53 protein-coding genes, 3 tRNA genes and 1 riboswitch (1 of these 57 only partly in view) are annotated in these 57084 nt (G+C 53.9%); of the genes, 20 read left to right on the top strand and 36 right to left on the bottom strand.

The window, feature by feature from the left end; all coding sequences use genetic code 11:
- From BXP70_RS29660 to BXP70_RS25060, 3 genes are all read left to right on the top strand, one after another.
- Positions 1-203, top strand: partial view of a hypothetical protein gene (locus BXP70_RS29660; RefSeq protein ID WP_143436673.1) — the 3' portion only. The gene continues 244 nt to the left of window position 1, outside the view; only the last 203 of its 447 coding nucleotides appear in the window; its start codon lies off the left edge, out of view; its stop codon occupies positions 201-203.
- A 62-nt stretch (positions 204-265) separates the two neighbouring features.
- Positions 266-1852: a hypothetical protein gene (locus BXP70_RS25065; protein ID WP_143436672.1), complete on the top strand. Its 1587-nt coding sequence runs from the start codon at positions 266-268 to the stop codon at positions 1850-1852.
- A gap of 97 nt (positions 1853-1949) precedes the next feature.
- Positions 1950-3119, top strand: a complete 1170-nt coding sequence (locus tag BXP70_RS25060; protein WP_086596869.1) for a hypothetical protein — start codon at positions 1950-1952, stop codon at positions 3117-3119.
- Between the two features lie 45 nt (positions 3120-3164).
- On the opposite strand, the gene coaE is transcribed toward BXP70_RS25060, so the two are convergent.
- From coaE to BXP70_RS25020, 8 genes are all read right to left on the bottom strand, one after another.
- The gene (gene coaE, locus BXP70_RS25055; protein ID WP_086596868.1) at positions 3165-3758 is read right to left on the bottom strand and encodes a dephospho-CoA kinase; all 594 of its coding nucleotides are present in this window, start codon (positions 3756-3758) and stop codon (positions 3165-3167) included.
- Positions 3755-4723, bottom strand: coding sequence for a YbbR-like domain-containing protein (locus tag BXP70_RS25050; RefSeq protein ID WP_143436671.1), 969 nt, complete (start codon positions 4721-4723; stop codon positions 3755-3757). Before BXP70_RS25050 ends, coaE begins: the two co-directional genes overlap by 4 nt.
- Positions 4724-4735: 12 nt before the next feature.
- On the bottom strand, positions 4736-5050 hold the full coding sequence (gene yajC / locus BXP70_RS25045; RefSeq protein ID WP_086596866.1) for a preprotein translocase subunit YajC: 315 nt from the start codon (positions 5048-5050) through the stop codon (positions 4736-4738).
- 99 nt (positions 5051-5149) lie between these two features.
- Positions 5150-5653 (bottom strand): DUF1573 domain-containing protein, encoded by a 504-nt coding sequence (locus tag BXP70_RS25040; protein ID WP_086596865.1) that lies wholly within the window; start codon positions 5651-5653, stop codon positions 5150-5152.
- 197 nt (positions 5654-5850) lie between these two features.
- A complete protein-coding gene (locus BXP70_RS25035; RefSeq protein WP_086596864.1) occupies positions 5851-6852 on the bottom strand; it encodes an isocitrate/isopropylmalate dehydrogenase family protein in 1002 nt (333 codons plus the stop codon).
- Between the two features lie 117 nt (positions 6853-6969).
- Positions 6970-7281: a YtxH domain-containing protein gene (locus BXP70_RS25030; protein WP_086596863.1), complete on the bottom strand. Its 312-nt coding sequence runs from the start codon at positions 7279-7281 to the stop codon at positions 6970-6972.
- A 165-nt stretch (positions 7282-7446) separates the two neighbouring features.
- Positions 7447-8646: a transcription antitermination factor NusB gene (gene nusB / locus BXP70_RS25025; protein ID WP_086596862.1), complete on the bottom strand. Its 1200-nt coding sequence runs from the start codon at positions 8644-8646 to the stop codon at positions 7447-7449.
- 86 nt (positions 8647-8732) lie between these two features.
- Positions 8733-9824 (bottom strand): Glu/Leu/Phe/Val dehydrogenase dimerization domain-containing protein, encoded by a 1092-nt coding sequence (locus BXP70_RS25020; RefSeq protein WP_086596861.1) that lies wholly within the window; start codon positions 9822-9824, stop codon positions 8733-8735.
- A 297-nt stretch (positions 9825-10121) separates the two neighbouring features.
- Here BXP70_RS25020 and BXP70_RS25015 point away from each other — a divergent pair, with 297 nt between their 5' ends.
- Complete coding sequence (locus BXP70_RS25015) at positions 10122-11909, top strand: ABC transporter ATP-binding protein (RefSeq protein WP_086596860.1); 1788 nt, start codon at positions 10122-10124, stop codon at positions 11907-11909.
- 86 nt (positions 11910-11995) lie between these two features.
- On the opposite strand, the gene BXP70_RS30040 is transcribed toward BXP70_RS25015, so the two are convergent.
- Positions 11996-12232, bottom strand: a complete 237-nt coding sequence (locus BXP70_RS30040) for a T9SS type A sorting domain-containing protein (protein WP_179197833.1) — start codon at positions 12230-12232, stop codon at positions 11996-11998.
- 624 nt (positions 12233-12856) lie between these two features.
- On the opposite strand from BXP70_RS30040, the gene BXP70_RS25005 reads away from it, so the two are divergent.
- From BXP70_RS25005 to BXP70_RS24995, 3 genes are all read left to right on the top strand, one after another.
- A tRNA-Pro gene (locus BXP70_RS25005) sits at positions 12857-12930 on the top strand.
- A 107-nt stretch (positions 12931-13037) separates the two neighbouring features.
- Positions 13038-13111, top strand: a tRNA-Pro gene (locus BXP70_RS25000).
- 178 nt (positions 13112-13289) lie between these two features.
- The gene (locus BXP70_RS24995) at positions 13290-13991 is read left to right on the top strand and encodes a hypothetical protein (RefSeq protein ID WP_086596858.1); all 702 of its coding nucleotides are present in this window, start codon (positions 13290-13292) and stop codon (positions 13989-13991) included.
- Positions 13992-14059: 68 nt separating this feature from the next.
- Here BXP70_RS24995 and BXP70_RS24990 read toward each other — a convergent pair whose 3' ends face one another.
- The 5 genes from BXP70_RS24990 to BXP70_RS24970 form a co-directional block, all read right to left on the bottom strand.
- The gene (locus BXP70_RS24990) at positions 14060-14584 is read right to left on the bottom strand and encodes a hypothetical protein (protein WP_086596857.1); all 525 of its coding nucleotides are present in this window, start codon (positions 14582-14584) and stop codon (positions 14060-14062) included.
- Positions 14585-14611: 27 nt separating this feature from the next.
- On the bottom strand, positions 14612-16396 hold the full coding sequence (locus tag BXP70_RS24985) for an ABC transporter ATP-binding protein (protein WP_086596856.1): 1785 nt from the start codon (positions 16394-16396) through the stop codon (positions 14612-14614).
- A 112-nt stretch (positions 16397-16508) separates the two neighbouring features.
- Complete coding sequence (gene truA, locus BXP70_RS24980) at positions 16509-17297, bottom strand: tRNA pseudouridine(38-40) synthase TruA (RefSeq protein WP_086596855.1); 789 nt, start codon at positions 17295-17297, stop codon at positions 16509-16511.
- Positions 17298-17378: 81 nt separating this feature from the next.
- Entirely contained in the window at positions 17379-17927 is a 549-nt protein-coding gene (locus tag BXP70_RS24975; RefSeq protein WP_086596854.1) for a GNAT family N-acetyltransferase, read from the bottom strand.
- A 20-nt stretch (positions 17928-17947) separates the two neighbouring features.
- On the bottom strand, positions 17948-19150 hold the full coding sequence (locus tag BXP70_RS24970) for a thiolase family protein (protein WP_086596853.1): 1203 nt from the start codon (positions 19148-19150) through the stop codon (positions 17948-17950).
- Between the two features lie 91 nt (positions 19151-19241).
- Here BXP70_RS24970 and BXP70_RS24965 point away from each other — a divergent pair, with 91 nt between their 5' ends.
- Positions 19242-19718, top strand: coding sequence for a DUF4293 domain-containing protein (locus BXP70_RS24965; protein ID WP_086596852.1), 477 nt, complete (start codon positions 19242-19244; stop codon positions 19716-19718).
- 84 nt (positions 19719-19802) lie between these two features.
- Here the strand turns inward: BXP70_RS24965 and BXP70_RS24960 are convergent, their stop codons facing one another.
- The 5 genes from BXP70_RS24960 to BXP70_RS24940 form a co-directional block, all read right to left on the bottom strand.
- A complete protein-coding gene (locus BXP70_RS24960) occupies positions 19803-20693 on the bottom strand; it encodes a DUF4476 domain-containing protein (RefSeq protein ID WP_086596851.1) in 891 nt (296 codons plus the stop codon).
- A gap of 245 nt (positions 20694-20938) precedes the next feature.
- On the bottom strand, positions 20939-22861 hold the full coding sequence (locus BXP70_RS24955) for an OmpA family protein (RefSeq protein ID WP_086596850.1): 1923 nt from the start codon (positions 22859-22861) through the stop codon (positions 20939-20941).
- Between the two features lie 107 nt (positions 22862-22968).
- Positions 22969-23460: a hypothetical protein gene (locus tag BXP70_RS24950; RefSeq protein WP_086596849.1), complete on the bottom strand. Its 492-nt coding sequence runs from the start codon at positions 23458-23460 to the stop codon at positions 22969-22971.
- 142 nt (positions 23461-23602) lie between these two features.
- Positions 23603-24463, bottom strand: coding sequence for a (Fe-S)-binding protein (locus BXP70_RS24945; protein ID WP_086596848.1), 861 nt, complete (start codon positions 24461-24463; stop codon positions 23603-23605).
- Positions 24464-24580: 117 nt separating this feature from the next.
- Positions 24581-25978 carry a 4Fe-4S dicluster domain-containing protein gene (locus BXP70_RS24940; protein WP_086596847.1) on the bottom strand — a complete coding sequence of 466 codons (1398 nt, stop codon included), beginning with the start codon at positions 25976-25978 and terminating at the stop codon, positions 24581-24583.
- A 153-nt stretch (positions 25979-26131) separates the two neighbouring features.
- Here BXP70_RS24940 and BXP70_RS24935 point away from each other — a divergent pair.
- Positions 26132-26207 (top strand) — tRNA-Phe (locus BXP70_RS24935).
- 287 nt (positions 26208-26494) lie between these two features.
- Here the strand turns inward: BXP70_RS24935 and BXP70_RS24930 are convergent.
- A complete protein-coding gene (locus tag BXP70_RS24930; RefSeq protein ID WP_179197832.1) occupies positions 26495-27628 on the bottom strand; it encodes a J domain-containing protein in 1134 nt (377 codons plus the stop codon).
- Between the two features lie 151 nt (positions 27629-27779).
- On the opposite strand from BXP70_RS24930, the gene BXP70_RS24925 reads away from it, so the two are divergent.
- The 3 genes from BXP70_RS24925 to BXP70_RS24915 are packed head-to-tail and all read left to right on the top strand — an operon-like array spanning position 27780 to position 29651.
- Entirely contained in the window at positions 27780-28154 is a 375-nt protein-coding gene (locus BXP70_RS24925; protein WP_086596845.1) for a phage holin family protein, read from the top strand.
- A gap of 8 nt (positions 28155-28162) precedes the next feature.
- On the top strand, positions 28163-28906 hold the full coding sequence (locus tag BXP70_RS24920) for a hypothetical protein (protein ID WP_086596844.1): 744 nt from the start codon (positions 28163-28165) through the stop codon (positions 28904-28906).
- Positions 28884-29651, top strand: coding sequence for a geranylgeranylglyceryl/heptaprenylglyceryl phosphate synthase (locus BXP70_RS24915; RefSeq protein WP_086596843.1), 768 nt, complete (start codon positions 28884-28886; stop codon positions 29649-29651). Before BXP70_RS24920 ends, BXP70_RS24915 begins: the two co-directional genes overlap by 23 nt.
- Before the next feature lie 197 nt (positions 29652-29848).
- Here the strand turns inward: BXP70_RS24915 and BXP70_RS24910 are convergent, their stop codons facing one another.
- The 7 genes from BXP70_RS24910 to panC form a co-directional block, all read right to left on the bottom strand.
- A complete protein-coding gene (locus BXP70_RS24910) occupies positions 29849-30772 on the bottom strand; it encodes a helix-turn-helix domain-containing protein (protein WP_086596842.1) in 924 nt (307 codons plus the stop codon).
- A gap of 157 nt (positions 30773-30929) precedes the next feature.
- On the bottom strand, positions 30930-32069 hold the full coding sequence (locus tag BXP70_RS24905; RefSeq protein WP_086596876.1) for an acyl-CoA dehydrogenase: 1140 nt from the start codon (positions 32067-32069) through the stop codon (positions 30930-30932).
- Between the two features lie 232 nt (positions 32070-32301).
- The gene (locus BXP70_RS24900; RefSeq protein WP_179197831.1) at positions 32302-32994 is read right to left on the bottom strand and encodes a zinc metallopeptidase; all 693 of its coding nucleotides are present in this window, start codon (positions 32992-32994) and stop codon (positions 32302-32304) included.
- Between the two features lie 12 nt (positions 32995-33006).
- A complete protein-coding gene (gene rfaE2 / locus BXP70_RS24895) occupies positions 33007-33486 on the bottom strand; it encodes a D-glycero-beta-D-manno-heptose 1-phosphate adenylyltransferase (RefSeq protein ID WP_086596841.1) in 480 nt (159 codons plus the stop codon).
- Positions 33476-34528, bottom strand: coding sequence for a lysylphosphatidylglycerol synthase transmembrane domain-containing protein (locus tag BXP70_RS24890; protein WP_086596840.1), 1053 nt, complete (start codon positions 34526-34528; stop codon positions 33476-33478). The genes rfaE2 and BXP70_RS24890 overlap by 11 nt, the downstream gene beginning before the upstream one ends.
- Positions 34529-34679: 151 nt before the next feature.
- A complete protein-coding gene (gene panD / locus BXP70_RS24885) occupies positions 34680-35027 on the bottom strand; it encodes an aspartate 1-decarboxylase (RefSeq protein ID WP_086596874.1) in 348 nt (115 codons plus the stop codon).
- Between the two features lie 102 nt (positions 35028-35129).
- Positions 35130-35975 carry a pantoate--beta-alanine ligase gene (panC, locus tag BXP70_RS24880; protein ID WP_086596839.1) on the bottom strand — a complete coding sequence of 282 codons (846 nt, stop codon included), beginning with the start codon at positions 35973-35975 and terminating at the stop codon, positions 35130-35132.
- A gap of 118 nt (positions 35976-36093) precedes the next feature.
- On the opposite strand from panC, the gene BXP70_RS24875 reads away from it, so the two are divergent.
- Positions 36094-36906, top strand: a complete 813-nt coding sequence (locus BXP70_RS24875) for a glycogen/starch synthase (protein WP_086596838.1) — start codon at positions 36094-36096, stop codon at positions 36904-36906.
- Between the two features lie 370 nt (positions 36907-37276).
- Positions 37277-39112 carry a glutamine--fructose-6-phosphate transaminase (isomerizing) gene (gene glmS / locus BXP70_RS24870; protein ID WP_086596837.1) on the top strand — a complete coding sequence of 612 codons (1836 nt, stop codon included), beginning with the start codon at positions 37277-37279 and terminating at the stop codon, positions 39110-39112.
- A 90-nt stretch (positions 39113-39202) separates the two neighbouring features.
- Here glmS and BXP70_RS24865 read toward each other — a convergent pair whose 3' ends face one another.
- Entirely contained in the window at positions 39203-41251 is a 2049-nt protein-coding gene (locus BXP70_RS24865) for a M13 family metallopeptidase (protein WP_179197830.1), read from the bottom strand.
- 447 nt (positions 41252-41698) lie between these two features.
- Between BXP70_RS24865 and BXP70_RS24860 the strand changes: the two genes are divergently transcribed.
- From BXP70_RS24860 to gltX, 3 genes are all read left to right on the top strand, one after another.
- Positions 41699-42085 (top strand): RidA family protein, encoded by a 387-nt coding sequence (locus BXP70_RS24860; protein WP_086596835.1) that lies wholly within the window; start codon positions 41699-41701, stop codon positions 42083-42085.
- A 95-nt stretch (positions 42086-42180) separates the two neighbouring features.
- Positions 42181-42366 carry a hypothetical protein gene (locus BXP70_RS24855; protein WP_086596834.1) on the top strand — a complete coding sequence of 62 codons (186 nt, stop codon included), beginning with the start codon at positions 42181-42183 and terminating at the stop codon, positions 42364-42366.
- Between the two features lie 122 nt (positions 42367-42488).
- Positions 42489-44036 (top strand): glutamate--tRNA ligase, encoded by a 1548-nt coding sequence (gene gltX, locus BXP70_RS24850; protein WP_086596833.1) that lies wholly within the window; start codon positions 42489-42491, stop codon positions 44034-44036.
- Between the two features lie 87 nt (positions 44037-44123).
- On the opposite strand, the gene BXP70_RS24845 is transcribed toward gltX, so the two are convergent.
- Complete coding sequence (locus tag BXP70_RS24845) at positions 44124-44999, bottom strand: sugar phosphate isomerase/epimerase family protein (RefSeq protein WP_086596832.1); 876 nt, start codon at positions 44997-44999, stop codon at positions 44124-44126.
- A 205-nt stretch (positions 45000-45204) separates the two neighbouring features.
- Here BXP70_RS24845 and BXP70_RS24840 point away from each other — a divergent pair, with 205 nt between their 5' ends.
- From BXP70_RS24840 to BXP70_RS24825, 3 genes are all read left to right on the top strand, one after another.
- Entirely contained in the window at positions 45205-45774 is a 570-nt protein-coding gene (locus BXP70_RS24840; protein WP_086596831.1) for a gluconate 2-dehydrogenase subunit 3 family protein, read from the top strand.
- On the top strand, positions 45761-47476 hold the full coding sequence (locus tag BXP70_RS24835; RefSeq protein WP_086596830.1) for a GMC oxidoreductase: 1716 nt from the start codon (positions 45761-45763) through the stop codon (positions 47474-47476). Before BXP70_RS24840 ends, BXP70_RS24835 begins: the two co-directional genes overlap by 14 nt.
- A 598-nt stretch (positions 47477-48074) precedes the next feature.
- Positions 48075-49490 (top strand): alpha-L-fucosidase, encoded by a 1416-nt coding sequence (locus tag BXP70_RS24825; RefSeq protein WP_086596828.1) that lies wholly within the window; start codon positions 48075-48077, stop codon positions 49488-49490.
- Positions 49491-49499: 9 nt separating this feature from the next.
- Here the strand turns inward: BXP70_RS24825 and cobC are convergent, their stop codons facing one another.
- The 7 genes from cobC to BXP70_RS24790 all read right to left on the bottom strand — a co-directional run bounded on the left by cobC (position 49500) and on the right by BXP70_RS24790 (position 56919).
- Positions 49500-50078: an alpha-ribazole phosphatase family protein gene (gene cobC / locus BXP70_RS24820; RefSeq protein WP_086596827.1), complete on the bottom strand. Its 579-nt coding sequence runs from the start codon at positions 50076-50078 to the stop codon at positions 49500-49502.
- Positions 50063-50857, bottom strand: a complete 795-nt coding sequence (locus BXP70_RS24815; protein ID WP_086596826.1) for an adenosylcobinamide-GDP ribazoletransferase — start codon at positions 50855-50857, stop codon at positions 50063-50065. The genes cobC and BXP70_RS24815 overlap by 16 nt, the downstream gene beginning before the upstream one ends.
- Before the next feature lie 3 nt (positions 50858-50860).
- Entirely contained in the window at positions 50861-51907 is a 1047-nt protein-coding gene (gene cobT / locus BXP70_RS24810; RefSeq protein ID WP_086596825.1) for a nicotinate-nucleotide--dimethylbenzimidazole phosphoribosyltransferase, read from the bottom strand.
- The gene (locus BXP70_RS24805) at positions 51904-52536 is read right to left on the bottom strand and encodes a cob(I)yrinic acid a,c-diamide adenosyltransferase (protein WP_086596824.1); all 633 of its coding nucleotides are present in this window, start codon (positions 52534-52536) and stop codon (positions 51904-51906) included. The genes cobT and BXP70_RS24805 overlap by 4 nt, the downstream gene beginning before the upstream one ends.
- 22 nt (positions 52537-52558) lie before the next feature.
- A complete protein-coding gene (locus BXP70_RS24800; protein ID WP_086596823.1) occupies positions 52559-53062 on the bottom strand; it encodes a bifunctional adenosylcobinamide kinase/adenosylcobinamide-phosphate guanylyltransferase in 504 nt (167 codons plus the stop codon).
- A 228-nt stretch (positions 53063-53290) separates the two neighbouring features.
- Positions 53291-55513, bottom strand: a complete 2223-nt coding sequence (locus BXP70_RS24795; RefSeq protein ID WP_086596822.1) for a TonB-dependent receptor — start codon at positions 55511-55513, stop codon at positions 53291-53293.
- Positions 55514-55704: 191 nt separating this feature from the next.
- The gene (locus BXP70_RS24790) at positions 55705-56919 is read right to left on the bottom strand and encodes an ABC transporter substrate-binding protein (RefSeq protein WP_086596821.1); all 1215 of its coding nucleotides are present in this window, start codon (positions 56917-56919) and stop codon (positions 55705-55707) included.
- Positions 56920-56949: 30 nt separating this feature from the next.
- A riboswitch (cobalamin riboswitch) is annotated at positions 56950-57084 on the bottom strand. This riboswitch is flagged as partial in the annotation.

The following is a 57084-nucleotide window of genomic DNA, read 5'->3' as shown; positions in this document are numbered from 1 at the left end:
TCTCTCCAGCTCAGCGCACGCGCCTACGCTATGTGCCCCGAACCGCACCCGGCTGTCACTATTTTCTGACGGCGTATCGTTGGCATCCCCAATCGTATCGCGACAGCCTAGGTCGGGAAGTGTATACCGTGCGGGCCGGAAAGCTAAAAGTGCTGTCAGTATTCGACTGTCGAAATACGCACTATTACCAGCAAACGAAATAATAACAGCTCTGACTAGCTTTCTTAACTTAGGAATAAGCCCCCGCTTTCTTCTGCCTTTTCCAGTGCGTTCTAATTCTACTTCTTCTGCTCCGTGGATCGTTCGTTTGTTCTTCGGTTTGCTCCTTGCGCTGGGCCTGCTAGTGTACCGGGACTATGGGGTTTCGACGGATGAGGTCGTGCATCACCTCAATGGGATGGTGAACGTGAAGTACATCGGTCAACGCTTGGCGCCCGAGCTAGCCCGCCACCAAGCTTCCTACGCTAGCATCCCTGACTTAAACGGCTACGTTGATAACGACCACGGCGTGCTTTTCGAAGCACCAGTAGCGGTACTGAGCTTGCTACTCACTCACCACGACTCGCGCAGCTATTACTTCATGCGCCATCTGCTGATCTTCCTGACGTTTGTGGGCGGAACTTGGGCATTATTTCAACTCGGCCGGCTTTGCTTTCAAGATTGGCGGTGGGCGTTGCTCGGGCCTCTTCTGCTGATAGCATCACCGCGCTTCTTTGCCGAGGCGTTCTACAATGGGATGGACATCGTGTTCATGGCTGCTTTTACCCTGGCTATGTACACGCTTGTGCGCATGGCGCAGCAACCTAGCTTCGGACGCGTTATACTCCACGGCCTAGCTTCGGCCGCTGCTATTGACGTACGCATCGTTGGGTTGCTAACGATTGGCTTTACTCTTGGTATTGTGGGGCTGGTTCTTGTGCAGCGTACTAGTAGCCAGCTCACGGCACCACGCCTGGCGCCAACGGCCTATACACGGGCTATCCTGCTTTACCTAGCTTTCACGCTGTTGTTCATGGTGCTAGGCTGGCCATACTTGTGGGAAGACCCACTGGGCAACTTCAGCATGGCGCTTGCTCGCATGAGTCGTTTCCCGTGGATGGGCAGAAACTTCTACTTCGGGCAGTACTTGCGGGGCAGCGAGGTACCGTGGCATTATGTTCCCGTCTGGATTTTTATCACCACTCCCCTACCCTACACCATCGCGGCTATTGTAGGGGTGTTTTCCTGTGGCCTAGCTTTCCTTCGTGGCAAGAGCCGCTTTATTGATCTGCTACTTATCGGCTGGGTGCTTGTGCCCCTAGCTCTCATTATTGCGCTTCATTCCTCCGTGTATAACGGCTGGCGCCATCTTTATTTTATCTACCCAGCGCTGCTTTTGTTGGCGGTACACGGCATCCGCACGCTTCGCTACCTAGCTGTGCACCGTCGGGCTTGGCGCCCGGTGGTGCTAACGATAGCCTTGACCGCAGGCCTGGAAGTAGGGCGTACCATCGTGCGCATGATTCAAATGCACCCGCACCAGCAAGTCTACTTCAGCGTTCTGCCCACTCGGGTAGCAGAAGCCTGGTTTGACCGTGACTATTGGGGCCTTTCATACCGAGCGGGTCTGGAGTGGATTTTAGCCCACGACTCGACGCCCCTGCTGGTGGTTACGTCGCCCCGCCCCGACTTGATCTACAACAATTCGTTGATCCTGCCTGCTGCCCAGCGCCAGCGCTTACGAATCGTTTACCCCGATCAAAAGCACCAGTACTTGCTCATTCACTACGCCCCGCAGGACAGTAGCCTAGGTCGGAAAATACATACGCTTTACGCCGGTGATTTGCCTATTCTGACCATTTTTCGCCGCTGATTTAACGTTGCGTTTTGCTCGCTGCAATATTTTACTGAAGTGCTTTGTTTAGAAGAGCCGTATTTTGCGACTATTCTCTTTTCCTAGCCACCGCCTGATGCCGTTGCTTGAAGTTACCGATTCCCGACGTGCGCGTCAGTTCCTCGATTTGCCCGCTCGTCTATACCGAGATCATCCGCAGTGGATTTCTCCCCTCGATGAGGAAATTGAAGCTGTATTTGACCCCAAACGAAACCCGAACTTTGCCCACGGCGAAGCTATCCGCTGGATTCTGACAAACGCTCAAGGGGAGGTTGTCGGCCGGGTTGCGGCCTTCATCAACCACGCCACGCCCCAGCCAGATGCCGACTTACCTGTGGGCGGGATGGGCTTTTTTGAATGCATTGATGATCAAGCCGCCGCCAATCAGCTATTTGATGCTTGTCGTGCCTGGCTTGCGGAGCGGGGCATGGCGGCCGTTGACGGTCCCATTAACTTCGGAGAGCGTGACCGGTTCTGGGGATTACTGATAGCGGGTTTCACTGAACCCAACTATGGCATGTTCTATCATGCGCCTTATTATCAGCTGCTCTTCGAACGGTACGGCTTTCAGGTGTACTTCAAACAATACACCTGCCACCGGAGCGTAGCAACGCCTTTACACCCTAGCTTTCAGCGGGCCGCCGAGCGGTTCGCCCAAGACCCTAGCTACCGGTTTGCGCACGCCGTTGGCCGCAGCGCCGAGCAGATGACGTACGATTTTCACCGCGTTTATAACCTAGCTTGGGCGAATCACTCGGGTGTAAGCGCTATGCCGTTGGAGAAGGCGAGGAAGCTGGTAAACCAAATGAAGCCCGTCCTCGACCCGCGGCTACTCTGGTTTGCTTATCATAACGACGAGCCTGTGGCTTTTTTCGTGAGCTTGCCCGAACTCAATCAAATTTTTAAGCATGTAGGCTCCAAGCTCAACTTGCTCGGTAAGCTGCGTTTCCTGTGGGAGCAACGGCAATTCCGGCGCCGCCAACCGAAAAAAATGTTCGGGGTAATCTTTGGCGTAGTGCCTGATTACCAAGGACAAGGCGTCGAATCTGCTATGCTGGTTCATGCCCAGCAGGAGTTTATCCGGGCCGGGTACACCGACATTGAGATGAATTGGATTGGGGACTTCAACCCCCGCATGCTCGTCCTGACTCGCTCCATTGGAGCACACATCTACAAAACGCACGCGACTTACCGCAAGCTCTTCGACGAAAACCGGCCTTTTGAGCGTTGCCCCATCATTCGGTAAGCTGCTCGCCTGCTAGGTTTATAACAAACCTAGCAGCTTGCTATCCTAGCTTGTAAGGGTTGTATGCAAGGCTAGCACCTGCGGAATAAGCAGTTGCGTGTCATCGTTGTAGATGATATAATCAGCCCGGCTTAGCTTCTCTTCTTCACTCAGCTGCTTACCCACAATTGTAAGAATATCGTCGGCGGTGCGGTGCGGGTCGCGACGGAGCACGCGGGCCTGTCGGAGAGGCAGCGGGGCAAAAACAGTGATGATACGGTCGAGCTGCCGGTAAGCGCCCGATTCGTAAAGTAAGGCAGCTTCTTTCAGAACGTATGCGTGTCCTGCTTGCTGCCGTTCCGCGGCCCACTGCTCAAAGTCGCGCCCCACGTAAGGGTGCACTAGCTGATTGAGCCGCGTTAGCTGCGCCGGATCGTTGAAGGCTGTGCGCGCTAGGTACGTACGATTCAGCTGGCCGGCCGCGTCAAACGTTTCGGCGCCGAAGGCTGCTACTAGTTCGCTACGCAGAGCTACATCGTGCGCCATTAACCACTTCGCCCGGAAATCGGAATCGTAGACGGGCACACCGAGCACTTGAAACAGCCGGCAAACAACGCTTTTGCCCGAGCCGATACCGCCAGTAATTCCAACACGCATCATGGCTGCCGCACTTTAGAAACCCGCACCGTGTGCGTCAGGGTGCTCACCCCGCGCGTGAAAGCCGGTACTTGCGAAACAATAGGTTGCAAACGGGTGTGAGGGCCTTCGAACGGTTGATATTGCAAGAGCACATGCAACTGACCTAGGTCTAGCTGCGCGGTATCCTCTGGGAAGCACTGAACCTGCACGCGCACGGTCTGAGGGGTTAGCACAAACTGACTGTCTGGTGGAAAGCCATGTAGCTCAGGCGCTATGGTCACTACTTGCGTGATAAGAGGCCGGGGTTGTAATCGCACGCGCACCGCTCCTACATTGGTGCGCACGAGCGCTGGGCCGCCAATGGGTACGCTGATGTCACCGTTGCTGCTACCAGCCGGGGCCTGGGGCAGGTGTACCGGATAAGGATTACTCAGTCGGTCGACGGTGCCAGCGGGGCCCTCAAACACCACGCTAGCAGGTGTAAACTGAGCCGCGTAGGGTAAAGCCGAGCCATTGGCAGCGGGGCTAAGCGCAAGTGGAATTTTGCGTCGTACACGCCGGTCAAACTCGACCCATAGCGTGTCGGTCAGCATGTAATTGAATTGTAAGCCTTCCATCGAAGCTTGCAGCACCGGCCGCAGCGTGGTACCCGTGACAAAACGGGTGGCCGGCAGGCGGCGCAAGCGCACCTCGGCGGGCTTCACGTCAATCATGAGGTTTTTGCGTAGCAGCTTCCACCCACGCCCCGTGACGTTTACTGCTACTTCGGTGGGTAATGGACTCAGCGGTACATACTGCCGGGTGTTGTACTGCCACACCACCGGGTACGTGATACGGGTGGTGTACGTCTTATTCAAGGCATTGAGCAGCCAAAAGGTGGAGGCTGCCAGAAAGCACGCCGTTACTGCTCGCCAATAGCCGCCCTCCTGTCCTGAGAAAGGACGAGTAAACCAGCGCAACAGACGAACAGTACGAATAAGCGGCACACCAGTGACATATTAAGGGTTGACGGCAGCAGGTGTTTTAGAACCAAACTCACGCGCAATGGCCGTTCGGTCGAATTTCAGGCGTACTCCTTTGTCTACTTCAACGATAACAGCATCATCGCTCAGGTCGACTACTTTGCCGTGAAGCCCGCCAATAGTTACGACGGAAGCACCTTTGGCCAACGACTCCCGAAACTTTTTGGCTTCGCTCGCACGGCGCTGTTGTGGCCGGATCATGAAGAAGTACACGACTAAAGCAATAGCAACCGGAAATATCAGCTGCGTGATGCCTTCACCCGAGACCTGTAGAAGAAGAGCAAGGAACATAAAATGCAAATGAGTAAATGAAAGTAACGGAATAGCTAAATAACTGAGTGACACCGTTCAATAACTCCCTCAGCTACTTAGCCGTTGTCCGCTGATAAGCTATTCTGCGATGTTAGCGCGAATCGCTATTTGAGTGATAGAAGGTTGGGTGTTAGCCCGGATGCTTACTTGCTTGTTTTGCAAGCCCGATTTGCCATGGCTGTCAAACTGTACGTCGATGGTGCCCTTTGCACCAGGGGCAATTGGGTCTTTCGTCCAGTTAGGTGTTGTGCAGCCGCAGGAAGCCGTAGCGTTTTCGATCAGCAGCGGCGACTTGCCAGAGTTTGTGAAGCTGAAGGTATGCTTCACCACTTCCCCTGGCTTGATATCGCCGAAGTTGTACTCGGTTTCCGCGAACGTCATCACCGGTGCATTCGGGTTGGGTGCTTCGGTTTCGCTGGCAACATTCGGGTTATCAACAACGGGGTTGGCGGCGGCATCACCAGCGGCGGTGGCAGCTGCGTTCATTCCCTCCGTACCCACTTCGGTAGGCTTGTCACGGTTGCAAGCACCTAGCAGTAGCGCACTGGAGAGCAGAAAAGCAGAACAAAAATTGCGTTTCATATAGCAAGAGCGTCAGGAATTTACTGACTGACAAAGTAAAGTTACAGTTAAAAAGCTAGCTCCCCTTCTTTTAGAGGAGCCGGAGATACATAAGCCGGCACTAGAAGGCTAGCAGCAAAAGCTAGCTCTCTTGCACAGGCAGAATCATCTTCGGTCTCCGCAAAAAAGAAGGAGAGCTAGCTTTTATTGGTTCAGCGCTACGCCAGATTATCGATGATAGCCTGCGCAAACTCGCTGGTCGACGCCTTGCCACCTAGGTCGCCGGTGCACTTATCTTTTTGCTTCAGCGTAGCATTCAGCGCTTGCTCGATGCGGTCGGCATACCCAGCTTCGCCAATGTGGTGCAGCATCATCAAACCGGAGCGGAGCATCGCCGTGGGGTTAGCTTTGCCCTGGCCCGCAATATCCGGCGCCGAGCCGTGCACAGCTTCAAAAATAGCTGTGGTGTCGCCGATGTTTGCGCCCGATACTACCCCTAGGCCGCCTACTAAGCCCGCGCAAAGGTCAGAGAGGATGTCACCGAAGAGGTTGGTGGTCACAATAACATCAAACTGCTCGGGCTTATTCACGAGCTGCATGCACATGTTATCAATGATTTTGTCTTCGAAGATAATGTCCGGGAACTCCCGTGACACTTCTCGGCAGGCGTTGATCATCATCGAGCCAGCCAGCTTCAGAATGTTGGCTTTGTGCGCCAAGGTCACCTTCTTACGGCCATGTTTGGCCGCGTAAGCAAACGCTGCGTAGCAGATCTTATGGCAGCCTTCAAGGGTGATGCGCGAAATAGAATCGGCAATACCTAGGCGCTCATCATACACTTCAAGCCCGGAGTACAAACCCTCGGTATTCTCCCGAAACAGCACCAAGTCGATGCCCGAATAGCGGCTAGCGATGCCTTCCGTCGTTATGGCTGGTCGTACGTTCTGGTACAGGTCGAACCGCTGGCGCAGGGTGATATTGATGCTACGGAACCCCTTGCCTACGGGAGTTGTCAGGGGACCTTTCAAGCCTACTTTGTTGCGCTCCAACGAGTCGAGCAAGGCCTGGGGCAGCAATTCTCCTGATTGGTCAAACGTCGTTTGACCAGCGTTCAATTCTTCCCACTGCACTGGTACTTGCGCAGCCGCAAAAATATCCTTGACCGCCTGTGTGATTTCCGGACCGATGCCGTCACCGGGAATGAGCGTGATGGTATGCATTGGCTATGCCGAGTAATTGAGTAATTGAGTAATTTCTTTTAATAACAAGTAGCTGAGCTACTGAGCTTTCGTTCAGAAAACGATTTCTCACTCAGTTGCTCAGCTACTTGGCGCAGCCTACAACGTCCGACGAGAGTTAATCTGGTTGATGAGTTGATCGACATCACCGAGCAATTGCTCCGCTTTGTCCTTGGCTTCGCGAATAACCTTTTGGCCTTCCGACTTCGCCGACATCGGGCCGACGTCTACGCGGCTAGTGACGAGACTTTCGGTGAGGTCAGCCAGCACTTCGCGGTAACGCTCTAGCTGATAGCTTAGCCAGCTGCGGGTTTCACGGCCTTTTTCGGGGGCGTACAGAATGCCGATGGCAGCTCCCGTAAGAGCGCCGCCAGCAAAGCATAGAATGCCGGTAGTGGTTTTGCTACCCATTTTTTTAGAAGTGAATATTGAAAGGAAGAGAGTACAAAGAAGAAGAATTTTAGCGGGTACCGTAGCAAGTACGTACGCAGATTCTGGAAAGGAGATGAAGCAACACCGTTAACTCAACCAATCAGCTAGATAGTAGTTTCTACTACCTAGCTTTTTCGCAGGCGTTTACTGGTTGTCTAGCAAGCCTCGACCCGACTTACGGATGGCACCGCTGGCTGTCAGATCCTGCGCTAGCTTATCCAGAATACCGTTCACAAATTGCTTGCTTTTCGGCGTGCTGTACAGCTTGCTGATTTCGATGTATTCGTTGATGGTCACCTTCACTGGAATGCCACGGAACAGGTGCATTTCGCACAGCGCCATCTTCAGAATAATCTTATCGATGAGGGCTACCCGTTCCACATCCCAGTTCTGCACCGACTCGGCAATAAGCTTTTCGTACTTGGCGTCGTCAGCTAGGGTCTGCTTGTAGAGGGCTTCGGCAAACTCTTTATCTTCTTGCCAGTTCGCCGACAGCGACATCAGCTCCATATTCTCATCTGCCGCTTGGTCAAGCATCTTTAAGGTCTTGATCACCAAGTTCTTCACTACCGGCCGGTTTTCTTCCCAGTTCAGGTCGTCGTTTTCTAGCTGCGCCGGTAAGATTTCCCCTTTGAAGATGAAGTTCTTGTACAAGTTCTTCAGTAGCTCCTGGTCTTCCGCGTAGCGAGCAGCTTCGTCGGAGCTAGGTGGCGTAGCAAGGTAGCTTTGGAATTCGGCGTCGAGCTTGATTTCAGTACGCCACGCTTTGCGCAAGGCATCCATCTCCTCTTCGCCATGCCACCGCAACGAGCGGCGGATGGTCAAGTCCTGGAGTTGCTTGTTGGCAATGAGCTTTTGCAGCGCTAGGTTTTCTTCAAAGCGCGTAGTATCCAGCGGCGCTTCTTTGGAGGGCGTGAAACGACGCGATTCGCGGTTTTTCTCTTCCTCAATTACTTGAAGCAGCGCTTCTGGTAGGTTGAGCAAGTGAATGTACTGGTTGTGAATACTTTCGGCAGCCGTTACCATTTGCCCGCCGAAGAAGGTAGCATCCTTCGCTACTTGCTTCTGGTAGTACTTAATGGCGTCAGCCACGGCGTCGTTCACGTCCGTATCGTCCAGCTTTTCCGGCTCCTCGCCGGTTTTGTGCCACTCCTTGAAAACAACTTCGGCCATCTTCCGCTGACCTTGCAACAGCTTGCGGTCTTGCGGTTCGGGAGAATTTAAATCGGGCGCGAAAGCATCCGCAATGCGGTCATTAGCCAGCGAAAAATCGGACCCGACGGCCTGGTGATAGGCGTACAAGGACTGCATGACCTTAATGCGAAGCGTGCGACGGTTGAGCATGAGAGTTGGAAACTGAGTGACTGAGTGGCGGAGTAGCGAAGTGAGTCGTTGAACATCACTTCGCTACTCCGCCACTCAGTCACTCTTTAGTACGTTGATTTTACCTTACCAAGGGAGGCAATGCGCTCCTTGGCCTGCCGAATGGCAGCTGCTTGGGGGTGACTTCCCTCCTGCTCGGCTTTGTCGAGCACTTGCCGGGTGAAGTCGTAAATTTTTTCGGTTTGGGTTAAGGCACTTTGGCGATTAGAGCCAATTACTTCAGAGTATACATTGATCAGGCCGCCGGCGTTGATCAAAAAATCGGGGGCGTACACAATGCCGCGCTCCACCAGAGCCGGGCCGTGTACATTTTCGTTTTCGAGTTGATTATTAGCGCTGCCCGCAATGACTTGACATTTCAGGCGGCCGATGGTGTTGTCGTTGATGGTGGCACCTAGGGCGCACGGCGAATAGATGTCTACGTCTTGGTCGTAGATCTCCTCTAAGCCAACCATTGTCGCGCCAAAGCGGTTCGCTGCATCCAGCGCCCGGTCCTCGTAATAGTCAGTCAGTACTACATGGGCGCCTTCCTTAGCAAGGTGCTCTAGTAAGTATAAGCCTACGTGGCCTACGCCTTGCACCGCAACGCGCTTACCAGCTAGGCTGTCATTGCCATACACTTTCTTCACGGCCGCTTTCATGCCCATGTACACTCCATAGGCCGTCACGGGCGAAGGGTCGCCGGAGCCGCCGCTGCTTTCGGGCAGGCCAGCCACGTGGCGCGTTTCCATCCGAATGTACTCCATGTCCTTGGTGGTCATGTTTACATCTTCGGCCGTGATGTACTTACCATTCAGGTTATTTACGAAGCGACCAAACTTGCGCAGCAAGGCCTCCGTTTTCTGGGTGCGCGCATCGCCGATAATGACGGCTTTGCCGCCCCCTAGGTTTAGGCCCGAAATAGCCGCTTTGTACGTCATACCACGCGAGAGGCGTAGCACATCGTGCAAGGCTTCTGTTTCGGAGGCGTAGTGCCACATGCGCGTGCCGCCAAGGGCAGGGCCTAGCACGGTGTTGTGAATGCCAATGATGGCGCGGAGTCCCGTCTCGTGGTCGTGGCAAAATACCACTTGCTCGTGTTGGTGCTCAGCGATTTGTCCGAAGACCGACGTGTCGGTCGCTTCTTGAATTTCAACCATGGGTGGAAAGTTGAAAGGGTGGGAAAATGGGTGGGAGGATGGGTGAGGGCAATACGGTACGCGGTTGTTGTATCTTTGTCGATAACACCCCTATTGTACGTAGCTCAAAGCAACTTTGGTGGAACCGTAACAAACGGCAGTCGTTCATCAATACGTGGCTCAGCAGGAGTGTACAACCCGTTAAACCGAGTGCAAAAGTAACCTGATTTTTCCTGATTCCTTTCCTATACGACCAACCTAGGGCTAGTTCTTGCTGTTACCTCTAGCCTGTTGTTGTCTCGCTTTAAGCCTCTCTCCGTGCGCGCTATTGCCTCTACTAATAAGTATATTCTTCGCTACAAATGGCATTTCCTCGGTGGCGTGCTATTCGTGGCGCTGTCGACGCTACTTGCCATTTTCCCAGCTCAGATCGTGCGTTATGCCTTCGATCTGGTTGGCGAAGGCATCGACCTATATCACCTCTTCGCGGGTACCCAAGCCCAGAGCGGCGTGTATCAGCTGTTCGGCCGCAACGTGCTGCTCTATGGCACGCTTATCGTCATCATGGCGCTCTTGCGGGGGGTGTTTCTGTTCTTCATGCGTCAAACGCTCATCGTGATGTCACGCCTGATTGAGAACGACCAGAAGAACGAAATCTTCCAGCACTATCAGTCTTTACCGCTCAGCTTCTACCGCCGCCACAACACCGGTGACCTCATGTCGCGCATCAGCGAAGACGTGGGTCGCGTGCGCATGTACATCGGGCCGGCCATCATGTACTTTCTGCAACTCGTGGTCTTGTTCGTGCTCATCGTGCCGCTTATGCTCATGGTAAACGTGAAGCTGACGATCTACACGCTGCTGCCCTTGCCGATTCTTTCGGTGAGCATCTTCTACGTGAACAACCTGATCGAGCGCAAGTCCGACGAGATTCAACGCTCCTTGGCCGACATGACCACGTTCGTGCAGGAAGCCTTTTCGGGTATTCGGGTCTTGAAATCTTTTGTGCGGGAGGAAGACTCGCATCAGAGCTTTGTGCGCGCTAGCGACAACTACAAGGAAAAGTCGCTGAGCCTGAACTTCGTTAACTCGTTGTTCTTCCCCTTGATCATGTTCTTGGTGGGCATTAGCACCATCGTTACGGTCTGGGTTGGTGGCCAAGAAGTAATCCGTGGTACCATCACAACGGGCAGCATTGCTGAGTTCCTGATTTACGTAAACCTACTTACTTGGCCCGTCACGGCCCTAGGGTGGACGAGTAGCTTGGTGCAACGCGCCGAGGCCTCACAAGCTCGTATTAATGAATTTCTCCACCAGAAAACTGATATTGTCTCGCGGCAAGATATCCGGCAGGAAATCAAAGGTGACATCATTTTCGACCATGTCACGTTCACTTACCCCGACACGGGTATTCAGGCCTTGAAGGATGTGTCGTTCCGCATTCGCCCCGGTCAGACCCTAGCCGTTATTGGCAACACTGGTTCAGGCAAGAGCACCATTGCAGCGCTCCTCTGCCGTCTCTACGATGTGACGGCCGGCAACATCAAAATAGACGGCATCGATGTGCGCGACTTCAGCCTCGACTCGTTGCGCGCCCAAATTGGCTACGTACCGCAGGACGTATTCCTGTTCTCCGACAGCATCCGCAACAACATCAACTTCGGCCTCGATAACCCTACGGAGGAGAAGATGCAGCAAGCGGCGAAAGATGCTAATGTGTACGAAAACATTATCCGCTTCCCCGAAGGCTTCGATACCAAGCTCGGCGAACGGGGTATTACGCTTTCGGGCGGGCAGAAGCAGCGTGTGAGCATTGCTCGCGCTCTAGTGAAAGAGCCTAAAATTCTGATCCTAGACGACTCTCTCTCCGCCGTTGACACGAACACCGAAAATGCTATTCTGAACAGTCTTCAGCGCATCATGGCTAACCGTACCAGTCTCATTATCTCGCACCGGGTGTCATCGGTGAAGTTGGCTGATGAGATATTGGTAGTCGATGACGGCGTAATCGTGCAGCATGGCCCCCACGAGGTACTGATGCGCCAAGAAGATGGCCTGTACCGTGCCCTCTACGAGCGGCAGCTACAAAGCGAAGACGCCGCCTAGGTTTAGGTTCTACGCACGACACAAGCAAAAGGCGCCTCGAACCTAGGTTCGAGGCGCCTTTTGCTTGTGTTTAATCAGGCAGGCTTCTATTCCAGCATCAGGCGCTTGGCTCCTTTGCGCGTACCGGAGGAGCACTGCACAATGTACTGTCCTGTTGGCAAACGGCTTACATCTAGTACGGCCGCTCTATTACCCGTAATCAGGTCGCGTGTAAGGACCGGACGGCCATCGGCGTCGTTGATTTCCACGCGGGTTGGGCCTGCAGAATCGGTGCGCACCGAAAGCCGCTTGGTAATGGGGTTTGTGTCTAAGGTAATTTTCAAAGCATCCGATGATGGTTTAGCAGTTTCCATCTTTTCGGTAATAAGTGCGGACGTTTCTGCAGGCTTAGTTGCATCAGCAACAACTAGTTCCGTAGCCGTTGTAGTAGGTTTTGTCTGTGCCTGGCTAGTTTGTCCCCATAAATAAGTGGTTGCTAGACAGACCAACAGCATAATCGTTTTCATACACATTGTTAACAAGGGTAAAACTGGCGTGCGAATAGGTAATGCAAAAATATAGAACAAATATTATATTTTATACACATAAACATTTTAAATAGCTTATGCATATGGCTAGACTACAGTCTAACTTCTATATCCTAGTCATCACCTATGTCAATTATGAGTTATCATGCACATAGAATGCCGTATTTTTTGATACACTATGCTCGCTATTCTGATTTCGATGAATCCTTTTAGCAACTCGTTCAACCATAGCATTTGCCCCCATTAGCTTATCCAAGCGTGGTTATTTGTCTACTTGCCAATACTTACCTATTACCAGCCAACACATAATACTCTCTTAATCAACAGTTTGAATAACCCAGGTATTAAAGCCAAAATATTTATCTAGCCTCTGATTGCACAGCACGTGTATTTTATTTTACCTTTGTGCCTCAACTCTATCGGGGTGTAGCGTAGCCTGGTATCGCGCCAGCATGGGGTGCTGGAGGTCGTAGGTTCGAATCCTGCCACTCCGACGGAAGAGCTTCCGGCTCTGAAAGCCTCTGGACTTAGGTCCGGAGGCTTTTTTCGGCCGAAAGAATTTTGCTTGAATAGCCGTTGTGTCTAGGCCACACAATGTATTCGGGGTGTAGCGCAGCCCGGTAGCGCGCGTCGTTCGGGACGACGAGGCCGTAGGTTCGAATCCTGCCACCCCGACTTTATTGGTAGCCATTATGAGAAACGCCCGTTGGATCTAAGTCCAGCGGGCGTTTCTGCTTTTACCATTGCGAGTTCAAAAAGAGTTAAACAATAATTATTATATAATGATGTTTAAGAAATGTAGCGACCTCGCCAAGTAAATCCTTTTCATTCCTATTTAATCTCTAATGTTTTCATGGAGAAATTTCTTCTAAGCGCCTTGGTGACAGGCGCCATCTTTACAAATGCACAAGCTCAAATCGCGACTGGTACTACAATGATGGGAGGCAATCTCAATTATTGGGGGCCGACTAGTAAGAATGATAATAATCAAGCTGGCTACAGTAGCACGACTAAAAACAAGCAATTTGAGATCAGTCCTATTGTTGGACGCTTTATAGCAGAGAATCTAGCGATTGGTATAGATGCAAGATTCAGTTTCAGTAAGACTAACTCCCATTATCCTATTTTCTCTTCTAACTACACCTTCGCTGGAGAGTATTATGAGCAGATACAAAAAGGACGTAGCATTAATGTCGGACCAATAATACGCTACTACAAATTTGTGAGCGAAAAAGCTGCTTTTTATGGTCAGTTTAGCGGGGGCTATACCAATAATTATATTTCCAGCTACACATCGGCGTTTTCAAACGAAGGCATCTATACCCCTAGCACTAGTGGCAGCACACGTTCAGAAGGCTTCTACGGCCAAGTATCACCTGGCTTTGTATTCTTTCCGATAAACAAACTTGGACTAGAGCTATACTTACCGGGTTTGTCATATAATCGCCTTATAGATAAAACTGATGACAGTAAGCGCGTCGATGCATCCTTAGGTGCTAATTTTGGTTTACGCTACTTGCAAATGGGTGCTTTCTTCTACTTAGGCAGAAGCTAGTTAATTATTTGGCAAATAGAGAAGCCACGTGGATAAAGGCGTGGCTTCTCTATTCTATCTAGCGCCTATTACTCAACCACCGCGAGCACCTCCGACGGTCCTTCTTCCGCGAATTGCTCCAAGTACACTTGCCGCAGCTTCAGCTTTTGCTGCTTGACAACCTCCTCAATGGCTGGGTAGAGTTTGTTGGGAGCTAATAAGTAGCTGGTCGTTGTGCGAGCTTGAACTACGCGTTGTCCGGCGGGAAACACCCGGTAACGGTAGCCGTCGGGCTTTTTTTGGCTGGTAGTGTCAGCAACGATAAGCCCAACAAAGGCTTTCACGGTATCGCGCGTCAAGCTAGGATCATTGTAGTAGATGTTGGCTAGCTCGCCTCGCACGGCCCCGCTAGCACGGAGCTGTTGGGCTTGGCGAAACAACGGCCCGAAGGCTTCGTCGCGCACCGAGCCATTGTAGTATTGCCCTATCAGAAAAACAGGTTTAGCCGTCGTGATTATTGCCACATCAGGCTTACGAAAACCACCTAGGTAGCCATACACTACCACGCCCGCAGCCGTCAGGAATAGAATAGCAAGAAAAATCCAACGTGTCATCTTAACCTATCAATGTGGATCAATACGCTACTCCATCGGCGTGCTGAGCACGTCTTTGTACTGCATCTGGTAAAGCTGAGCGTAGAAACCACCTAGGCGCAGCAGCTCATCGTGGGTAGCACTTTCCTTGATTTCGCCCCGGTCGAGCACGATGATGCGGTCGGCCTTCTGGATGGTGCTGAGGCGGTGAGCAATGACCAGCGACGTGCGGCCCTCCATCAGCTTCTCAATAGCTTCTTGAATCAGTTCTTCCGTCTCGGAGTCGACTGACGATGTAGCTTCGTCGAGGATAATGATGCGCGGTTGGTACACCATGGCCCGTACAAAAGAGATAAGCTGACGCTGTCCTACTGAGAGCGTAGCGCCACGCTCCATCACTTGGTACTGCAAACCACCAGGCAGACGCTCGATAAAGCGCTTCGCCCCGACTAGCTCAGCAGCTTCCCAGATCTGCGCCTCCGTGATATCCTTGCTACCTAGGGTGATGTTGTCGGCGATGGTACCGGCGAAGAGGAACACATCTTGTAACACGATACCAATGTGGCGGCGCAGCTCCTTCAGGTCGTAGTCGCGCAAGTCGTGGCCATCGACCGTGATGGTGCCTTTGTTGATCTCGTAGAAGCGGCTGAGCAAGTTAATGATGCTGGTTTTGCCCGCCCCGGTGGCACCTACAAAAGCGACAGTCTGGCCGGTATTAGCTTCGAAGCTGATGTCTTTGAGCACATACTCCTCGTCGTTGTACGCAAACCAGACGTGGTCAAATTTTACATCGCCGCGAATGTCGGCGGGCGCATAGGTGCCATTATCGGCAATAAGCTCCTTGCTATCGAGCAGACGCAAGAGACGTTCGGTACTAACCAGACCTAGCTGGAGCGTATTGAAACGGTCGGCTATCTGCCGGATGGGGCGAAAGAACAGGCCGTTGTACATGATGAAGGCGATCAGGGCACCTTTGGAAATGGTGCCTTCGATTTGTCCTTGCGCCGCGTACCACACCAGCAAGCCAATACCAATGGCACCTAGCACCTCCGCCACGGGGTAATACACAGAGTAATACAGCACCGAACGAATGTTGGCGCGGGTGTGCTCCTGGTTGATCACCTTGAATTTGCTGTATTCGCGTTCTTCGTTATTGAAGATCTGCACTACGTTCATGCCCGTGAGGTGCTCCTGCACAAAGGCATTGAGGCTAGCTACAGCCGTGCGAACTTCCTGAAATGAAGTTTTTACTTTCTCCTTGAACACATACGTACTGAAGATCAACGGCGGAATCACCGACAGGCTTACCAGCGTCAGGCGCCAATCGATGTAGAACATAAAAGCCATGATGAACACCAGTTGGAGGATGTCGCCAATCATGGCGGCTAAGCCTTCGCTGAATACATCCGAAAGCGTTTCAACGTCGGAGATATTGCGCGTTACCAGCACACCAATGGGCGTACGGTCGAAGAATTTTAGCCGCAGGTTTAGGATGTGCTGGTAGAGATTCACCCGAATATCGCGCACAATATATTGCCCTAGCCACCCGCCGTAGTAGGTCTGGAGGTAGCTCACGATGGTATTTGCCACCAGCAAGACCATCAGCAGGACGAACATCTTGTTCAGGCCGATCATGTCGCCTTGCTCAATGCTCACGTCAACCATGCGCTGAATCAGGAACGGGCGAATAGTGCCGAGCACAGCCGTGGCTACCGTCAGGAAAATTAGAAAGTAAAAGGTGCCCCGGTAAGGCTTCACATACCCGACCAAACGGCTCAGCACCTGCCAGTCGAAAATATTACCGGTTTTAGTAGCGGTGGTTGCTTGCTCCACGAGGCGAGATACAAAGAATACAGTACAATAAAGAAGTAACTAGCCTAGCTAGCACAAGGTTGCAACACGAGTAGGTAGAATGGGCGAGTTGGTGAGCCCAACTGCTCTCAAGCTAGACCGCAAGGTACGGCATTGCCTTGGGTATCAGTTCAGCCGGCACTAACTCCGACGGATATTCAACCCGACTTAAAAAGAGACCCGTCGCTGGCGCAGCGCCACTGGCAGCTATCCGGCTCTGAGCAGCGAAGATCTCCCCGAAAGCGGCGGCCGTCAGCTTGCCCCGCCCCACACTCAGCAGCGTTCCGACTACCAACCGTACCATACCCCGCACAAAGCGATTGGCTCGAATACGAAATACCAAACCGCCGGGCGTTGGGTGCCACTCCGCTTCGTAGCACACGCAGACGTAGTGGGTTTCGGCTCCTTTTACTTTTGAGAAGCTGGTGAAATCACGTGAGCCAAGCAGCAATGCCGCTGCTTCATTCATGGCGGCTACATCCAGCGCCCGATCGAGGTAGAGGCTATGTGCCACCCGAAATGGATTAGGTGTCAAGCGCACGTAATACTCGTAGGTGCGGGCGTTGGCATCGAAGCGGGCGTTGGCGTTATCGGGCACTGGATGCAACGCTAGCCCCGCAATGTCGGGAGGTAGCGCACGGTTCAGGCGGTAGAGCACCGTAGCTAGGTCCAATACTTCGGCAATGTCGGCGCTGAAGTGCGCCACCTGATGGCTCGCGTGCACGCCCGTATCGGTGCGGCCACTTCCTAGCGTGCTGATCGGTTGGCGCAGCACCTGCGACAAACAACGGTTGACTTCCTGCTGTACCGTAATAACCCCGGGCTGCACTTGCCACCCGTGGTAGTTGGTGCCGTCGTACGCGAGGTGTAAGAAATAACGCATGAAAGAACTTATCGATGATCAACTAACAGTGCGCAATGAGCCTTGCAGAAGCTACTGGTTACTGCTCTCCCTACGTACTGCTCATTGTTCATTGACAATTGCATAGAGAAGGCTATCCGTTGTCTGGCCGTTTTTGGTGATGCTTTTGCGCAATCTGCCCTCCAATTCATACCCACATTTCTCTAGCACCCGCGCTGAAGCCGTATTGTGGGCAAAAACGCCTGCGTAGAGCCGGCATATATTGAACTCTACGAAGGTATATTTCGTCAACGCTTCGACTGCCGCCGTCATGATGCCACGTCCCCAGTGAGGCCGCCCTAGCCAATAGCCGATTTCGGCACTGCGACGGTCCACGTCCTCCTTGAAGATGACGCTGATGCCACCGCCCGCCGAACCTGCCACCTCAATAGCTAAGTGAATATCAGGAGCGTGAGCAGTGGCCACCGTTTCTAAATACCACCGCGCATCCTCCGGCAGGTACGGATGCGGGAAAGTGTCGCGCAGATTCTGCGCGACACTTTCATCATTGGCACAAGCTACTAGCGCTGGCGCATCGGCAAGTTGCCACGGTCGTAGGCGCACTCCGGCCACCGGTAAAACAAGGGTCGGACGCCGCCTCGATTCGGGCATAACCTAGGGTTAAAGCGGAGTTAGACCTTCTCGTAAATCACGGCTACGCCTTGTCCTACGCCTACGCACATGGTGGCTAGGCCGTAGCGTACACTTTCGCGGCGCTGCATTTCGTGCAGCAAAGTAGCCGTGATACGCGCCCCGGAGCTACCTAGGGGGTGCCCAATGGCAATAGAGCCGCCATTGACGTTTACCTTCTCCGGGTTCAACCCTAGCTCGCGCATGCACACGATGCTCTGTACTGCAAAGGCTTCGTTTAGCTCGATCAGGTCCATATCTTCAATGGTAAGACCCGCACGCTGCAACACCTTCTGGGTAGCCGGAATTGGACCTAGGCCCATATAGGCAGGATCAACGCCAACCACCGCCGAAGCCACTACGCGCGCCATCGGTTTGAGGTCGAAGCGCTTCAGGCCTTCTTCGCTTACCACCAGTGCCGCCGCCGCGCCGTCGTTGATACCGGCAGAGTTGCCCGCCGTGACGCTGCCGTTCTGCAGGTCAAAAGCCGGCCGTAGTGAACCTAGCTTTTCCAGCGACGACAAACGTGGTGGTTCATCGGTGTCGAACAGGGCAGTGTCTCCTTTAGGATTTGGAATAAACACGGGCACAATCTCCTTGCGGAAACGTCCTTTTTCGGCTGCCTTGTGGTATTTGCGCTGCGAGTCGAAAGCAAATTGATCTTGCTCTTCGCGGCTGATATTAAACTTACGCGCTACATTTTCGGCCGTTTCGCCCATGGCGTAGGGGTAATGCATCTTCGCCAGCTTGGGGTTGACGAAGCGCCAGCCGAGCGTGGTATCGTGGGCCGTGAAGTCACGCGCGAAGGCCGTGGCCGACTTCGCCATCACAAAAGGCGCCCGCGTCATACTTTCTGAACCGCCAGCTAGGTAGGCCTCGCCTTCGCCGCTCTTAATGGCGCGCGCTGCATCCATGATGCTTTGCAGGCCCGAGCCACACAGGCGGTTGATGGTCACACCCGGCACGGTAATCGGCAGGCCAGCCAGCAGCGCAGCCATGCGCGCTACGTTGCGGTTGTCTTCGCCAGCTTGGTTGGCGGCACCCATAATTACATCTTCTATGGCGGCCTTGTCCAGGGTAGGATTGCGGCGCAGCAGTTCGCGCAGCACGTGGGCGGCCATATCATCAGGACGGACGCTGCTCAGTGCACCCCCAAATTTACCAATGGGCGTACGGACAGCGTCTACAATATAAGCAGTTGACATCGAATTGAAATGCGGTTTTTCCGGTTGTTGTTGGCTACTTTTGCCGCCCTAGCTAGGCTAGCGCAGGCATTTGAACCGACAAAGCACAAAGATGATACAAAGAATCCAAAGCGTATTTTTACTGTTGCTGGCAATCGCCATGGCCAGCGTAATTTTCGTGCCGATTTGGAGTAAGACCGATGCTCTTACCGGCCAAGAACTCGTGCTGCACGCCACGAAGCTAGCTTTCGTGAACCCAGCTTCCCAAACTCCCGCTGCCGTAAATACGTGGCCTATTGCGGCACTAGCGGCGCTCTCGGCAGCGGTGGCGCTGTTCGAGATCTTCCAGTACCGCAGTCGTTTCACGCAGCTTAAGCTTGGTTTGGTCAACTTAGTACTAATTGCGGCCACTATTGGAGCAAGCTATTATTACTCGGGAGTGGGCGAACAGATGCTTAATATCAAGCTAATTGGGACCTTTGAGGCGGGTTTTTACCTTCCCACCCTAGCGCTGATCCTAAACTTGCTTGCTAACCGCTTCATTCGGCGCGACGAGCAACTCGTGCGCTCCATGGATCGGTTGCGGTAAGCACCAACACAACTCAACAGAAAAGGCTCCTGTTTAGTGCAGGAGCCTTTTTTATTTTTTCATTACGCCGCCGTTAGCGTTGCCTTACTGACCGCGCTGCTGACTGACAAAATCTTGTAGCTCGCGACTGCTAGCTGTGTATTGGAGGGCATCATACACGCGGTAAAAATTTTGGCGATCAGCTACCCGGGCGTAAGCGTATTTCGCTAACTCGAGGCGGTTGCTCTCAAAACTCAAGGTTTGCATAAGGCGAGCTAGGTCAGCTGACTGCACCAATGATTCACCCAATGCTTGCTTAATCACCGGCAACTTGTTGTCATCAAACGACTTCTTTTGCAAGAATTGTAGCAGGCCGTCCACATCAGCGGCCGACATTGCCTGGTAGTAAGTACCGCTGCCGTTGTTAGGGTAAGGGGCTGGGGCTGGAGCAGACGGATAATTGTTCGGTGTATTCGGGTAGTTGGGGTCCGGGCCATTAGGGCCCGGAATTGGGTTAGCGGGCCCGCTGTAGCCCCCCTCGTTGTTGACACCAGAGTCGTTGCGGCCGCTCCCGTCCGGCGAAGCACCATAGCCAGGATCATTATACGTTCCCCCGGGGTAGCCTGGGCTGTTTGGGGGATAGAACCCACCCGTCCGAATAGGCACGGCCGCTACTTTGCGTAGCACCGGCGGATAACCGCTACGCGCCAGCAGCACGAAGCTCGTTTCCAAACCTGGGTCCAAGAATAAGCGTGTCCGATAATTTACAGCTCCACCAAAGGCCGTTGGAATCCGAAATTCCGCCCAGTGGAACCCTGGCGTGAGCCGATCAATGCGCACCCGGCTGGCGCTAGTACGCAGCAGCGGCCGTCCGTCGAACACCAACTGAAAGGGCAAGCCCCGCTCGGAGGCGAAGTTGACCGTAGCAGGAGCAGCCATTCCGCGAAAGCTCAGCAGCAACAAGGTGCTTAAACATAACAACAGCGTTTTTTTCATAGCGGTAACGAAAACGGACAAGCGGAAAGCTTCTTGCTCAAGTTACAATAAAACCAAGTATTATGCCATACTTAAAAACTAGCTAACATTTTGGCTTTGTGTGGCTTACTAAGCGCGGTAAATCCCTTAAGCGCAAGGCTTGGTCAGCTCACTCCACAAACGTGAAAAGACTATGCCGTAGTATAGCAAAAGCCCTTGCTATGGCCAGACCATGCAAGGGCTTTTACTGACGGACAGCTACCTAGCTATTCTGTAATCTTCGTCACCTTAAACTCGGTGCGACGGTTACGCTGGTACTCTTCTTCCGTTTTGGCATTCTTCACCACGGGCTGCGTTTCGCCGTAGCCTTTCGCCGTAATCCGACTCTTATCAATTCCCTTTGAGATGATATAGTCAACGGCCGATTGGGCGCGGCGCTGCGACAGCGTTTGGTTATAAGCATCCTTACCACGCGAGTCGGTGTGTGAGCTCAGTTCGATGGTGATGTTGGGGTTGTCGTTGAGCGTTTCTACTAGCTTATCCAGCTCCACTGCGGCATCTGAGCGAATGTTGGCTTTGTCGTAATCGTAGAAGATGTTCTCCACCACGATAGCCTTGTTCTTCACGATCTTCGTCAAGGTCAGCGTCACGGGCAGGCGAATGTCGTTCTGCTCATTGGGCAGGTCTTCCTGCTTGGGCACTTTTCCAACAGTCGACAATGAGTTGCGGGCCGTGAAATAACCTGGCCGGTCGGCAAGCAGCGTGTACGTAGCAGCCGTGTCGAGCTTGGCCGTGAACTTACCATCGGGGCCGGTCGTCACATCTTGCTTCTGCCCGTTGCGTCCGGTGATGGTCACCGTCTCGCTGGCAACAGGAGCAGTTGCGCCCGTCTTATCGTTGCGCTCTACCAGTGTGCCATCGACAAAGAGTGCCACGAGCTTAAGCGGCTTCTTATGGAAGCGATACAAGTCGTCACTGCCCTTGCCACCAGCGCGGTTGGAGGAAAACACGCCCATGTCTTTGCCCATAAAGTAAGGGGCGAAATCGTCGCCGTTGCTGTTGATGGGCGACCCTAAGTTTTTCACCTTCCCCTTGTCCACCATGAAGATGTCGAGTTTGCCCAGGCCAGGATGCCCGTCGGAGGAAAAGTATAGTGTGCCATCTGGAGCAACGGCTGGAAAGTTCTCGTTGCCAGGCGTGTTGACCTCCTCTCCTAGGTTTTCAGGCGCGGAAAAACGGCCATTGGCTCCCATAGTGGCTTTGTAGATATCGGTGCCACCTTGGCCGCCTTTCCGCGAAGACGCGAAGTAGAGCGTTTGGCCGTCGGGCGAGAACACGGGCGAGAACTCATCGGCAGTGCTGCTGTTCACTACGCGTAGAATTTCTGGCTCGCTCCAAGCGCCATTTTTGTAGTACGAAGCCCACAAATCTACGCTCAAATAGCCCTTCTTCGACCCGTTGTTGGAACGCGCAAACACCATCATTTTGCCATCGGGCGTATAGGTGGCGCTGGCTTCATGCTTATCGGCGCTATTGAACAGCGGCTCCAGCTTGCGCACGGTGCCGCCAGTGAGCTTATCGGCGTCGTCAAACTTAATGGCGTACAAGTCGTTGAAGCCTTCTCCATTGCCTAGGTATTTCTTGCCTTCGCGGCCAGAAGCAAACACCAGCTCCTTGGTTTCGGGTAGCATTGTGGCGCTGAAGTCCGCCGACTCAGAGTTAAGCTGGTCGAGCGGCATTACTTCGTTGTTGGTGCGCATCGCCACCACTTCTGGGCTCAAGCGCGCGTTCTTGGCTTCCATTTCGGCGCGGGCCGCTAAGGTGCGGTTCGTGCCGGCCTGGGCGTAGGTTTCAAACTGCTTGGCCGCTTCTTCAAACTTACCGCTGGCTTTTAGCGCCTCGGCGTACCGGAAACCTAGGTCAGCACTTTTCAGCTTGCCATCCAGCGCAGCCTGATAAAAGGGCTCCGCTTGCTCAACCCGGTTGGAGAGTCGGTACGACTCGCCAATGCGGTAGTTCGCGAGCGGTGCATTTTTCCCCTTGGCTACCTGGGCTTTATACAGCGTGATGGCGGTTTCGTACTCGCCACGGGCAAAGCGCTTATCAGCTTTGCTAACGCTGTCCGTCGTGGCGCAGCCGCCCAACAGCACCGAGCTAGCCGTGACACCGATGATTAGAAAATTCCTCATGCGTAGATGGAGTGGAATTGATGTTGGAATAGCTCTCTGCCATTGCCACCCCTAGGCCTAGCAAGTATACTAAGTTTGGGGAGGATTCTGGCCGAGAAGCCAAGTATTTATGCCCCTGCAAAGTAGCGCGCCAGCCAAGTAGAAGCTGCCGGCGCCGGCCATGCCCTCCCGAGCTGCTGGTGCTGCGCGATGGTATTGTCGAAGTACGGTGTTTCAGGTCGCAAGCGACCTTCGGCCACCGCTGTCTTCAACTCGCGGCGGTCAACCAACTGCACTTCGCCATCTACCAAGAAAGCTAGCTGCGATTTTTCGAGCAGCGTGATATTCAGCGCTTGCTCCAAGGCCCGTACAAAGCGCACAGACGAGTCAATGGAACAGCCACTGGCGTCAGCCAGGGCTTCATCGAGCCCGATCACCAGAAACTGATGGTGCAGAAAAGCAGCCGAAGCGGCCAGAGCGCGGCCGTGGCTGGTCCACTCCTCGGCAAACTGCCGCAGGGCCGGCTCCACCGAAGCTAGCTCTTCACTGGTGAGCGAGCGGTTGGCTTGGTAAATCCAGATGCGAGCGTGCGCAGGCAGCTGGTCGAAAGAAACGAACATGAGGCTAGGTGCTTAGAGCTTCGCGGTTCAGGGTAAGATGTATACTTCTATAACTCCAAAACCAGCTGACTTATTTTCTACAAAATAAACAGCCCCAACGGGAAGTTCCGTCGGGGCTGTTTTGTTTGATTTCAAGGTTTGTTTACGCGTTTAATCCTTCAGCTGTGGCAATCAATTCGGCGAGGTCAAACACCTGCACATTGTTCTCGCGTTCCTTGTTTTTCACGCCGTCGCTCATCATGGTCATGCAGAAAGGACAGCTCACGGCGATGATGCTATCTTGTCCGTTGGCCTTTGGGGCGGGCGTGGCGCCTTCGTTGCCGCTTTCTACTCCGTAGAGCTTATCCAGCGCAGCCACGTTGCCATCGAGGGCGGCTAGCGCTTCTTCCGTACGCTCCACGTTTACGTCCTTTTTGCCGGGCTCGGGCTCCTTCCACATTTGGGCGCCACCAGCGCCGCAGCACAGGCCGTTGGTTTTGCAGCGCTTCATCTCCACGAGGTCCGCATCTAGTACGGCAAGCACCTCGCGGGGCGCTTCGTAGATGTTGTTGGCCCGACCTAGGTAGCACGAATCATGAAAGGTGATGCGCCGGCCCTTGAACTCGCCGCCCCCTGCTACGCCTACTTTGCCCTCGTTGATGAGTTGCTGCAAGAAGGTGCTATGATGAATGACTTCGTAGGTGCCGCCGAGAGCCGGATACTCGTTTTTGATCGTATTGAAGCAGTGTGGGCAAGCTGTCACGATCTTCTTGATACCGTAGCCATCGAAGGTGGTAATGTTCTGCATAGCCTGCATCTGGAACAGAAACTCGTTGCCGGCGCGCTTAGCGGGGTCACCGGTACACGTTTCTTCCATCCCGAGCACGGCATAGTTCACGCCCACGTGCTCCAGAATCCGCACGAAGGCCCGCGTCACGCGCTTGTAACGGTCGTCGAAGGCGCCGGCACAACCTACCCAAAACAGAATTTCCGGCGTTTCCCCGCGCGTCGCAAGGTCGGCCATCAGAGGAACGGTAATTTGACGTTTGGCAGTTGGCTCAGCCATAATATTTTAGAAAACTAAAGGTCAGAAGGAGTGGGAATTATGTTGGCTGGTCGCGCCTGTGCAGAGAGAGTAAAGCTAGCTTTTTGCTACGGCTTCCTTTTCTGACACAAACAAATCATCGGCCCAGTTGAAGCGGTCGGAGGGCGAAAAAGCCCACGGCGCACCGTTGTTTTCAATATTGGAGAACATCACGTTCAGCGAGTTTGGCGCAGCCGATTCTTCGAGCACCAGGAACCGCCGCATCTCGATGATGCTTTCCAGCGGATTGATATTCACGGGACAAGCTTCGACGCAGGCGTTGCAGGTAGTACAGGCCCACAGCTCTTCGGGTGTCACGTAGCCGCGCAACAGCGTGTGGTTTGCTTTGTCGAGCTGTTCTTGCTCGGGGTGCTTAGCCTCGGCCCCATAGAGGTTGGGCTGGAAGATTAGCGGCGAATTGTACTTCTCTTCTACCCGGTCGCGGGTGTCCATGATAATCTTACGCGGCGACAGCAACTTACCTGTAATGTTGGCTGGGCATACCGACGTGCAACGACCACATTCCGTGCAAGAGTAGGCGTTCATGAGGTTTGTCCAAGCTAGGTCGTCCACATCTTTGGCGCCGAAGGGTGTAGGCGCCGCCGCTGAACCATCGGGCCCGACGGCTGGGGCGGGTACCTGGTAGCTCGGGTCCAGCATGGCCTTCACCTCGTGCGTAATGCTATCCACATTCGAGAACTGCCCCTGCGGCACGAGCCGAGAGTAGTACACGTTGGGGAAGGAAATGATAATGTGGAAGTGCTTCGAAGAAGGTAAGTAATTCAGAAACAACAAAATGCCTACAATGTGTGCCCACCACCCCACGCGTTCTAACACCTCTAGTGCTTGCAAATTACTGGGAAACAAGCCCGTGAGCAGCGAGCTAATGGGGAAAGCTCCCGGCAAATCTTCCCCACGCAGCTGATGTAGTTTCAGGTCGGACGTGTTCATAGTGAACAGCGCCACCATAAGAATTACCTCGATGTAAAGGATGATATTCGCGTCGAGTTTGGGCCATGCGCGCAGCTCAGGACCTGTAAAGCGACGCACAGGTTGGGTGCGGTTGCGGCGCCACCAGAAGGCTATTACGGCTATAATCACCAGCGCCCCTAGCACCTCGTTCGTTGCCATCAGCGCGTCGTACACTGGACCTAGAAACTGTAAAACACGGTGCGTCCCGAAAATGCCGTCAATCAGAATCTCGATGACCTCAACGTTGATAACCAGAAAGCCCACGTACACCACCATGTGCAACAGCGCCGGGGTAATGCGCTTGAACATTTTCTGCTGGCCAAAGGCGACGAGGAGCATTTTATTGAGCCGCTCGCCTACATGTCCACTCATTTCTCGGTCGCGCCCGACCAAAATATTCGCGCGAATCTTGCGCACCTGCCACACAAACAGGCCAATGCCTGCCACAGCAACTAGCAGAAAAATAAGGTTTTGGATCGTCACGGAAGTAAGAGTAAGTTGGGAATGGCCGAAAAATACTCGTTATGCCTAACAAATTCACGGGTTTCGGCAGAAAGATTTTTTTCGCCGGATTGTTGCAGGTTAGTTTTGGTTTACTACTTTTGCCACTCCCAAAGCAAATGAGCCAGGGAAAAGGGTAACGTAGCTCAGTTGGTAGAGCACAGCACTGAAAATGCTGGTGTCGTTGGTTCGATTCCAACCGTTACCACCAAAAGCCTCTAGCGCACAGCTAGAGGCTTTTTTGTTTTTGTACTCACCCAACAGCAGACCTAGGTAGTTCCTGTTTGCGCTCAGGTTTCCTACTCCTGCTGAGCTAGCCCATAAAATATTCCAGGAGCCAGCTTAGCATAAGAAGTGCACCTGCTAGGTATAGTTTCAACCGCGTATTTCGGCCCGTCTTCATACCCTAAAGACACACATAGTTGCAGAAAGACGCAAGCATATGCTAGCTGCTTTTCCAACTATCCTGCTAGCCATTAAACCTTTACCTAGCTTGTGTTACGGGCACGTCTGTTGCTGCGCAGCGGCGGCATAGCTATAGCCAAGCTTTACAGCTTGCCGAAAAAAGGCACAAGCATCGGCAGCGCTTTCCTGTTGCTGCGCCAGCCGCCCCAGCAGAAAATACACCTGCCCACTTCGCGGATTCCGCAATAGTACTTGCTGATAGTCGTTGCGCGCTGCCGCATAATCTCCGAGCTTGTAGTAAGCTAGCCCCCGATACGTCAGGTACTTCAAGGTTCGATCTTGTTGCTTACGCAGCCGCAAGCCCGCTGAGAAATCCTGAATAGCGGCATGGAAGTCATTTAGGCCAAACAGCCGCGTTTCGCCCCGGGCCAAGCGGGCGCCACTCAACAGCGAGTCGAGCGCAAGCGCATGACCTAGGCACCACTCGGCCGAATCAGGTTGGTTTAAATTATTGTGACATTGGCCAAGCCGGTACCATAACTGCGCAGCCGTACGCCCCGTGGCGTTGGCTAGCGCCGCTCGATAGTCGGTGCGAGCAGCGCGGTAATTCTGGTAGGCAAGCTGTTCAATTTCCCCCCGACGCTGCAAGGCTTCTGCGTAAGTTGGCTTGAAGTGCAACGCCTCGGTGAAAAACCCGTGCGCCGTACCCCAACTGCGATTTACGTAAGCAGCAAGCCCATCCTCATAGTTACTTACTGCCGTCACGTGGTCCATCGTCACCTTCACCGACAGCATAAATAGGATAAGCAGCCCAAAGATGCCTAGAGTAACGAGGTAGTCACGGCGCGTGAACTTCGGTTTTTCGCGGGAGATGGTACGGTAGTGGCGTTCGGCTGCTCCCGCCGGGCGCCGAGTGCGCAACGGGGTGGGTGGCGGCATTGGCACCCCATACACGTGTTGGCCTTGCGACCTAAATTGCTGTTGGCGACGAGCTTCCTCCGCCCGACGAGCTACTACTTGCAGCTGATAATCATACACAGCACGCCGAGCTGGGTCACCTAGCACCTGATAAGCAACGCTTACCCGCTTAAAGTCTTCCTCAAACTGCGTGCTGCCGCCGTGCTTGTCCGGATGATACCGCACGGCCAAACGCTTATAGGCTAGCTTAATTTCGCGAGGTGTAGCAGTAACAGCTACTCCCAACACCTGATAATGATTCTGGCTCACAATACGGCTGTACAAGGTAAAAGTAACTCATTTTTCAGACATAATGTCGCTTTTTCCGTATGCAAGGGGCGACCCGAAAATGAACAACGCAATGTTCCTTTGGTGTCCAGACTTGTAACATTATTTCTGGCTTTTCTCTCCCCTACGCCGTATGGCTAACGACGACGCTTCTAAAACGCCCCGCAACGACAGCTTGATGGGTAACCTAATGGGCTACCTAGATACCCGCATCGACTTGGTGCGCCTCGAGGCCCAGGAAAAGGTAAAAACGGCCTTTGTTGGCACGGTGCACGGTGTTGCCATGGCCCTCATCGGATTGATGTTCCTCATTTTCCTGAGCATCTTTGCTGGCCTAGCACTTAATGCCGCTTTGGATAGCACCTTTTGGGGCTTCGGAATCGTAGCAGGCTTCTACCTAGTACTGCTAATTGTCTTCCTAGTGGGCGTGGACAAGAAAGTTTTCCAAGGTTTAGCTGACAAGCTCCTGGACAATACCATCTACAAATCTGATAAGCGGCAAGCGTAATACAACGTATGGCAGAGCTAACGAATCCATTGTTTGAAGATCAGAAAGAGTTTCTGGAGCGCCAGAAGCTAGAGTATGAGCGTGCCTTACTCGGCGATGTTGATCACATTAAAGAGAAAACACAGGAAATTGGCAAAAAGGCGCTGATTGGAGCGGGTGTCATTGGAGGAATTTGGCTGCTGGCGAAAGCTTTTGGCGGCAAAAAATCCCTGAAGCACAAAGACGAAGAGTCGACTATTCACCGCTTGAAAGAAAAGTCGAAGCGTAACCGCCCTATTCGTCATTCTACGGAGGCCGATACTTCTCTCTCCGACGATTTTGGCTTTGGTGCTAACAACAGCGCATACCGCGGCTACTCCGGGAGAGGGCACGAGCGGGCTCACATTGCGCCCGACGTGTATCATACTGATGCCGACCCTTTCCCGCCCCTCCCTTACGACGACGCCCGACGGCTTCCGACGTCGTCCTTCAACCAGAAAAGCTATTCGAGTGCAGCCCCTGAGGATGATTCTCCTTCCTTTCTAGCTTCTACATTCAGCGCTTTTCTGCAATCGGACACGGGCAAGATGCTGATGGCCCAAGTGACGGCCGTGCTGATGGCATACGTGGCACAGAAAGTGGGAGATTACCTACCAATACTTAAAAATTCCGACCTTGCGTCTTCGGCCCCGCATGCTACCGCAGAGCCTGAGACCACAGATATCGAATTTACCTTCCACGACGACGCGGATGCGCCTCACCAATCTTCATGAAGCCCTCAGCAAACGCCGGACGCACGGCCAAAAATCGTTAGCGGTACTGCTTGATCCTGACCATCTGGATGAAGCAGGCTGCCGGCACTTGCTGGAGTTGAGCGAAGAACATCCTGTTGATTATTTCCTAATGGGCGGCAGCTTGGTGATGAGTACTCACCAAGCGTCGCTCATTCGTTTTATCAAAAGTCGCAGCTCCGTACCGGTACTATTGTTTCCAAGCCACAGCCTACACCTCGATACGCAGGCCGATGGTATTTTACTGCTGTCGTTGATTTCGGGCCGCAACCCTGATTTTCTTATTGGTCAGCACGTTATTGCCGCGCCTTTGCTCCGGGCCAGTAACCTCCAGATTCTGCCCACTGGCTACATGCTAATCGATACGGGCCGGCAAACGACGGCTAGCTACATGAGCAATACTACTCCCCTCCCCCACGACAAGCCTACTATTGCAGCTTGTACGGCTATGGCCGGCGAGCAGCTAGGTCTGCGCCTGATATACCTCGATGGTGGTAGTGGAGCTATGTATCCCGTGTCACCGGCCATGATCCGAGCAGTTCGGCAGGCGGTGGAAGTGCCGCTATTCGTTGGGGGTGGCATCAATACCGTTCAGAAAGCACAAGCGGCCCTAGCCGCTGGTGCCGATGTTATTGTAATTGGCAACCAAATTGAAAAAACACCGGAATTCTTAGGTGAGGTATCGAAAGTGGTCCGGATGTTCAATACAGTCCTCAAGGCCGTCTGAACCACGGATTCGGTCGGATTTTTCGGATTCCACGGATTTTGTGGATGGTTGTTCTGGCTTCCAATACATCCGAAAGGAAAAGTGTACAGGCTATAAAAGCAAAGAGGCAGCCCTCTTGGGCCGCCTCTTTGCTTTTGCATCGTAATAGCTTCTTCAACCGATCTAATCTGCGGAATCCGTGGATTAGATGATACTAGCTAGATGTTCATGGCTGATTCGCGACGGCGCATCTTGCCAGCCGGAATACCGAACATCATCTTGAAACGGCGGCAGAAATATGCCGTGTCTTTATAACCTACCTCTTTGCCGATGTCGCGAATACTCTTTTTGGTCGTGCGCAGCAAGAATACGGCGCGCTCCATACGCTGGTATTCGATATAGTCCTGCGGGTTGATGCCGGTGAGCATTTTGAAATACTGACCCACATAATCTTCCGATACGTTAGCAACGCTCGAAAGCACTTTGTTTGACAAGTCGCCGCCGATGTTCTCCTTGATGTAGTTGAACAGATCGATGAGGCGCGGGTCTTTGAAATACGTGCTGTTGGTAGCCAACTGCTCTACAAACATCTTGTTCTTCAAGATGTAGCGCACAATTTCTACCACTATATTTTCGGTGTAGATGGTAATCAGACGCTCGCGACCAGGTAGGTCCTGCAAGCTCTCTTCCACTACTTTAATAACGAGGTTGGCGAGCTTCGAATTACCAGTGATTAGAAAGGCTGGCACGTCGAGCGACGCGAAGAAGTTGACGGAATCAAATACTTTGGCTTCGAAGCTTACGTGGCTATGGCTTTCTTCAGCGTCGCCAATCAGATCGAGGTCGGTATTGGAATGAAAGAATTTATCCTTGTTGCTAATTAGATCGTCGTTGGTAATACTCTTATTACTGATATTGCCATAACTTACTTTGGTAGCACGACCACCTGGGATAAACAGCATCTCTCCTTCCTCTACCACTTGCTCTTCTTCACCAAAGGAGATACGACCTTTGTGCAACAGAATGAGGTTGTTGCCAACATCATAATAGTTGCGCACCGTGAAAGGCTGCTGCAACACCAAGTTCTTGGCTTTGATGTAGCGCACGCCGAGCGACTCTATGACTTTATTATAATCTTCCATATTCGGAGTGTGGCTGGTATGATGGAATCTAACGGGTTCGGGGGGCTGTCAAACTTAGACAATGCAAAATAAGATATAAAAATTCACAAAAACGAAAACCCAGCCGTTTTTTGGCTGGGTTTAGTGCAAATATTCTGGCTTTAAAGCAGCGCTAATCTTATTTTAATAATTCCCGCGAGATTACAATTTTCTGAATCTCGGAAGTACCCTCATAAATCTGGGTGATTTTGGCGTCGCGCATGAGCCGCTCAACATGGTATTCTTTGACAAAACCGTAGCCACCATGAATCTGGACCGCTTCAACAGCGCTGTCCATTGCAACTTTCGAAGAAAAGAGTTTTGCCATGGCGCCCGACTTGCTATAGTCGAGCTGTTGGTCTTTGTCGCTGGCTGCTTTCAGGCACAACAATCGAGCAGCATCAATTTCCGTTGCCATGTCAGCTAGCTTGAACTGAATCGCTTGGTGCTTAGCAATTTCTACCCCAAAAGCTTTCCGTTGTTGCGCATATTTCAGGGAGAGCTCGAGGGCTCCCGACGCGATACCTAGGGCTTGCGCCGCAATGCCGATACGGCCACCAGCTAGCACCTGCATGGCAAACTTAAATCCGAAGCCATCGGGCCCAATACGATTTTCCTTAGGCACCTTCACATCGTTGAACATGAGCGAGTGCGTGTCGGAACCCCGAATACCTAGCTTGTTCTCCTTCGGACCAATGGTAAAACCAGGGGTATCTTTATCTACGATCAGCACGTTGATGCCGCGGGATTTCAACTCTGGATTTGTCTGGGCGATAACTAAGTACACGGAAGCAGAACTGCCGTTGGTAATCCAGTTCTTGGTGCCATTAAGCAAATAATAGTCGCCTTTGTCTTCGGCGGTAGTGCGTTGCATCGTAGCATCGGAGCCTGCTTCGGGTTCAGATAAACAGAAAGCTCCAATAATCTCGCCGCTGGCTAGCTTCGTCAGATACTTCTGCTTCTGTTCTTCAGTACCGAATTTCTCTAAGCCCCAGCATACAAGCGAATTGTTCACGGACATGATAACAGAACACGAGGCGTCTACCTTGGAGATTTCTTCCATAGCTAGCACGTATGATACCGTATCAAGACCGCTGCCTCCGTACTCGGGGCTTACCATCATGCCCATAAAGCCTAGCTCGCCCATTTTTTTGATTTGCTCGGCGGGAAATTTTTGGTGTTCGTCGCGTTCAATAACGCCAGCCCAAAGCTCATTCTGGGCAAAGTCGCGGGCAGCGGCCTGAACGGCTAGCTGCTCTTCTGTGAGTTGGAAATCCATACAGGAAAGGTTGGGTGGGTAATAAAACAACGGGTGAGGATAGGGTAGCGTTGCTGTATCAAAAATAAAAGGCAGAATCGGCAGGATAAGCAAATAGCCCTTATTTTTCTTCGGCATGCATACTTTCTAGCTTCCAATGCTTCAGTAGCGTAGTGATGACGAGCTAGCTGAAAAAACAACGGCCGCTTCGCAGTGCGAAGCGGCCGTGAAGAACTACTACTTAACTAAACAATTAGCGACGGTCGCGGCCTCCCATGAAGATGCTCACATAATAGAGCAACGTTGCCAACGATGATAGTGCGGCTACTACGTAAGTCATTGCGGCCCACCACAAGGCATCTTTGGCCATGGCATGTTCTTGCGTTGTTACGATGCCGCGGCGATCAATCCAAGCAAGGGCCCGACGGCTAGCATCAAATTCAACAGGAAGCGTCACAAAGCTGAAAAGCGTTGTAAGCGAAAACAGCGCAATACCTACACCTAGCGGAACTGGTGTCGAACGAAGCATAAAAACGCCTGCCATCAGAACGAACGGCATGAAGCGCGACACGGCGCTCAACGCGGGCACCATGGCCGACCGGAACTGCAACATGCTGTAAGCAGTAGCGTGCTGCACCGCGTGGCCACATTCGTGCGCCGCAATAGCAGCGGCGGCGGCACTGCGCTCCTCATACACAGCTTCGCTGAGGTTTACGGTTTTGTCAGCGGGGTTATAGTGGTCGGTCAGGCGTCCTTCCGTTGAAATAACCCGCACGTCTGTGATGCCATGGTCAGCGAGCATCAGCTCGGCAATCTGGCGGCCGGAGAGTCCCGACTGCAAGCCGATCTGCGCGTACTTAGCCATCTTGCTACGGAGTCGCCACTGGATCAACCAGCTCACGACCATCATCAAAATCAGAAAAGGAAAAATGGGAAAGCCAGACATGGAAGAAGAGAGTTAAAGTTGTTCGCGGATACGCTCCACGATGCGGGTGGTACTGTAGCCCGCTACCAACGGTACGGTCAGAACCTGTCCACCGTTATTTAACACAAATTCATGTCCGACAATTCCGCTAATCGCGTAATCGTCGCCTTTCACCAGAATGTCGGGCCGTACCTGCGTAATGAGCTCCAGCGGCGTTGGTTCGTCGAATAGCACTACGGCATCCACGAACATCAAAGAAGCTAGGATGCGCGCCCGACCATCTTCATCTTGGAGCGGCCGGCCGGGCTTGAGGCGACTTACGGAAGCATCCGTATTGAGCCCCACAATCATGGCGTCGCCGAGGTGCCTCGCTTTTTCTAGGTAATCGACATGACCTAGGTGTAAGAGGTCGAAACAGCCATTGGTGAACACCACCCGGCGGCCGTGGGCGCGCCATTCAGCGGCCACTGTTCCGATAGCTGAGCGACTGAAGATTTTGTCTTTACTCCACATCAACGGGCGAAGCTACAGTAAGAGGAGCCGTTGTGACTGAGGGCACCGTACGGCCTGATTTGAGCATGCTTATAGCGAAGCTAATTCCGCCCATCAGCACGACTAAGAGTGTTTGAGAACCGTGTACGACCAGCGCATAAGCAATGCCCGCATCCTTGCTGATACCATAGGCAAGCAGAATACCCTGTACCATCACGTGGAACGGCCCAATACCACCCGCCACGGGTGCTGCCATACCAAAAGCGCCGAAAGTCAGAACGGCCAACCCGGCCCGCATACCTAGGTCGTAGGTGGCAGGGAAGCAGAAAAAGGCGAGGTAATCCATGAGGTAATACACTAGCCACGTAAAGAAGGTATGGAGCAGAAATAAGCCTTTGTTCTCCAGCTTTAGGATGCTAAACACGCCGGCGAGTAGCCCTTTTGCAAAGAGGATTACTTTATTGAACAGCGCATTCTGCCGAAGCCGCTCTAGGTTTTGGAAGAGAGTATAAATCAATCCCACCAAGAGCACGATTACAATTAGACCAGCTACCACTAGAGGCGTTGGATTGCGCGCTAGCTCGTCGTAGCGCCCACCTAAAATCTTGTCTGTTACGAACTTCCAAAAGGTTTGAAAATCTAGCAATAACGTAGCCCCTAACAGCCCAAGCAACACCATCACGTCGATGACCCGTTCTGTTACAACAGTGCCGAGCGATACTTGCACCGGCACCTTGCTCGTGCGCTGCAACACCGAACACCGAATAACTTCTCCCATACGTGGCAACACTAGGTTAGCTAAGTAGCCTACCATCATAGCATTATACACGTCCCAGTAAGAGGGTTTGTGCCCCGTTGGGTCGATTTGCATCTTCCACCGGTAGGCCCGACTGAAATACCCCAGCGCCGACAACACCATTGTGATAATCAGCCAAGAGTAGTTTGCTTCTCGTACGCTCTGACCGATACGACTCAAGTCTTGCCCTTGCACGGCATACCACATGAGTAACCCCGACACCGAGAGCAGCAGTGCATACTTGAGAATGGTAAGAAGCTGTTTCATCACTTCGTTGATTGCTTAGGTACAAATCCTACAAAAAATCTCGCCTTAGGGCCCAAATAGGGCCTAAAGGTAATAGCAGATAAGAAAGGTGGGATTGTAAGGAAGCAAGATAGCGGAACTATTTGTACGCGGCGCCTTCCCCGATGTTGACCTAGGTCAGGCGGTTGTGCTGGTCAGGAAAGACGAGCGTAGGCTTGTGCGCACGCGCTTCGGCGAAGTCAACGAAGCCGTAGGAGAAGATAATAATGATGTCCCCCACGGCTACTTTGCGGGCCGCTGGGCCATTGAGGCAAATCATTCCCGAGCCTCGTTCGCCTCGGATGGTGTACGTTTCGAAACGCTCCCCGTTGTTGACGTTTACAATAGTCACTTTCTCGTTTTCGACCATGTTGGCCGCGTCGAGCAAATCTTCGTCGATGGTGATACTGCCTACATAATGCAGCTCGGCTTGCGTGACTTTAACCCGGTGAATCTTGGATTTGAGGACTTCAATATACATGGCTGAAATACGGCTGAAAAATAAAGCCGACAAAGATACAGAAGTAAGAGTGACTGAGCGGCTGAGTGCTATTTGACAACCACACTCAGCCGCTCAGTCACTCTACACTACCACGTTATCAATCAGGCGCACATCGCCGAGGCTAGCCGCCAAACAAATAGCTAAGGATTGTTCAGCCACTGGTTGCGTAGGCGCAGGCTGCAAGGTTTGGGCATCGGCTACCTCCAGGTACTCTAGCTGGATAGCCGGCTCCTGGGCTAGGTAGTCGATGGCGGCTTGCCGGGCGGCGGCGGCAGACTGACCCGCTCGTAGCTGCTCGGCGGCTAGCTCAAGGGCTTGGTACAGGCGGGGCGCGCGGGTGCGGTCGGCGGGCGTCAGTCGTCGGTTGCGCGACGACATAGCTAGGCCATCAGCCTCGCGCACCGTGGGGAAGGCAACTACTTCCAAATCGAATGACAGGTCTGCCACCATTTGACGAACAATAGTGACTTGCTGCAAGTCTTTTTGTCCGAAATACGCACGATGAGGCCGGGCTAGGTGAAAAAGTTTACTCACCACCGTGGCCACCCCATTAAAGTGCCCCGGGCGGAAAGCGCCTTCCATTACGTGCTCTAGTGCACCGAAGTCAAATCGCAGCTTAGCAGGAGTAGGATACATCTGCTCGACGCCGGGCATAAACAAAGCTGTGCAACCAGCTGGGCCTAATAGTTCAGCATCCGCTTCGGGCAAGCGCGGGTATAATCTAAAGTCCTCAGCATTATTGAATTGAGTAGGATTGACAAAAATGCTCGCCACAACTACATCATTTTCGGCGGCAGCAGTTCGCACTAGTTGTAGGTGTCCTTCGTGCAATGCGCCCATGGTAGGCACCAAGCCAATGCGTAATCCTTGTTGGCGCCAAGCTTCCGTTTGGGCTTGCAAAGCCGGGGCAGATTGTAGTATCTGCATAGGTAAAGTAGCCGACGACACAGAACGGCAAATGGGTTTAGTTGAAATTTCCCTCAAATTTGTTTAATTTTGTGCACCCAAAGTGTTGTCCTTTCTCAACCACACGAAACTACCCATTATGTCCAAGCTGAGAATACTCTATGCTGCCACGGAAATCAATCCTTTTTTGCAGACCACCAAGGTAGCGGAGTTTCTGCGGATGTTGCCGCAGGGTATGCAGGAAATGGGGATGGAAATCCGCATTTTCGTACCCCGTTTCGGTATCATCAACGAGCGCAAGAATCGCCTGCATGAAGTAGTACGGTTATCGGGCATCAATATCGCCGTGGGAGAGGAAGAAAAGCCGCTCATCATTAAAGTAGCCTCAATTCCGAACGCGAAATTACAGGTGTATTTTATCGATAATGAAGATTATTTTCATCGCAAATCGGTGCTGGTAGACAAGAACGATAAGTTCCACGCCGATAATGACGAACGTGCCATCTTCTTTTGCAAAGGTGTATTAGAGACGGTAAAAAAGCTAGGTTGGTCACCCGATATTGTGCACTGCAATGACTGGATGACGGGCCTGATTCCGATGTACTTGAAGACGACCTACAAGAAAGATCCGATCTTCAAAGACGCAAAATCTGTGTTTACGGTCTACAACAACGAATTTGACCATAAGTTTGAAGGCGACATCATCGAGAAGGCTAAAATGCTCGATATTGATGATGCGATGCTCGCTGCGCTGAAGTCAGCCGATTTCGGCGGTTTCATCAAAGTAGGAATGGAGTATGCCGACTCCGTGCAAAAGTCGGACGAAGACTTCAGCGACAACTTGAACGCTCTTTTTTCCGAGTACTCGCAGAAATGCCGATTTGCTCAAGTAGGCGCCGATGAGAATCCGCTTACCTCCTACTACGCGCTATACAATGAGCTAGCTAGCTAATAGCTAGTCATAGTTCGGATAATACTTACATCTCCGTAGCTGATCTGCCTAGCATGATCGACTACGGAGATTTTTGTTTGTACCTAGGTCATTATAGTCCTAAAGTAAACTTAAGATACCACGTGCTTTAGCCGGGAAGTACTGTCTGATCATTGCCTACTTCAGTAGCTAAACGCGTTATGCTTAAGCTTAGCACGCTAACCCTAGTTGTGATTCACTCAACTAGGTAGCTTGGAAATGCGGTGAATGTAGATTTGTCGTATATTAATGTTTGCTTTGCTAAAATTTTAGCAACTTTTTATTGCGGCATAACCTTTGAAGACCGGCAGGTCTTTTTCCCACCTTCTATTAACTTTTCTTCTTACTTATTATGTGCGGAATTGTAGCTTACATCGGGTATCGCGAGGCTTGTCCCATTATTATCAAAGGCTTACGTCGCCTCGAGTACCGCGGCTACGACTCAGCGGGCATTGCTTTGCTCAATGGTGCGCTGAATGTTTATAAAAAGAAAGGCAAAGTGAAGGAGCTTGAGACCTTCATAGCTGAGAAAGACACCCACGCCACAATTGGGATGGGTCACACGCGTTGGGCCACACACGGAGAACCTAACGATACCAACGCCCACCCGCACTATTCTACTTCCGAACGCATTGCCATCATCCATAATGGCATCATCGAGAACTACGCCGCGCTGAAAACGCACTTGCAGCAACAAGGACACGTGTTTCACTCGGAAACGGATACAGAAGTATTTGTCAATCTAATAGAAGAGATTCAGAAGCAAAACCAATGCACCCTGGAAGAGGCGGTTCGTTTGGCCCTGCACGAAGTAGTAGGCGCTTATGCCATCGTCGTGCTTAGCCGTGACGAGCCCAACCAGCTGATTGCGGCGCGCAAAGGCTCACCGTTGGTAATCGGCATCGGGCAAGACGAGTTCTTCCTAGCTTCTGATGCTACACCTATTATTGAGTACACCAGCGACGTGGTGTATGTCAATGACCATGAAATTGCTGTTATCCGCAACGGGAAACTCGACATTCGCACCAGGGAGGACATCCAGCAGACTCCTTACATCCAGAAGCTAGAGTTAGAACTAGATAGCATTGAGAAGGGTGGCTACGAGCACTTTATGCTGAAAGAAATCTTTGAGCAGCCGAAGTCGATTCTAGATTCAATGCGGGGCCGCTTGGAGCTGGAGGCTGGTCACCTGAACATGGGTGGCATCCGCTCTTACGAGCAGAAGTTTGTCAATGCACAGCGCATTATTATTGTGGCATGCGGTACTTCGTGGCACGCTGGCTTAGTAGCCGAATACTTGCTGGAAGACCTAGCTCGTATTCCGGTGGAAGTAGAGTATGCGTCGGAGTTCCGGTACCGCAACCCGATTATCACCGAGCGCGACATCGTGATTGCCATTTCGCAATCAGGGGAAACGGCTGATACTCTAGCGGCCATTGAGCTAGCCAAGAGCAAAGGCGCTACTATCTTCGGCATCTGCAACGTGGTAGGCTCAAGTATCGCACGCGCTACCGATGCGGGTGCTTACACCCACGCCGGACCAGAAATTGGAGTGGCTTCTACCAAGGCTTTCACCGCACAGGTCACGGTCCTCACGCTGCTGGCGATGATCGTAGGTCACAAGCGCGGCACGCTATCCGAGCCTAAGTTGCGCGAATTGATGGTGGAACTCAGCAACATCCCAACGAAGGTAGAGCAAGCCCTGGCCCTCAACACGGAGATTGAGCAGATTTCTGAGATCTTCAAGGATGCTACCAACTTCCTTTACCTAGGCCGGGGCTACAACTTCCCGGTGGCTTTGGAAGGTGCTCTGAAGCTGAAGGAAATCAGCTACATCCACGCCGAAGGCTACCCAGCTGCCGAGATGAAACACGGCCCGATCGCGCTGATTGACGAGAACATGCCGGTGGTGGTTATTGCCACCAAGGACAGCTCTTACGAAAAGGTAGTTTCAAACATTCAGGAAGTGAAGGCTCGCAAGGGGCGCATCATTGCCATCACGACGGAAGGCGACACCGTGATTCCGCAGATGGCGGAGTTCGTGATTGAAGTGCCCGCCACGAGCGAAGTACTCATGCCACTCGTGTCCGTGATTCCGCTACAGTTACTCTCCTACCACATTGCGGTACTACGCGGCTGCAATGTCGACCAGCCACGTAATCTAGCGAAGTCGGTAACGGTGGAATAGCGCCTTATTCTAATTTATGGGTGCCCCAATCGATACGCATAAAGCGTATCGATTGGGGCACTTCGCATTCCGGTACATCCTTTCTTTACACTACCAAATGGTCACTCGTTCGTTGACGGGCCGCCACATAGCGTCGCCTTCTTTGATGTTGAAGGCGGTGTAGAATGCATCTAGGTTCGACAGCGGCCCATCCACCCGGAACTGAGCGGGAGAATGAGGATCGGTAAGCACCTGCGTCCGCAAGCTTTCAGTGCGAACCTTTCGGCGCCAGATGGTGGCATAAGACAGGAAGAAGCGTTGGTCGGGCGTGAGGCCATCAATCAACTGCGTGCTCTTGCCCTGCGCCGTTTTTTTAAACGCCTGATAAGCCACCGTTACGCCACATAAGTCCCCAATGTTTTCCCCTAGAGTGAGCTTGCCATTGACATGCAGCGTGTCGAGGGCCACGTATTGGCTGAACTGCTTGGACAGGGCCGCACCCCGCGCTGTAAAGTTTTCCTGGTCTACTTTAGTCCACCAGTTGGTGAAGCGTCCCTGCGCGTCGAACTGACTGCCTTGGTCGTCAAAGCCGTGGCTGATTTCGTGCCCAATCACCGTGGCAATGCCCCCATAGTTTACCGCGTCATCAGCCTGCGGGTCGAAGAAGGGCGGCTGCAGAATACCCGCGGGAAACACAATTTCATTGTTCAAAGGATTGTAGTACGCATTCAACGTGGGCGGCGTCATGGTCCACAGGTCGCGGTTTACGGGTTTGCCGACCCGGTTCATCCCATCAAGAAAATCAAAAGCCTGGGCGGCTTTTACGTTGCTGAAGTAGTTGGGGCCAATCTGCAAGGCAGAATAATCGCGCCATTGATCGGGGTAAGCAATCTTTCTTCGCACGGTGCTCAGTTTCTGCAGGGCCTTTTCTTTCGTTGGTTCGGTCATCCAGCCATTGGTCCGGATGCGCTCGGCGAAAGTGGTCACCACGTTTTGCACTAGATCGTCTATCCTTTTCTTGGCGTCGGCCGTGAAGTATTTCTCCACGTACACTTTGCCCAGAATCTCACCCAGCATCGCATCCGTAGCCCCCACGATCCGCTCGTTCCGGGGCCGCATCTGCGTTTGGCCGGATAAGGCGGTTGCGTAGAATGTGAAGTTAGCATCGGCGAAAGGGGTACTTAGATATGGCGCCGCATTGCTGAGCAAGCGCACCTTCAGGTAATCTTTCCACGTGGCCAGGGACGTGGCGGTCAGCTCTTTGTTGAGCCCATCAAAGAACTCGGGCTGCGCCACCAGTATTTTGGCTGATGGAATATTCAATTTCTGAAACAGGGTGCTAAACCCTAGCAGCGGAAACTGCTGTTGCGCCTTATCCAGCGTGTAGTAGTTCAACAGCTTCTGGATATTTCGGTTCTCCGTAGCCGTGCGAGCCCCCGTGGCCATACGGGTTTCCAGGGCCATAATAGCCGTGGCTTTCGACTGAGCCGCCTCTTTAGGAGTTCCCGAAAGCTCTAACAACTGCTGGAGGTACGCCACGTATTTCGTCCGGATGGCTACAGCTTTCGGACTGGCATCGGAATAGTAAGACTTCTCGGGTAGCCCCATGCCTCCCTGGCTAAGCGTTACAATTTCGACATCGTTGCTCATAGGATCAGCTAGGTGATCTAGGTCAAACAAGGGAGCAATGCGTCCGGTTAGCCCCGCCGCAAACTGTGTAGTGGTTTCGGCCACTACTCCCTGCGGGCTGCTGATGGCGTCGATGCGCTTTAGATCGGCCTGCACGGGTTGAATACCTAGCTTGTCGATGGTAGCCGTATTCATGCCGCTGTTGTAAAAATCCTGCAGCTTTTGGGCGTCACTACCTGGTTTGTTTTTCTTGGCGGCGGTTGCCTTGATTAGTTCCTGCAGGCGAAGCCGAGTTTGTTTTTGGATAATGGGTGCGTTTCCCCACGAAGCTTCGGTGGCAGGAATCTCATTGGCTTTAACCCACCCACCGTTCGCATAGCTGAAAAAATCGTCGCCGGGCTTTACTGTGCGGTCAATGGTAGTTTGATCTAGGAACGTGCGCTGGGCTTTAACGGAATAAGCCTGCTGAGCCTGAGCAGAAACGGCGCTAGTGACTGCCAGTAACGAAGACAGAATAAAAGTCCTGTTCATAAAGAAAGCGTGGAGAGTAAAACTGAAAGGTAGTTTAAACAAATCTAATAATATTTTGAACATTTCTTATTGTATTCTCCTATACCGTTGTGATGTAACAAGCTCTTAATCAATGGATGCTAGAGAGGAACGAACGCTCTGCCAGCTTAGCAGCGCCAAAACCTAGGAGCGCTAGCTCCTGTGTAGTAATTCAAGCTTTTTTGAGCTATCCTCGGGGAATGAGTGTTCACACGACCCGCATTCTTCAGAACTTATTCGGCGCATGCTAAGGTGCACCAAGCTTTATGGCAACAGCTTAGCGATACCTCTGCAAAGCACCTAGATGATAATGCGCTACTTGGTTGAAAAGCAGTTTAGGTGCCCATCCATTATGCTTCCCCTGACCTTGTGCTGGTTAACGCTTACTTTGCGCCTCACAAATTTTTAACTACACCAAGCTCCTGCGTTATGGCCAACACCATTGTTTATTCCGACCAAGCACCTGCTCCTATTGGGCCGTACAGCCAAGCTATTCAGGCTGGCAACACCATTTACGTTTCGGGTCAGATTGCCTTAGATGCAGCCACGGGCCAGCTAGTCGGCGACGGCGACGTAGCCGCCGAAACGCACCAGGTGATGCGCAACCTACAAGCGGTGTTGGGCGCGGCCGGCTATACCCTCACTGACGTGGTGAAGTCCAGCATCTTCGTGAAAGACCTCGGCAATTTTGGTTTGATCAACGAAATCTACGGCAGTTACTTCTCGGCTGATTACGCGCCGGCCCGCGAAACCGTGGAAGTGGCTCGCTTACCCAAAGACGTGCAAGTGGAAATTTCTTGCATCGCCGTGAAGTAGTGAGCCGGTGAGATGGAAAAAATGAGTGGAACCGGTGTGAAAATGCAGCTACTCCGGCATCTACTCTTTGCTTCACCATCTTACCTACTCACTTTATGAAAGAGCTCGGACTTGGCCTTTTCCTACTTGGCTTATTATCACTGATTCTGCCCTTTTTTGGCGTTCACCACATGCTGCTGACCTGGATTGACGAATGGGGACCCACTGTAGCCTGGGCAATCCGGGGTGGTGTAACGCTGGTTGGGCTCGGGCTCTACCTAGCTTTCCGCAACAGAGACTAAAAAGTGGCTGAGTGGCTGAGTAAACAAATTATGTACTCCGTCACTCAGCTACGCAGTCACTCATTACTCTTCCGTACCTTTGCGCCGCGGTTTTGGACTGATTGAGGCCGCAACCTATTTGTATGGAGAGAGAAGTACGGGTGCGTTTTGCACCTAGCCCTACTGGTCCGCTGCACATTGGCGGCGTGCGCACTGCGCTGTATAACTATTTGCTGGCCCGCAAGCTAGGCGGCAAAATGCTGCTGCGCATCGAGGACACCGATCAAAATCGCTTCGTGCCCGGCGCGGAAGAATACATCCGCCAGAGCTTGGAGTGGTGCGGCATTGAGCTAGATGAAAGCCCCTGGGTGGGTGGTCCGCACGCGCCGTATCGGCAGAGTGAGCGGAAGCCTATGTACATGCAGTACGCCCAGCAGCTCCTCGACAGCGGCCATGCCTACTATGCCTTCGATACGCCCGAAGAGCTCGACGCCTTGCGTGCGCGCCTGACGGCCGCCAAAGTGCCGAACCCGCAATATAACTCCATCACCCGCAGCCAGATGCGCAACTCGCTCACGCTGCCGGAGGACGAGGTAAAGCAGCTGCTCGATAGCGGTACGCCTTACGTAATTCGCCTGAAGGTGCCGCGCAAAGAAGAAGTGCGCTTCAATGACCTGATTCGCGGTTGGGTAGTGGTGCACTCCTCGGCCATTGATGATAAGGTGCTGATGAAGTCGGACGGCATGCCGACCTACCACCTAGCCAACATCGTGGACGACCATTTGATGGAAATTACGCACGTGATTCGGGGCGAAGAGTGGCTACCCTCGGCGCCGCTGCATGTGCTGCTGTACCGCTATTTTGGCTGGGAAAGCACCATGCCACAGTTTGCCCACTTGCCGCTGCTGCTCAAGCCCGACGGCACCGGCAAGCTCAGCAAGCGCGACGGCGACCGGCTCGGTTTCCCGGTGTTTCCTTTGGAATGGCACGGCGTAGATGCCGAAACGGGCCAGCCAACGGTGAGTAGCGGCTACCGCGAAGGCGGCTACCTACCCGAGGCGTTCATCAACTTCCTAGCTTTCTTGGGCTGGAACCCCGGCACGCAGCAGGAGTTGTTCACGATGCAGGAGCTGATCGAAGCCTTCACGATTGAGCGCGTGAGCAAGTCGCCCGCCCGCTTCGACCAGAACAAAGTGCGGTGGTACAACGAGCAATACCTGCGCGCCAAGCCCGACGCGGAGCTAGCCCAATATCTGGTAACGGAGCTCAACGAGCAAGGCATTGGAGTTGATTATCCCGCTGATAAGCTAGAGCAGATTGCTGGCCTCGTGAAAGAACGCGCCACGTTCTCCGCCGACCTAGCCCGCGAAGCGCAGCTCTTCTTTGAGCGCCCCAGCAGCTACGATCAGCAGGTAATTAGCAAGAAGTGGAACGCGCAAGTGGCCGGCGGCCTCACGGAGTTTGCGAAGGCACTTCCTGCCGCTACCGATACGACACCTGATGGCATCAAGGCACTCTTGACGCAAGTGCTAGAGCAGCAAGGCATTAAAATCGGCCAGGTGCTGCAAGCCTTGCGTGTGACTGTAACAGGTGCTAGTGCGGGCCCTGACCTCATGCACATCATGAGCATCCTAGGTCCGCAGGAAACGGCTGAGCGCATTGAGCTTGCCGTGAGCCAGTTGCCGGCCTAGGTCCAACGATACTACCTAGCTTCAAAGAAAAAGCACCCGGCACTAGTGCCGGGTGCTTTTTCTTTGAAGCTAGGTAGTGCAGCAGTCTTATGACAGTAAGCTCTTCTTGATGTACGCCGCGCTTTGCGTAATACTCTTGTACGCGTCCATGGCGAAGTACTCCTGCTCCATGAAAATGTGCTTCACCCCAGACGTGGAAGCCTGCTGGAAGATCTTCTTGAAATCGATGGTGCCGTTTCCTATTTCGGTGTTATGCTCGGGGTCGGCTTTTTCCATGTCTTTCACGTGCCACATGGTGAAGCGCTTCGGGTGCTGCGCAATTAGCTTGAGCGGATCTTGCCCAGCGCGCACCACCCAGTAGATATCCATTTCAAAATCGACGAGTGCGGGGTCTGTTTCCTTCAGCAACACATCGTAGAGCATGGTGCCGTCAACGGGCTTGAACTCAAAGTTGTGGTTGTGGTAGGCTAGTTTCAGGCCCGCCGCTTTGCACATCCGACCGGCCTCGTTGAGTTTGCCGGCTACGCGCTTGAGGTCATCAACTTTAGTCAGCGACTTACTGTCCATGGAAGGCACTACAACGTAAGCCTGACCGCAAGCCTTGGCCGCTTCAATAGCCGCTTTCAGACTATCTTGGCTAGCGCCGCTGATGAAATCATCTAGGCCATAATGCCCGGCGGATGTTGTTAACCCATTGGCTGCTAGCACCGATTTTAATTCCTTCGCGCTCAAGCCCCAGAAGCCCTTGTCTTTGCTGTAGCCGTACGTTTCCACCTCTTGGTAGCCCGCTTTGGCAACTTTGGCTAGCACCCCTTTGGGGTCCTTGTCGATATACTCCCGTAGGGTGTAGAGCTGCAACCCCACTTTGAGCGAAGAAGGCGCGGCCAGTAGCAGACCAGGATTCATCAGGGAAATGGCTGAGAGCAAGCCGGCTTGCTTTAAAAAATCTCTTCGCTGTGTCATAAGGAGTTGAGGTGGAATAAAGGGAGAAAAAGGGCGTTCGGGCAGGCGATGCGCCAGCGCTACTACTGAGCCCCGCAGTAATAGCGCACGGCAATGATATACATATTTTGCCACGAATGCTGCACGGCCACTCACCTCAGCACCCATGCTTTATGACAGAAAATCTGTAGCTTACACGTCCTAAACATCCCTACGCTCACGTACTATGAACCGGCGTACAGCTCTTAGAAACCTAGCTTTTGTGACGGGCACAGCCGTGGTACTGCCCGCCTGTTTTCACGAGGCTGTCCAGGAAGCTCCGGCTTCTATTTCGCTCCGGCACTTGCCGGTGAGCGCCAGCCAAGAAGCCCTTCTGGCTGAAGTATGCGAAACCATTCTGCCGAAAACAGACACGCCCGGTGCCAAGGACCTAAGGCTGCACCTGTACGTGCTGCGCATGCTCGACGATTGCGGCAAACTAAAAGACCAGCAAGCTTTTCTGAACGGCCTGAAGCAGCTGGACAACGCCGCACACCAGCAGCACAACCTAGGCTTCGCGGCGTGCACTCCGCAGCAAAAGCTAGCCATGCTACGGGGGCTCGATCAGCAGAAAGGCTCCCCTACCGACCTAGCGCACTTCTATCACACAACGAAGCGCTTAGCGGCGGCGGGCTATACGAAGAGCAAGTATTTCATGACCCAAGAAGTTGTGTATGAGCTAGTGCCGAGCCGTTACAATGGCTACTTCCCCACCAAGAAACTTGACCTAGCCCGCAAGCACCATGGCCAATCTTAATATCGACAGCATTAAGGCGCGCACGTTCGATGCCATCGTGATTGGCTCGGGCATAAGTGGCGGCTGGGCAGCCAAAGAGCTCACCGACAAAGGCTTGAAAACCTTGGTAGTGGAGCGCGGCCGGGACGTAAAACACATCAAAGACTACCCGACGACCAACCTGTATCCGTGGGAGTTTGCGCACAACGGTGAAATACCCCAGGATATTCAGAAAGCCAACCCCGTTATCAATCGTTGCTACGCCTTCAGGGAGGACGCGATGCACTTCTTTGTGAAGGATGCCGAGCATCCGTACGTGCAGGAAAAGCCGTTCGACTGGATTCGGGGCTACCAAGTGGGAGGCAAGTCGCTGATGTGGGCTCGCCAGACGCAGCGCTGGAGCAACTTCGATTTTGAAGGCCCGGCCCGCGACGGGTTTGCCGTCGACTGGCCCATCCGCTACCAGGACCTAGCGCCGTGGTACAGCTACGTAGAGAAGTTTGCAGGCATCAGCGGCCACGCCGATGGCTTGCCGCAGCTACCCGATGGCGAATTTCTGCCGGCCTTCCCCCTGAATTGCGTGGAGGATTATTTCAGCAAGCACGTCAAGAGCAAGTACGCTAATCGTCACGTTATCAGTGCGCGTTGTGCCCACCTCTCGGAGCCGAAGGCTATTCACGCGCAGCAAGGCCGGGGGCAATGCCAAAACCGGACACTCTGCCAGCGCGGCTGCCCATTTGGGGGGTATTTCAGCAGCAACTCGTCTACTATTCCGTGGGCAATGCGCTCGGGGCACCTGACGCTGCGGCCCGACTCAGTGGTGCATTCTATTTTGTACGACGAGCAGCAGGGCCGCGCCACGGGCATCCGCGTGCTAGATGCCCATACCAAAGCCGTGACGGAATACTACGCGCCTATTCTGTTCGTGAATGCGGGCGCGTTGAATACCAACTTATTGTTGCTGAACTCCATATCGCACCGTTTTCCGCAGGGGCTAGGTAACGACAACGGTTTATTGGGCAAGTTTGTGGCATTCCACAACTACAGCGCCCGGATCAGCGCCGAATACGAAGGGTTTCAGAACTTGACCACGGACGGGCGCAATCCGGCGGGTGGCGGCTACATCCCGAGGTTCCGCAACGTGTTTAAGCAAGAAACCAACTTCCTGCGGGGCTATGCCGCTGGTTTTGGCGCTTCTCGTTATTTCGGTTCGGATAGTGATGGGCTAGGTGCCGATTTCAAAAAGAGCCTAGAGAATCCGACGCTAGGTCCTTGGCAAGTAGGGTCGCACATGATGGGCGAAACCATTCCGAAGGAAACCAACTACGTGCGCCTCGACCCCAAGCACAAGGATGAGTGGGGCATGCCGCTGCTGTCGGTTTCGGTCGCCTACGACGACAACGACGCCAAGATGAAGCAGGACTTCTACGAGCAGTTTACGGAGATGTACACGAAGGCCGGCTTCACCAATATCAAGACGATCAACTCCAAACAGGCGCCGGGCCTTGATATTCACGAAATGGGCGGGGTGCGCATGGGCCACGACCCTAAAACGTCGCTGCTCAACAAGTGGAACCAGTTGCACGCCTGCCCCAACGTGTACGTGACCGACGGGGCCTGCATGACCTCGACTTCCACCCAAAACCCTTCGCTGACCTACATGGCGCTTACGGCGCGGGCAGTAGACCATGCCGTGCAGGCCGCAAAACGGCGCGACGCGTAAGCTGAAGCACAGCAGGCCTTTGCCAAAAATGCCCGGCCCTATGGTTGGGCATTTTGCGTGTTGGTCCTTACCAAGCGCTGCCGGCGTTCACCTATAGCTTCATTACCGACGGTAGCGCCATCAAAGCTTCCTGGGCTTTACTGAGGGCTACAAGCTCGCCACTATCATCGGACGACCCACGGCCGGTACCAACGGCAATAACAGCATTTTTTGGACCGGCATGGAGGTGGACAAGCACGACGGTAGCCAGCACCACGGCGTGGGCATCCAATCAAGTACCTACCTAGAGAAAATCATCTAGATGCGCGAAGGCTGCGACGAGTTTTTGGGAAAAGCCATTGAGCTAGCCAACGCCAACTAGCGGCAGCACGGCTCTGAGCCTAGCTAGTTATTTACTCGACTGAGTATGCTCTAAACCCAAATGTTGGTCAGATCTTGTAAAAGCAGCTATTACATTGCCGAAAGTGGTTGCAGAAAAGCCAACAGTTCAGCATCAGTATACAGTCAAGTGGTATATAATAGCCTAACCTTAGTATATAATGGTTAGGTTTGACAGCGTTCTTAATGCTTTCTTCGCCATACCCTTAGGCCTTTCGCTATGCTTTTTCGCCCCTACTCGCTCGCTGTTTTTCTGCTCCTATGCCTCGCGTGGCCTACTCTGCTACCCGCGCAACCGACTACGGCGGGTAGTAGTGCAGCCAACCTAGGCCAGCTGCAGCAGCAATTCGTCGACCTGCGTTTCGGCATGTTCATTCACTTCAACATTCCGACGTACATGGATCAGGACTGGCCGGATCCGGAGGCGTCGCCGGCGCTGTTTAACCCCAAGAAGCTCAATGCCACGCAGTGGGCAAAGGCCGCCAAATCGGCCAACATGAGTTACGGCTGCCTGACCACGAAGCACCACAGCGGCTTCTGCATCTGGGATACCAAGAGCACCGACTACAGCGTGATGAACAGCCCGTACAAGAAGGATGTGGTACGGCAGTTCACCGATGCGTTTCGGGCCAATGGCCTGAAGGTCATGCTCTACTATTCCATCCTGGATACGCACCACAAGCTGCGGCCCAACCAGATTACGCCCGCGCACATTGCCATGATCAAGACGCAGCTAACCGAGCTGCTGACCAACTATGGTAAGATTGAAGCCCTGATTATTGACGGCTGGGATGCTCCCTGGTCGCGTATTTCCTACGACGACGTGCCCTTCGAGGACATTTATACCCTCGTTAAGTCGTTGCAGCCTGATTGCTTGGTGATGGACTTGAACGGCGCCAAGTACCCCGCCGAAGGACTCTACTACACCGACATCAAGACTTACGAAATGGGTGCCGGCCAACGCCTAGCTCCTGGCAGCAAGCGCATGCCTTCACTGGCGTGCTTGCCCATCAACAGCGCTTGGTTCTGGAAAACGGACTTCCCCACAGTGCCCGTGCGCGACCCCGCCAAGCTGGTAAACGAGACGCTGGTGCCGCTCAACGAAAACAGCTGCAATTTCATTTTGAACGTGGCCCCCAACCGCGACGGCCTCATCGATGAGAATGCGCTGGCGGGGTTGAAAGAAATCGGGAAGCTCTGGAAAAACGCGGGTCCGACCACCAAGCTTTCCGCGTTGGAACCGCCCATCATTGCCAGCAACCTAGCGAAGAACCAAGCCGCTAACTCCAGCTGGAGCGACGACATGAACATCATGGACTTTGCCAACGACGATGACTACCACTCCAGTTGGCAATCCAACAAAACAGTAAAGCAGCCCTGGTACGAAATCGACTTCAAGAACGAGCGCAGCTTCAATACCATCGTGGTAGCCGAGCAGAAAGCCAATATCACCGACTATGCGCTCGAATACTGGAACGGCGTGGCATGGAAGCCGCTGTTCAATGGCACCAACAGCACCAGCATCAAGCTCCACCGCTTTAGCCGGGTGTGGGGCAGCAAGGTGCGCATGCGCATCGACCGCTACGACCACCAGCCCTCCATCGCCGAATTTCAAGTGTTCGATGAGCGGCGTTAGAAGTTGGTGCTACCCATTGAGCCCTAGCACTTGCCAGCGCTCATGCTGCCACTTCAAGCGGGTGATAGAACCGTAGTCGATGCCGAGCTGAAAGGCGTTTTGCAGTGGAATTTGCAGGCAGTGGCACACCAACGCCCGGATGGTACCGCCGTGTGTAACAACCAAAATGGGCTCCGAACCTAGGTCGGCGCTTACCAACTCGGTCAGGAAAGCCGCGGCGCGCTGCTGCACCGCCCCAAACGTTTCGCCTTGCGGTGGGGCGAGCGTTACGTAGTCGGCCATCCAGGGGGTAGTTTCGGCGGGCGGCAGGTCGTTCCACAGGCGGTTTTCCCAGGTGCCAAAGTGCATTTCGCGCAGGCGTTCGTCGGGCGTGATGTCCGTTGCCAACGCTTGGGCCAGTGCAAGGCAGCGTTGAGCGGGACTACTAAAGGTGCGGTAGCCGGAGGGTGAAGGAGAGACTAGGCGCGTCAGTTTAGCTTGCAGCTGAGCTGCTTCCGCCGCAAAGGTGTCAGCCAGCGGTACGTCGCAGTGGCCGTAGCAGAGGCCTGCTGCCTGCACAGCCGTATGGCGAATCAGATAAACTTCCATGCAAAACCAGCCAGGAGAAACAAGTAGATAACGACCTCAGCCACTTGCTGAATGGCCCCGAGACAGTCGCCCGTGTAACCCCCTATCCAACGCTGAAAGTAGTTGGCTAGCCCGCGCTGAACCACTATTAGGGGCAGCAGCACCAAAAGCAGTAGCGGGCGCTGATACCAGACGACGTAGCAAAGTAGTGGCAACAAGCCAAGCAGCCAGCCAGCCGCTAAGTCAGCAACCCCTAGCTTTTTCGCCACGGGCTTGGCCTTGCTGTCTTCGTTGGCGCGGGCGTAGTGGTGGGTGAAGATGCTGGTGAGGGCCGTGGCCCGGCTCAGCGGGTGAGCCAGCAGCAAGGCAGCACCAACCGTATTGGGCGGCAGCCCGCGCAGAGTTAAGAACTTCAGCGCGAGCAATAAACCTAGCCCCGTCGCGCCGTAGGTACCCAAGCGGCTGTCCTTCATGATTTCGAGGATCTTCGCCTTGGTCCAGCCGCCACCGAAGCCGTCGCACACGTCGGCAAATCCGTCTTCGTGGAAGGCGCCGGTGAGCAGAATGCTCGCCACCATGCTCAGGAGCAACGCCACATCGGCGTTGCGAAAAACGACGTTGGCTCCTAGCCACACGCCCGCCGCCACGCCGCCCACTAGCCAGCCAACTAGCGGGAAGTAGATCGTGGATTTGTTCAGCAGCTCATCGGAGTAGCCCACCCAGCGCGGCACTGGCAGGCGGGTGTAAAACTGCACGGCCAGCAGCAACAGGCGCAAGTGGTGGCGCAGGAAGGCTATCATATGCTAGGTCGCGGAGTCGTCGCTCACACCGGCGCTGGCAAAGGAAGCCATTTCGTTTAAGAAGTTCACGGCCGCCTGCACCAGCGGGTAGGCCAGCGCGCAGCCAGTACCTTCCCCCAGCCGCAGCCCAAGGCGCAGCAGCGGCTCACCACCTAGCTCCGCTAGCAGCACCCGGTGCCCCTGCTCGCCCGATTCGTGACAGAACACACAATACGCCAAGACATTTGGTGCCAGTCGAGCGGCAACTAGCAGCGCCGCCGTCGCAATAAAGCCATCAATGAGTAGCAGCATGCGGTGCTCGGCCGCCCGCAGCAACGCGCCGCACATCTGCGCAATTTCAAAGCCGCCGAAGGTGGCTAGTGCGGTGAGCGGATTGGAACCTACCGTCGGGTAAGCATCTACGGCGTTGGTCAAGATGGCCAGCTTACGGGTTAGGCCCGCTTCGTCGAGGCCAGTGCCGCGCCCCACACACGCGGCCAGCGGCTGATCCGTGAGGCGGTGCATGAGCACGGCGGCCGACGACGTGTTGCCAATGCCCATTTCGCCCACCCCCAGCACATTGCAACCGCTGGCGTGCAGCTCATCGGCGAGGCGGGCGCCACGCTCAAGCGCCTCGGTGCACTGAGCAGTCGTCATGGCGGGAAAGTGCGCAAAGTTCTGGGTGCCCTCAGCTATCTTTTCGTTGCGCACCGAAGCTAGGTCAGCAAAGCTGCCCCGCACCCCGGCGTCTACGATGGTCAGATCAAGCCCATTCTGGCGGCAGAACACGTTGATAGCCGCACCACCCTGCGCGAAGTTGCGCACCATCTGGTGCGTCACCTCGGGCGGGTATTGGCTCACACCGGACTGCGCAATGCCGTGGTCGGCGGCGAACACCACCACGTGCGGGCGGTGCAGCGCCGGGGTCAGGGTTTGCTGCACCAGCGCAATTCGGTGGACGAGGGTTTCTAGCTGCCCAAGCGCGCCGAGCGGCTTGGTTTTGGTGTCAATTTTCTGCGTAATAGCTGCGGCCAAACCTAGGTCTGGCGCGATGACGTTCCATCTGTTCACGCGGTAGGCTCGTCGGTGGGGGTAGCCGTCGCGGCGTCAGGAGCAGCAGGCTCTTCGGCCTTCTTAAAACGCTTATAAAGAAAAAGCTGCCATTTCTCCTCGGCTACGCCGGCTTTGTCCATCTCGGCGCGGGCCAGGGTGAAGAACAAGTCGGAGAGGCGGTTGATATAGGCCGGAATGGCTGGGTGCACTTCATCCTCCGCCATCAGGGTCACGAGGCGTCGCTCGCCCCGGCGCATTTGGGTGCGCACCACGTGGCACAGGGCCGATATTTCGTTGCCGCCCGGCAGCAGAAAGTAGTCAGAAGGCGAAGTCATCTGACTTTCCAGCGCATCAATCCACTCCTCGCAAAACTGCGCGCCATCTTCTGGCATTGGATTCGGGTTGATTTTCTTGGCCGTAGAAGGCCGCGCCAAGTGCGACATCATGTCCATCAGATCTTTTTGAATCCGTTGGAGATTAGGCTGCCAAGCGTGCGTTTCACCTAGCTTCACGCGCAGCAAACCTAGGGTGGAGTTGGCCTCGTCAAGGGTGCCGAAGCACTCCACCCGCACGTCGTCCTTCGATACCCGTTGGCCGCCGAACAGGCCGGTGGTGCCGGTATCGCCTTTTTTGGTGTATATTTTCATAAAAGCTTTGTCAGTCAAAAAGTTACTTCACTGTCAGGGGCAGTCCCGATACCATAAAAATGGCGTGGTCGGCACGCTGGGCAATGTGCTGGTTTAGCCAGCCTTGGAGGTCCGTGAACTTACGACCCGCTTCATTTGAGGCGTGCAAGCCCATTCCGATTTCGTTTGAAATTACCAGCAGCGTGCATTCTTGCTTTAGCAACTGGTCAAACTCCGCCTTCGCCTGGCGCAACGATTCGGCTACGTCGTAGTTGGTATCGGTGAAGAAGTTCGTGAGCCAGAGCGTCACGCAATCGAGCACAACGGTACGACCAGCTAGGTCGAGGCGGCTCAGGTGCTTTTCCTCCTCTAGCGTCGTCCAGCGGTCGTCGCGGTCCGAAACGTGCCGGGCAATGCGTTGGCGGTGGTCATCGTCCCAGGCCCGCGACGTAGCCAGGTACACCGGGCTAGGACTGAGCTGCAACGCTAGGTCCTGCGCGTAGCGACTTTTGCCCGAACGCTGTCCGCCGGAGATGTAGTAGAGCATAAGGAAGAAAAGAAAACAGTAAGCAGAATTAACCTAAAAGGTGTAGATGAAGATGCTGTCAGGACCTTTTGCCAGCCTATTGAACGTCATGCTGAGCTTGCCGAAGCATCTCTATCGCCAAAGTATATTATTTACCATGGCGGGAGAGATGCTTCGGCAAGCTCAGCATGACGTTCTTCTAGTGGCATTCACACGACCTAGGCAGTCTGCTAACTGGCCCGCTAGTTCTTAGAAGTTGATGGCGTAACGGCCCGAAACGTTACGACCGGGCAGGTTGTAGCCGCGCTTCTCGTAATAGTTTTCGTTGGTTAAGTTATTCACGAGCAGTGAGATGGTGTGCTTGCCCGCGAAGGTATAACCGACCGAAAAGTCGAGGGTCATGTAGCGTGGATAAGTGATTTGGGGCGATTTCACATCCGTGAAATCGGTGTCTTTGCGGTAGCCAGCATAGTGACCGGTCAGGCGAGCATTCAGGCCGTTCTGTGTATTGCCGTACACCACGCCGTAGTTGCCGCTCAGCTTAGCCACGTTGAAAATATCCCGCTTCGTTTCGGAGTTATCCAGGTTGTTGGTCACGTCCTGAGCCTTGAAGATCTTCGTGCCGCCGGCGAACACGCGCAGCGAGTAGCGGTTATCGGCGAGGGCGCCAAAGTCATACCCTAGCTCCGTTTCCAAGCCGCGGATCTGGCTGTCGTTGGCATTCACGTAGGTGGTGCGGGAAGCAACCATGTAGCCCTCGGGCGTCGTCTCGCCCACGGGGTTAGCGGTGCGGGTGGTGATGCGGTTACGCACCTGAGTAGCAAAGTACGTCACGTCGGCCGAGAAGCCGGTGGTCGGCCGGCCGAAGCGCACGCCTGCATCCCAGGTCACACTGTTTTCGTTCTTCAGGTCAGCATTGCCCTGCGTGATAGACACTTGGCGGTTGGCATTAGGGCTGGTCTGGGAGTAGCCGGCTACGTTGTAGGCATCCGGGGTCACATAGGCACGGCCGATGGTGGCGTGTGCCCGCAGGCCATCGAACAACTCGTACTGAGCGCCGAGGCTAGGGCTGAAGAACGGGTTGGTGGTTTTGCCAGGGGTGAACGTGGTGAGCAGGTCAGTTTGCTTCACGTTGTAAGTAATGAAATCGTAGCGCACGCCGGGCGTCACGATCAGCTTGTCTTCCAGCAAGCTCAGCTGCCCTTGCGCGTAAATGCCGGTCGTATTCAGCTCGTAGTTGGGGTTAAATGGAGCTAGGTTGGCGCCGGTAGCATTGTAGCGCAGCGAGTTGCTGGTCGCCTCGTTGTGGTCGAGGCCCACCGTGATGCTCTGCCGACCTATCTTGATAATATCCTTCACCTGAATGCCCTTCCACAAGTACTGGCTCTGGAACGAGCGGTACGGCGCGATGGGCGTGTTGCCGGTGTAGAGCGTATTGTTGTTGTTCGTCTCCTTAGAAGTGTAGGCGCGCACCAGCAGTTGGTGGTGGTCGTAGTCGGCGGTTACACCCATGTCGAGGTTGTAGCGCTCAATATCCTTGGTGGTGTTACCTAGGTCGCCGTAGTACACATCATTGGGCGACTGCACGTTGCGCGCCAAAAACGACTCACCCCGTACGTCCACGCGCCAGTGCTTGCTAAGTTGGTAACCTAGGCGCAGCGCCCCCGAGTAGTAGTTGAGCTTGGTGTAGCGGCGACGCTGCCCGTCGGCGCGCTTGTCGTCGGTGCTCAAAGAGGTGCCGTCAGAATACAGCTTCGTCGCTTCGTCGCCGTCGAGCCACTTCCGGAAAATACCACCCTTCCCGAGCTTGTAGTCCTGCGCGCGGTCGAACATGGAGAAAGACAGGTCAAAATCGAGCTTCTCGGTGAGGTTACCACCCGTGGCGCCACCTAGCTTAATGGTTTGGTAGCTACCGTATTCCGTGAACAGCGACGAGCGCACCGCCCCGCGCGACTGGCGCGTAATCACGTTCACAACGCCGCCCATCGCCTGCGAGCCGTACAGCGCCGAGGCGGGCCCTTTCAGCACTTCTATTTGCTGCACACTACCTAGGTCGAGCGTGGCGAGGTTGGTGGTACCGGCGGGTCGGCCATCGACGAGCAGCAGCGCCCGTTGGTTGAGGCCACTGCTCTGGGGCCGGAAGCCACGAATGCCCACGCCCGCCAGCAAGCCAGGGTACTGAATTACATCGACCGAAGCATTCTTCTTCAGCACGTCGGTAAACTCCTGGGCAGGAGTGGCGCGCAAATCCTTCTGGGTAATCACCTGAATCTGCTGGGGCAGCTTCGCGCGCTCGGCGTTCGAGCGAGTCGCCGTCACGACTACCTCACCCAGCTGCTGCCGATTCAGCGTGTCGGCCAGTACCTGCGCCTGCGCGCCTTGCACCGTGCCCACGAGGAGCACTGTACCCAACATGAGCTTGATTTCGATGCGAGTAGCTTGGTTACGACGGCGTAAAAGTTTTTTCTTCATGGGTTTTGCCGGGAAAGCCGGCCAGGGGAAAGTAAAAAGAAGGCTGACGAACAGCCACTTGGTTGCGGGTGAATGGGTTGACCTGCGCTCGGAGTCGGCCGAAATGTGCCAGGCAGCATGCCTAGGTCAGAAAGGACATACAGCGAAAAGGCACGCAGACTACATTGGAAGCTAGGCTGGCGAGGCAGGGCTTACTGAACTGGCTTGTAGTAGTAGAGTTGCCACTTGGGCAGTAGCTCGGGGTGCAGGATCTTGATCAGATCCGACAGCACTACGTCGGGGCGCACGGCGCCCGACTCCCAGTAGTCGTTGGAGCCCTGCGCGTTTGTACGCTTGTTATTATTATAGAGCCGATTGCTTTTGAACGGGGCGAAGGCCGCGTAGCGTGCATCTTGGGCCGTGATATCGGTCTTGGTGTTGGCCGAGCCAGTTTGCAGCCAATAGTCTGCGCTGAGCGCCACGGGCGACACCGTTTCAAACGACAGGGCGAGGCTACCCTGGGGTGATTTGGTCTTGTCCCAAGCGTATGTGGTGCCCGCGTCGCGCAGAAACTGCGCCATGTAGCTGTCCATGTCGGGCACGTGCCACACGTCCTTAAATGGCAGACCGACAACTACTTTGGGTTTCTTGGGGGCTTTCTGGCCGAGGGCAGCTAGGCGTTGGTAGTCACGCACCACTTGGCCAAACTTCTGATTGACCAAGTCTTCCTTGTTGAGCAGAGCGGCCATCACCTTCACCCACTCCGCCCGACCTAGGGGCGTCGACTCAACCCACTCAGAATTGATCATCACGGGCACGCCGGCTGCTTGCAGGGTTTGAAAGCGACTGAGGCCTTGACCAGGCCAACCAGTGCTCATCACTAAGTCGGGGTGCTGGGCGATAAGTAGCTCATTATTAAGCTCTCGTCCCTGCCCGGCGTTGATAATCTTGCCCTCGGCAATGCGCTGCCGCACCCGCGGTGCCGAAGCGTATTTGAAGTCACCTAGGCCGACAATTACATCATCGGCCCCTAGGAAATCGGCCAGCGCCACGTGCATCGACGACAGCGCCACCAAGCTGCGAATGGGCGTTTGGATGACAACCGCATCGGTGTAGCCAGCCGGCCGACTAGCCCCACGGGGCACCAGCAGATAGCGCGTAGACGTCGTCTTCTGCTCGAAAGGGCTCAGGATGGTTATTACCTTACAGCCACCTACGTAGCTGATGGTAAAGCCCTTGGCAAACTGAACCGTCGTTCGGCCGCGTACGGCGGACGTCGCTACCGCTTTGGCAGCGGGGCGAGCCGACGCAACCTGGCTGTAGCCTGGCAACGAAGCCAGCAACAGCCCCGCTAGCGCCGTGCGGCGAAAAAGAGAAATAATGGACGGTCTCCCGACCGAGCCGGGAGCAAACAAGGAGTAGAGCATGGTACAACGAGCCTTTCTGCCGAAAGCTGTGACTGTATGTTGCAAGCGGCAGGTCTTCTGACTTCCCCGCCCGTCGATGGCCTTCCCGTTTCAGGTTGAAACAGTGGCCCGTAAGGTATCGACGGGGTTTTGAGGGGGTTACAGCAGCGGAGACTGTTCCGGATT

Source organism: Hymenobacter crusticola (genome assembly GCF_002154225.1).
Lineage (GTDB): Bacteria > Bacteroidota > Bacteroidia > Cytophagales > Hymenobacteraceae > Hymenobacter > Hymenobacter crusticola.
This window is presented reverse-complemented; position numbering and strand designations above follow the sequence as displayed.

Excerpts from the sequence above, each read along its gene's own strand:
- BXP70_RS24875 (WP_086596838.1), top strand. The coding sequence starts at position 36,094 with ATGTCCAAGCTGAGAATACTCTATGCTGCCACGGAAATCAATCCTTTT.
- BXP70_RS24790 (WP_086596821.1), bottom strand. The coding sequence starts at position 56,919 with ATGCTCTACTCCTTGTTTGCTCCCGGCTCGGTCGGGAGACCGTCCATT.
- BXP70_RS24910 (WP_086596842.1), bottom strand. The coding sequence starts at position 30,772 with ATGGAAGATTATAATAAAGTCATAGAGTCGCTCGGCGTGCGCTACATC.
- BXP70_RS24840 (WP_086596831.1), top strand. The coding sequence starts at position 45,205 with ATGAACCGGCGTACAGCTCTTAGAAACCTAGCTTTTGTGACGGGCACA.
- BXP70_RS24860 (WP_086596835.1), top strand. The coding sequence starts at position 41,699 with ATGGCCAACACCATTGTTTATTCCGACCAAGCACCTGCTCCTATTGGG.
- panD (WP_086596874.1), bottom strand. The coding sequence starts at position 35,027 with ATGTATATTGAAGTCCTCAAATCCAAGATTCACCGGGTTAAAGTCACG.
- nusB (WP_086596862.1), bottom strand. The coding sequence starts at position 8,646 with ATGCTCAACCGTCGCACGCTTCGCATTAAGGTCATGCAGTCCTTGTAC.
- BXP70_RS24800 (WP_086596823.1), bottom strand. The coding sequence starts at position 53,062 with ATGCTCTACTACATCTCCGGCGGACAGCGTTCGGGCAAAAGTCGCTAC.
- BXP70_RS24965 (WP_086596852.1), top strand. The coding sequence starts at position 19,242 with ATGATACAAAGAATCCAAAGCGTATTTTTACTGTTGCTGGCAATCGCC.
- BXP70_RS24915 (WP_086596843.1), top strand. The coding sequence starts at position 28,884 with ATGCGCCTCACCAATCTTCATGAAGCCCTCAGCAAACGCCGGACGCAC.
- BXP70_RS24990 (WP_086596857.1), bottom strand. The coding sequence starts at position 14,584 with ATGACACGTTGGATTTTTCTTGCTATTCTATTCCTGACGGCTGCGGGC.
- panC (WP_086596839.1), bottom strand. The coding sequence starts at position 35,975 with ATGCAGATACTACAATCTGCCCCGGCTTTGCAAGCCCAAACGGAAGCT.
- BXP70_RS24900 (WP_179197831.1), bottom strand. The coding sequence starts at position 32,994 with ATGTCTGGCTTTCCCATTTTTCCTTTTCTGATTTTGATGATGGTCGTG.
- BXP70_RS24975 (WP_086596854.1), bottom strand. The coding sequence starts at position 17,927 with ATGCCCGAATCGAGGCGGCGTCCGACCCTTGTTTTACCGGTGGCCGGA.
- BXP70_RS24795 (WP_086596822.1), bottom strand. The coding sequence starts at position 55,513 with ATGAAGAAAAAACTTTTACGCCGTCGTAACCAAGCTACTCGCATCGAA.
- BXP70_RS24845 (WP_086596832.1), bottom strand. The coding sequence starts at position 44,999 with ATGACACAGCGAAGAGATTTTTTAAAGCAAGCCGGCTTGCTCTCAGCC.
- BXP70_RS24925 (WP_086596845.1), top strand. The coding sequence starts at position 27,780 with ATGGCTAACGACGACGCTTCTAAAACGCCCCGCAACGACAGCTTGATG.
- BXP70_RS25035 (WP_086596864.1), bottom strand. The coding sequence starts at position 6,852 with ATGCATACCATCACGCTCATTCCCGGTGACGGCATCGGTCCGGAAATC.
- BXP70_RS24890 (WP_086596840.1), bottom strand. The coding sequence starts at position 34,528 with ATGAAACAGCTTCTTACCATTCTCAAGTATGCACTGCTGCTCTCGGTG.
- BXP70_RS24950 (WP_086596849.1), bottom strand. The coding sequence starts at position 23,460 with ATGTTCGTTTCTTTCGACCAGCTGCCTGCGCACGCTCGCATCTGGATT.
- BXP70_RS24970 (WP_086596853.1), bottom strand. The coding sequence starts at position 19,150 with ATGTCAACTGCTTATATTGTAGACGCTGTCCGTACGCCCATTGGTAAA.
- BXP70_RS24835 (WP_086596830.1), top strand. The coding sequence starts at position 45,761 with ATGGCCAATCTTAATATCGACAGCATTAAGGCGCGCACGTTCGATGCC.
- coaE (WP_086596868.1), bottom strand. The coding sequence starts at position 3,758 with ATGATGCGTGTTGGAATTACTGGCGGTATCGGCTCGGGCAAAAGCGTT.
- BXP70_RS24960 (WP_086596851.1), bottom strand. The coding sequence starts at position 20,693 with ATGAAAAAAACGCTGTTGTTATGTTTAAGCACCTTGTTGCTGCTGAGC.
- gltX (WP_086596833.1), top strand. The coding sequence starts at position 42,489 with ATGGAGAGAGAAGTACGGGTGCGTTTTGCACCTAGCCCTACTGGTCCG.
- BXP70_RS24995 (WP_086596858.1), top strand. The coding sequence starts at position 13,290 with ATGGAGAAATTTCTTCTAAGCGCCTTGGTGACAGGCGCCATCTTTACA.
- BXP70_RS24805 (WP_086596824.1), bottom strand. The coding sequence starts at position 52,536 with ATGAAAATATACACCAAAAAAGGCGATACCGGCACCACCGGCCTGTTC.
- BXP70_RS24955 (WP_086596850.1), bottom strand. The coding sequence starts at position 22,861 with ATGAGGAATTTTCTAATCATCGGTGTCACGGCTAGCTCGGTGCTGTTG.
- cobC (WP_086596827.1), bottom strand. The coding sequence starts at position 50,078 with ATGGAAGTTTATCTGATTCGCCATACGGCTGTGCAGGCAGCAGGCCTC.
- BXP70_RS25030 (WP_086596863.1), bottom strand. The coding sequence starts at position 7,281 with ATGGGTAGCAAAACCACTACCGGCATTCTATGCTTTGCTGGCGGCGCT.
- yajC (WP_086596866.1), bottom strand. The coding sequence starts at position 5,050 with ATGTTCCTTGCTCTTCTTCTACAGGTCTCGGGTGAAGGCATCACGCAG.
- rfaE2 (WP_086596841.1), bottom strand. The coding sequence starts at position 33,486 with ATGTGGAGTAAAGACAAAATCTTCAGTCGCTCAGCTATCGGAACAGTG.
- BXP70_RS24865 (WP_179197830.1), bottom strand. The coding sequence starts at position 41,251 with ATGAACAGGACTTTTATTCTGTCTTCGTTACTGGCAGTCACTAGCGCC.
- BXP70_RS25060 (WP_086596869.1), top strand. The coding sequence starts at position 1,950 with ATGCCGTTGCTTGAAGTTACCGATTCCCGACGTGCGCGTCAGTTCCTC.
- BXP70_RS25040 (WP_086596865.1), bottom strand. The coding sequence starts at position 5,653 with ATGAAACGCAATTTTTGTTCTGCTTTTCTGCTCTCCAGTGCGCTACTG.
- truA (WP_086596855.1), bottom strand. The coding sequence starts at position 17,297 with ATGCGTTATTTCTTACACCTCGCGTACGACGGCACCAACTACCACGGG.
- BXP70_RS24905 (WP_086596876.1), bottom strand. The coding sequence starts at position 32,069 with ATGGATTTCCAACTCACAGAAGAGCAGCTAGCCGTTCAGGCCGCTGCC.
- BXP70_RS24825 (WP_086596828.1), top strand. The coding sequence starts at position 48,075 with ATGCTTTTTCGCCCCTACTCGCTCGCTGTTTTTCTGCTCCTATGCCTC.
- glmS (WP_086596837.1), top strand. The coding sequence starts at position 37,277 with ATGTGCGGAATTGTAGCTTACATCGGGTATCGCGAGGCTTGTCCCATT.
- BXP70_RS24815 (WP_086596826.1), bottom strand. The coding sequence starts at position 50,857 with ATGATAGCCTTCCTGCGCCACCACTTGCGCCTGTTGCTGCTGGCCGTG.
- BXP70_RS24945 (WP_086596848.1), bottom strand. The coding sequence starts at position 24,463 with ATGGCCGACCTTGCGACGCGCGGGGAAACGCCGGAAATTCTGTTTTGG.
- BXP70_RS24920 (WP_086596844.1), top strand. The coding sequence starts at position 28,163 with ATGGCAGAGCTAACGAATCCATTGTTTGAAGATCAGAAAGAGTTTCTG.
- BXP70_RS24855 (WP_086596834.1), top strand. The coding sequence starts at position 42,181 with ATGAAAGAGCTCGGACTTGGCCTTTTCCTACTTGGCTTATTATCACTG.
- BXP70_RS25020 (WP_086596861.1), bottom strand. The coding sequence starts at position 9,824 with ATGGTTGAAATTCAAGAAGCGACCGACACGTCGGTCTTCGGACAAATC.